Origin of the sequence: Brucella pseudogrignonensis (genome assembly GCF_032190615.1) — a bacterium.
Taxonomy (GTDB): Bacteria; Pseudomonadota; Alphaproteobacteria; order Rhizobiales; family Rhizobiaceae; genus Brucella; species Brucella pseudogrignonensis_B.
Map to the genome: position 1 here is coordinate 2,269,393 of NZ_JAVLAT010000001.1, position 53,712 is coordinate 2,323,104.

The window sequence follows — 53,712 nt, forward strand, 5'->3', positions numbered from 1 at the left end:
TCCGATCTATGACGTATGGCTGAAAGACTGTAAACAGAAATCTGATGTTCCACCGCCGGATCAGCGTAAGTAATCATTAGATTTAAAAAATGGCATTGCCCTGAAGCGCTTCATCAAGAAGCGCTTCATATTTTTTGCGCTTCACTTCGATTGCGCCAAAGCGCTCAAGGTGGGCTGTGGTAAATTGCGTATCCAGCAGCACAAATCCCTGTTTCTTCAGGTGCTCAACGAGATAAGCAAGGCAGACCTTTGATGCGTCGCGCTTGCGAGTGAACATGCTTTCGCCGAAGAAAGCGCGGCCCAGCGTTACGCCATATAGCCCGCCAACCAGCTGACCGTCATGCCATGCTTCAACCGTGTGGCAATGACCAGCCTCAAAAAGCTTACCATAGGCCTCGCGGATGGGAGCGTTGATCCATGTTCGCGCACGTTCGCCGGAGCCACACGCGCAGCCGTCGATAACGCCCTCAAAATCACTGTCGAGCTTAATTTCAAAAACAGCTTGTCGGATAGTTTTTTGCAGGCTTTTCGGAACGTGAAAGCCATCAAGCGGGATGATGCCGCGCTTATCAGGTCGAACCCAGAAAATCTCGGGATCGTCCGCTTCTTCTGCCATAGGGAAAACCCCGGTGGCATAGGCCCGCAGGAGCAATTCCGGGTCGATTGAATAGTCGTCCGGGGAAGCTCCTGCGGTCAATTTACTTATGCACCTGATGTTTCTGACTGCTGAGCCAGATACTTCTCCAGCCAATGGATATCATAATCACCATTAGCAATGTCCTGATTGGAAATCAGGTCCTGGAAAAGGGGCAGGGTCGTCTTGACACCATCGACCACGAACTCATCAAGTGCGCGACGCAGACGCATCATGCATTCAACACGGTTGCGGCCGTGTACGATCAGCTTGCCGATGAGGCTATCGTAATATGGCGGAATGCGGTATCCGGAGTAAACGCCCGAATCCACACGGATGCCAAGGCCACCCGGCGTATGATAATGGGTGATCAAGCCCGGTGAAGGCGTGAAGTTGCGCGGATCTTCAGCATTGATGCGGCATTCAATGGCATGGCCATGGAAGCGAACATCGCTCTGCTTGACGGAAAGGCCGAGACCAGCTGCTACGCGGATCTGCTCGTGAACGAGGTCGATGCCGGTAATAGCTTCAGTGACTGGATGCTCCACCTGAAGACGGGTGTTCATTTCGATGAAATAGAACTCGCCGTTTTCATAGAGAAATTCGATCGTGCCTGCGCCGCGATAGCCCATATCGGCCACAGCATTGGCACAGATCATGCCGATCTTGTCGCGTGCTTCCGCATTCAACGCTGGCGAATTGGCTTCTTCCCAGACCTTCTGGTGACGACGCTGCAACGAGCAGTCGCGTTCGCCAAGATGGATTGCATTGCCGGCACCATCGCCCATGACCTGTACTTCGATGTGACGCGGCTTTTCGAGATATTTCTCGATGTAAACTGCATCATCACCAAAAGCTGCACCCGCTTCGGTACGCGCTGTGGCAAGTGCTACGGCCAGATCATCTTCAGTGCGCGCGACCTTCATACCGCGGCCACCACCACCGGCAGATGCCTTGATGATGACTGGATAGCCGATTTCTTTTGCGATGCGCTTGGCTTCGCCTTCGTCGGTTACGCCACCATCTGAACCGGGAACGACTGGGATGCCGAGGCGCTTAGCGGTGCGCTTGGCTTCAATCTTGTCGCCCATGATACGGATATGCGAAGAAGTTGGTCCGATGAAGGTAATGCCATGTGCTTCAAGAATCTCAGCGAACTTGGCATTCTCGGAAAGGAAACCGTAGCCCGGATGGATTGCGTCCGCGCCGGTGATTTCACAGGCGGCAACGATTTGATGAATATTCAGGTAGCTGTCGCGTGATGGAGGCGGTCCAATGCACACGCTTTCGTCAGCAAGACGAACATGCATCGCATCGGCGTCTGCCGTGGAATGAACTGCGACCGTCTTGATGCCCAGTTCTTTACAAGCCCTGAGCACACGAAGAGCGATTTCGCCACGATTGGCTATGAGTATCTTTTGAAACATTGCGCTTTGCTGCCCGTTCATTGAATAAGCCTGAATTCTAAAGCATGTCTCTCAAAAGTGGAAACCGGTTTTGAGATAAAGACATGCTTAAAAACAAAGAGATAGAGCGAGTGTTGAGGATACCATAGGGTGCGACACGCTCTAATGACCCAATGGGTCGTCTTATTCAATGACGACAAGTGGTTCGCCGAATTCAACAGGCGCTGCATCTTCAACCAGAATTGCCTTAACCGTGCCAGCACGTGGAGCGGCGATCTGGTTCATTGTCTTCATAGCTTCGATGATGAGAAGGGTCTGGCCTTCCTTAACCTGTGTGCCAACTTCGATGAAGTTGCGTGCGCCAGGAGCGGGCGCGAGATAGGCCGTGCCGACCATTGGTGAAGGAACCGCATTCTTGCTAAGTTCCGCTTTGGTCGGCTCTGTGGCTACAGCAGCAGTAGCAACAGGTGCAGCGGCAGCAACCGGTGCTGCCTGCATGACAGTTGCCGCTGCCTGAACCGTTACATTGCGCGAAACGCGAATGCGGAGTTCACCATGTTCGACTTCGATATCGGTGAGGTCGGTTTCATTGAGAATGTTCGCGAGATCGCGGATTGTATCTTTATCGATGACGGAAGTTTTGCTGGACATATCAGGCCCCTTTACGCTTACCCGTTGTTTTCTTCTTCTTTGGCAATTGCCGCGAGTGCGCGCAGGCCGAGCAGGTATCCTTCCGCGCCAAAGCCGCAGATAACGCCCTTGGCGACTGCGGAGACATAGGAATGATGCCGGAACGCTTCACGCGCATGAATATTCGACAGATGCACCTCAACAACCGTTACCTTGGCCGAGCGGATTGCATCGTGAATAGCAACCGAAGTATGACTGTAAGCAGCCGGGTTTATCAGGACATAGGCGTTTTTATTGCCTGCTTCCTGAATCCAGCTGACCAGATCACCTTCGTAATTCGTCTGACGAAAATCGACAGTAAGGCCCAGTTGTTCAGATTCGCGTTTGCAGCTCGCTTCGATATCATCGAGCGTTGCCACACCGTAGATGCCCGGCTCGCGCTTCCCAAGAAGATTGAGATTGGGGCCGTTCAAAACAAAAACCGTTTTTACCATGTTCATCCGTTATGGATTACGGGCCTATTACGAAATTTCGATTACACTTCGCATTCCATATAGAGAGGTTAGACGCAAGCTGAAACCCTCTAAATTAATGCTAATGTTACACCACAGCGTTTTTCCCGCTATTCTTTGTGGAATGAATGCAATTTGTGGCAAAAATAGTCACTTATTTGTTTTGGCGAGTGGATCGCGCCCTGAAGAAAAACTGCAGGGCGCGCTCCTAATCGGCTCAGCTTTTATCAGCTGTACGTGCAGCGGCGATTCTTTCGATCAGACCTTCGGCACCGATTGCACCCGGCACCAGATCGTTTCCGATGATGTAAGATGGCGTTCCGGTGATGTTAAGCTTTTGTGCGAGCTGATAGGTTTCCTGGAAAGCTTTTGTGATCGCAGGGTCTTTCATCTTCTCGCGAAGCTGGACTTCATCAGCACCAAGCTTGACTGCGTCGGCGATAGCTGAGGCTTCGGTTGCGCGTTCCTGTGCGCCTAAAAGAACTTCATGATACTCGACATATTTTTCCGGCATCAAAGCTTTGAAAGCCTGCGCGACAACATGCGCGCGCATCGAGTCTGGTCCGAGGATCGGAAATTCCTTCATCACGAAGCGAACATTCTTATCGTTTTTGAGGATCGCTTCCATGTCGGGCAGGGCGCGTTTGCAATAGCCGCAATTATAATCGAAAAACTCATAAACCGTGACGTCACCGTCTGGATTACCAAACACTGCGTCATGTGCAGGATTGAAAAGCTGATCCTGACTGGAAGCCAGAACCTGCTTCACCTGTTCTTGAGCTGCCTCTGCCTGTTTAGTTTCAAGGGCAGTTTGCACTTCGACCATGATTTCCGGGTTCTGTAGCAAATAATTGCGCACAATGCTTTCGACAGCCTGTTGGGTCATCGCAGGTGCCGCAGCCGCCTCAATCGGGGCAACTGGCGCTGGATGCTTCTCAGTTCCTGCATAATAGCCGAGAGCGAGGGCTCCGGCACCAATGATGCCGCCTGCCAATCCGCCTAAAATTACGTTCTTCATATCGATCACTTTCTTACGTTCTGAAAAACTGCTCAGACATTCTCAATTGGAATGTCTGGGGATTATTTTTTCTTCGTTTTGGCGTTGATGATGTCTTGCGCGCGCAGCCAGTCGGGCGTTCCCCGTTTCATCTGTTTTTGAGCGCGAATAGCAAAAATTTGGGCCTGCTGTAGGTTGCCGGAATAGTAGTTCATGTCTGCCGTTGCAAGATCAGCACGCGCCATATCGCCAGACTGGCCATAAGCCTGTGCGAGATAACCATATCCTCCCGGAAATTCGGGGTCGGCTGCAATCCCTGCTTTTAGCTCCTTGATTGCATTCGGCATATTAGCTTTGGTGCCGGTCAGCATTAAAGCACGACCATAGCTCATCCGCAGCAATGGTGACTTGCGCGTATCCAACGCAACGGCGCGCTGGAATGCTTTTGCAGCACCTTGAGCGTCGTTGGCCTTGATCAGCACTTCGCCCATCATTTCATGGAAATACGGATTTTTTGGCTGTTCTTTAATCAGCGCTTCGAACTTCGGAATTGCGGAACGCGCCGAGCCGTTCAGGTAAGTTGTGATTGCACTGCCGTAACGCGCAGGCAAGCCACCGGGATTGGCTTTAAACATGCGTTGCAATGCGCCCATATTGTTAGAATAGGCAGCAATCTTAGCACGCGCCATATCATGTCTGAGCTGAAGAGCGGCTGAGTCCGTCTTGTTGTAATTTGGACTCTTTTTTGCGAGCTCCTGCAGATTGGCTATGCGTTCACGCGGCAACGGGTGGCTGATGCGATACTGATCGATCTGCGTGCCTGAAAGCGAAAGGGCAGAAGCAAACCGCTGGAATGTATCGAGCATTCCTTTTGTCGATTGGCCAGTTGCATTGAGATAATTCACCGCCAGACGATCCGCAGTGATTTCTTCAGTGCGCTGATAGCTCAACAGGCTGCGCATCGCCATTTCGTTACTACCCATGGCAATGCCACCGCCAGCACCCGCAGCGCCGCTGCTGCCTGATGCTGCACCCGCAACGCCAACGCCAACGCCAAGCAACATGCCGATAACCGCCATCGTGCGGGCACGGCTTAATTGTTCACGCAAACGGTCCTGATGGCCGCCTGCAATATGGCCTGCTTCATGTGCAATTACGCCGATAATTTCATTGGGCGTTTCGGACTGCATGATTGCGCCGGTATTGATGAAAATACGGCGTCCATCAACAAAAGCATTGAAGCTTTGGGAATTGACGAGAATGACGCGGACACCGCGTCCACCCAGATTAGCTGCTTTAAGGATTGGTCCAGCATAATCCGCAACAAGCGCTTCAATCTCAGCATCACGCACAACCGGAACGCCACCACCACGTGACTGAGCCTGTGCAGGCAATACGCCCGTAACGCCGATAGCAAGTGCCGCAAAAGCGGCTACGGAACGGCGGATGACGCGGCGGAAAGAAAACGCTTCCATCGGAAAAGTTGCAGACATGCTCCCCATTATGCCTCTCATCCTGCTTAAAAGAAAATGATGCGAATCTTAAAGGTCAAATCTACTTTAAGGGCTTTATCTCAATCTTCATCGCTGTTTTTACCAAAGCCGCTGTTGCTTTACCAATTCGGCGATTATAGGGCGAGGGAGTAACATTGCATTCCCTGCATTTTGGAGACTAAGTTGAATACTCTTTCACACCGAAGCGCGGTCGAACCGTTTCACGCCATGGATGTTCTGGCGGAGGCCAATCGTCGTCGTGCGGCGGGCCATCCGATAATTTCGATGGCAGTAGGCCAGCCAGCAGACCCTGCGCCGCAAATTGTGCGGCTGGCTGCGGAACGCGCCCTGAAAGATGGTCGCATCGGTTACACCGATGCACTTGGTCTCATCGAACTGCGTGAGGCGATTGCTGCGCATTATGCGCAGTGCTATGGCGTATCTGTTTCGCCTCAGCGTATTGCGATTACCACAGGCTCATCGGCTGCGTTTAATCTGGCATTTCTGGTCTATTTCGATCCGGGCGACCGTGTTGCAATCACGCGTCCGGGTTATCCGGCCTATCGCAACATTCTGACGGCGCTTGGCCTTGAAGTGGTTGAAATCGCCAATGAAGGCGGCGCATCAGGTGCACTGACCGCTCAGGCATTGGCAGCTGCTCATGCGGAAAAGCCGTTGAAGGGCGTGCTTTTTGCAAGCCCGGCCAACCCAACGGGTGCCGTGATAGACAAACCAGAACTCAAGGCAATCATTGAAACAGCGCAGGAACTCGGCATTCGCGTTATTTCGGATGAAATTTATCACCGCCTTTCTTATGAAGCCGAAGATGTAACTGCTTTGCAGATTTCAGATGATGTGACGATCATCAACTCGTTCTCAAAATATTATTGCATGACCGGTTGGCGCATTGGCTGGATGGTGTTGCCGGAAGCTGATGTGCGGGCAATCGAGTGCCTCGGTCAGAGCCTTTATATTTCAGCGCCTGAACTTTCGCAGCGCGCTGCAATCGAAGCATTCAATGCGACCGCTGAGCTTGAGCGCGTGAAAGATCGCTATCGCCAGAACCGCAAAATCCTGCTCGATCATCTTCCAACAATGGGATTGAGCCTTGCTGCACCGATGGATGGCGCATTCTACGCCTATTGTGATGTTTCTCGCTTCACCAATGACAGCATGGAATTTGCACGTCAGATGATCGCTGAAACCAATATTGCCGCCACACCGGGTCGCGATTTTGATCCGATTGATGGTCATCGAACTATGCGATTTTCTTATGCGGGCAGCATTGAGGAAATAGAGGAAGTGGTACGTCGTCTTGAAGCTTGGCTGCCACAGCAAAAGGCCTGACCATAAAACACCAGAGCGCTTCAAACTTTTCGGAGCGCGCTCTAAACCTAAAAGAAAACCGGCGTTTCCGCCGGTTTTCTTATATTCTACATCAGAGTGTGGCTGGGTTTAGAAAAATCCCTTTTTCTGCCACCAGCCGCCGCGCTTTGGCTTCTGTTCCTCTGTTTCACTGGACGTAACCACAGGCTCGGTGACCTTTTCAGGTTCTGCAACCTTCTTTGGTTCCTCAACAGCTGCGACTTCCGCTTCAATTGACACGTCTTCGGCTTCTGTCTTAGCAGCCGCTTTGCGGGTACGGCGCTTCGGCTTTGCAGCCTCAACCTCTTCCGCAGCGACGGCGACTTCTGCGGTTACGTCTTCTTCAGTGACCTTCTTGCGACCACGCGTCTTGCGCGCAGGTTTGGCTTGTTCTTCGACCGGATCCGCCGCAACAACATCGTCATTCGCAGCTTCTTCGCTCTTTGCAGCCTTGCGACCACGCGGCTTGCGTGCCGGCTTTGCAGCGTTTTCGTCTGCTTCAACAACAGCAGTTGGTTCAACTGCTACTGGCGCTTCAACCGTTACGGTTTCGACCGCCACCACTTCGTTGGCAACGACTTCAGCAGCCTTTTTCTCAACCCGTGAAGGAATGACTGGCGTATAGCCAACAAACTCTGGATCAGGAACTTTCTTAGCGTGAAAGTCATCCTCACGACGATTTTTGCGACCTCCGCGGCGACCACGACGACGCTTCTTGCGACGATCTTCTTCGCTCAACGAACCATTGCTCGGCGATAATTTGTCTTCATCATCATCGTCGTCCGAGGCTTCCGAACCGGAATCCGCCTGTGCAGACTGCTCACCACCTTCACGATCGCGACCACCACGACGACGGCGACGCTTACGGCGCTTGCGATCGCCTTCTTCGCTGCTTTCTTCGCGAGCAGGTGCCTCGGCGGCGATTTCTTCTTCGGCCTCATCCTCATCCAGCGGAATATCCGGATCGTTCAGATCATCTTCATAGACGATTGGTGCAGCAGGATGAATTGTGATTGGACGCGTCGATGGCGCACCCTTGTCGATGACAAAATGCTGATGGCCCACGCTATCGTCGGCATCAATGCTGATTGCAGCGCCGAAACGGCCTTCAAGCTCTGCCAGCAATTCGCGCTTATTGTTCAGTACGTAAAGCGCCGAAGCAACCGGAGTGCGCACAGTGATGTCATAGCCCGAATGGCGCAGAAGATAATCTTCAATGCCACGAATGATATGCAGCGCCATGGACGAGTCGGAGCGAACATGTCCGGTTCCACCACAATGCTGGCACACCTGCATCGTGCTTTCGAGCACCGACGCACGAATGCGCTGACGCGACATTTCGAGAAGGCCGAAATGCGAAATGCGGCCAACCTGAATGCGGGCACGATCGTCTTTCAGACAATCCTTCATCTTCTTTTCGACAGCGCGGTTGTTGCGCTTTTCTTCCATGTCGATGAAGTCGACGACAATCAGACCGGCAAGATCGCGCAAGCGAAGCTGACGCGCGACTTCTTCAGCCGCTTCCAGATTGGTCTGAAGTGCAGTGTCCTCAATCGAATGTTCACGGGTCGAACGACCTGAGTTGACGTCGATTGCAACCAGAGCTTCGGTCTGATTGATAATCAGATAACCGCCAGATTTCAGCGTAACCTGCGGCAGAAGCATGCGATCAAGCTGTGCTTCCAGACCATACCGCGTGAAAATCGGAACCTGTTCGCGGTAGGGCTGAACAACCTTGGCATGCGTTGGCATCAGCATACGCATGAACTCTTTTGCTTCACGGTAGCCGGTTTCACCCGCAACGAGAATTTCCGAGATTTCCTTGTTGTAGAGATCACGGATCGAGCGCTTGATCAGACTGCCTTCTTCATAAACGAGCGAAGGAGCCGTTGATTGCAGCGTCAGCGTGCGGACATTTTCCCACATACGCATCAGGTATTCGTAGTCGCGCCTGACTTCCTGCTTTGTGCGATTGGCACCAGCGGTACGCAAGATCACGCCCATGCCCTGCGGCACTTCGAGTTCTTTGACGATATCCTTAAGACGCTTGCGATCCTGAATATTGGTGATTTTGCGCGAAATGCCACCACCGCGCGCAGTGTTTGGCATCAGCACCGAATAACGACCTGCAAGTGACAAATAGGTCGTAAGAGCCGCGCCTTTATTGCCGCGCTCTTCCTTCACCACCTGAACCAGAATGATCTGGCGGCGCTTAATCACTTCCTGAATGTTGTACTGACGGCGATTGGTGCGAACATGCGATGGAAGCTCTTCCATGGCATCTTCGGAACCAACCGATTCAACCATATCTTCTTCGTTTTCGACTTCGTTGTCGTCACTGTCGCTATCGTTGGCTTCGATAGATTCTGAAACAACATCACCAGCCTGCTTCATCAAAGCGATGGCAGGTGTACCCGCGACGTAATTTACGAATGCCGGACCAACTGGCTCTGCAGCAGGCACTCCGTCTTTAGCAAAGTTACCATGCTGGCCATCGCGACGGCCACGACGACGATGACGGCGCGAACGATCACTGTTCTTTGCTTTTGGTTCGTCGTCTTCGTCCTCATCTTCGGCGCGCGCGGCTTTCGCTTCTGCTTCAAGCAGAGCAAGGCGATCAGCAACCGGGATCTGATAATAATCAGGATGAATTTCAGAGAATGCAAGGAAGCCATGGCGATTGCCGCCATATTCCACGAATGCAGCCTGAAGGGATGGTTCGACGCGTGTAACGCGTGCGAGATAGATATTTCCCTTCAGTTGCTTCTTATGTTCCGACTCAAAGTCGAATTCTTCAATTTTGTTCCCGCGCGTCACGATAACGCGCGTCTCCTCCGGGTGGGAGGCATCGATAAGCATTTTGTTGGACATAATTGTCTTTCTTACCGGCGATAAGACGCAAGCCGCGTGCGCCGGACGAAACCCTGAAGGCTGTCGTCCTGGCTGGGGAGCATCTGCCGGATGATAATGGGTTCGTCGGAACAAAAGCTGCTGTGTTTGCGCGCGATGGCCAACTGGCGATCACGGTCTTCAGGCTTGCAATGGTCAGTCTTGCTTGACCCATAGCTGTTCCGTTCGAAACGACCTCATACATGGCCCGAAAAAGCCGGGCCGACCTGTTTGCTCTTTTCAGAGCGCTGGCGACAGCGCGTATCCATGCGCAGTCGGCCGATTAAAAAACGGAGGCGGCGGGGATGCCGTATTCCGCTGAATTCTGTGCGGGCTAGGGGGTAGTGAATACCATACATCACTGTTTTAGCTATCTTTCGTCGCGATCCGTATTGAAAACCGGCAAACGATTCTGACAGCTATTCCGAAGCCTATTTAAGCTTTTATGGCGTCGTTCGCGCTATGACAAGTATGAATATCAGTTGACACCGTGATCGCAATTTTGCCGAAAGGTGATTATAGAACGGGCAATGACCTGTGCTGTTGGTCAAAAGCCGGGATCAAAGCCTTTGTTAACCATAATTCGATACGGTTTGATTGATCAAATGTACGCATCCATATGCTTTGGCCAAAATGGCCAACTTTCGATGAATTCATAATGTTTAGATCGCGAACACCTATGCATTGTCTGAGCCTGCAAAATATTGCCAGAAATAAAATGAACGCGCGAAATATGTTCGTGCTTTTGGCGATGCTATGCGCTGCGTTGTTGCATATCAGTCAGGCGAAGGCCGCCAGCAATGCGCCGCTGTCTGCATTGACCTATCGCATGGCTGGCGATGATTTGCGTATGCGCGTTGTTGTGATGTTTGATCAGGAGCCGAAATTTTCGACACTCCTTTTGGCTAATCCTCATAGGCTGGTTTTTGACCTTCCTGAAACGCGCTTTGGTTTTGATGAAAACAGCCTGGCGGCGAGGGGGATTGTCTCGCGTGTGCGCTATGGTTCTATTGGCAAGAATCGCTCGCGCCTCATTCTGACATTGCGCGGTCCGTTTGATGTTGAAAACGTTCAGGTGATTAAAAACGAAACGACGTCAGGATATCGTCTTGTTGCAGACATCGTGGCGACGTCCGATCAGCAATTTGAAGCGAAGCTTGCGGCACCACACGATGTAACCGGATCGACGAGCCTAAAAGTTGCGTCACCTTCGATCGATAGTGAACCGCGTCCGTTTATCGTGATGATTGATCCGGGGCATGGCGGCATTGATAGCGGTGCAGAAAGCCTGAGCGGTATTAAAGAGAAGGATTTGACGCTCGCATTCGGTGAGGAGTTACGTGATCGTCTCGCTAAAGAAAGCAACATAAAGGTTTTAATGACCCGCGATGATGACACGTTCCTGCGTTTGTCAGAACGGGTGCGTCTTGCGCGACAATATTCAGCTGACCTTTTCATTTCTATCCACGCGGATACGATCAATCAGGGTGATATCCGGGGCGCTACTGTTTATACAATCTCTGACAAGGCATCTGACTCCGTCGCACGCGCGATGGCTGAGCGTGAAAATAAGTCGGATAGCATTGGTGGTGCTGTTCCTGAAGAGCTACCTGAAGTTGCCGATATTCTGCTCGATCTCACACGTCGCGAAACGCATACGTTTTCGCTGAGCTTTGCTGAGAAAGTGATCGGAGCCTTGCAAGGTGAAGTTAACCTGATCAACAATCCGCATCGGTTTGCTGGTTTTCAAGTGCTGCGTGCGCCGGATGTGCCGTCAGTGTTGATCGAGATCGGTTATCTTTCAAATGCGGAAGATGAGAAACTCATCAGTAATCCGCAATGGCGTCGCAAGCTGGCAGATCGCATTGCGACGGCAATAAAGGCGTTTGAATTGCAAAAGCACCCTGGGACTTTGTCGCGAGGTTAAAATAATGTAATGTTTAGTGGGGGTTGATATTTCTCCCCGCTTATAAGATGCATGCATGCAACAGTTTTACGTATTTTTATTGTCGGTACGCGTTTGTATGACTTTAAATCGGTAAAAACTTGGAAATGATCTTGCCTTTGACGCATTTGCTGGTCAGTAACCACCTATTGCCGAAATGGCGCTGATTAACGAGCATGATTGTTAGTTGCTCCCTAATTTTTCGAACGATCTGAAGGCAGGATTCCGCATCTATGGTAAGGCTTATCGGATATTTCTTCGGTATAGGTACAGTTTTCGCGCTCATTGTAGCTGGCGGAGTTGCTGTTTATATCGGGAGTGTAACCAAAGAGTTGCCTGACTACGAAGTGCTCGCAAAATACGAGCCTCCTGTCATGACGCGCGTTCACGCATCTGACGGTAGTCTGATGGCTGAATATGCACGGGAAAGGCGGATGTATCTGCCAATCCAAGCGGTGCCAAATCGTGTAAAAGCTGCCTTTATTTCTGCAGAAGATAAAACCTTCTATGAGCATCATGGTCTTGATTTTGGTGGCCTCGCTCGGGCGGTGGTGACCAATGTGAAGAATATGGGATCCGGTCGCCGACCCGTTGGCGCTTCGACGATCACACAGCAGGTCGCGAAAAATTTCCTTTTGAGTTCAAATCAGACTTACGATCGCAAAATAAAAGAAGCGATTCTTGCGATGCGTATCGAGCAGGCCTACTCGAAAGACCGCATTTTAGAGCTTTACCTCAATGAAATTTTCTTTGGTCTTGGTTCCTATGGTATCGCTAGCGCTGCACTAACCTATTTCGACAAGTCAGTCGGTGAATTGAGCATTGCGGATGCCGCTTATCTGGCTGCGCTGCCAAAAGGCCCCAACAATTATCACCCATTCCGTTACCCGGATCGCGCGATGGAACGGCGCAACTGGGTTATCGATCGTATGGCTGAGAACGGCTATATTACGACGCAGGAAGCTGATGAAGCTAAGAAGCAGCCGCTTGGTGTAAACCCACGGACGGCAACTCATTATCTCTTTGCTTCTGAATATTTTAGTGAAGAAGTACGCCGTCAGATTATCCAGAAATACGGTGTTGATGCGCTGTATGAAGGTGGCCTGTCTGTTCGTACAACACTTAATCCTACGATGCAGACCGAAGCACGTAAGTCGCTGCAAACTGCTCTTCTGCGCTACGATGAAGCGCGTGGCTGGCGCGGCCCTCTGAAACATGCCGAGCTGGGCAGTGACTGGGCGGCGGCATTTGGCGATATGCAGTCATTTGAAGACGTGCCAGAATGGCAGTTGGCTGTTGTTCTAAATGTATCTGGTGCTGGCGCCGACATTGGTTTGCAGCCTGCTATTGACGGTTCTGGTTTCCGCGGAAAAGAGCGCAAGCGGGGGTTCATTGCTGCTGATGACATGAAGTGGGCGATGCGTGTTACCAATATCGACGGTAAGCGCGGTAGCGCCAAGTCTCCGGAAGGTGTCTTGAAAACCGGAGATATCGTCTATGTGTCCAAAGCTGGTGACGGTGAATCACGTTTCCGTCTGCAGCAGCCTCCAAAGCTTCAGGGCGCAATGGTTGCTATGGATCCGCACACTGGCCGCGTTCTTGCGATGGTTGGCGGATTCTCGTATGGGCAATCGGAGTTTAACCGTGCAACGCAGGCTTATCGTCAGCCTGGCTCTTCATTCAAGCCATTCGTTTATGCAGCGGCACTCGACAATGGCTATACGCCTGCGTCTGTTGTGCTTGATGGACCTCTTGAAGTTAATCAGGGCGGCGCGCTTGGGGTGTGGGCTCCGAAAAACTATTCGGGCAAATTTTCTGGTCCATCGACACTTCGCTACGGCATTGAACAATCGCGTAACGTTATGACCGTTCGTCTTGCGCAAGACATGGGCATGAAGACTGTTGCGGAATATGCTGAGCGGTTCGGTATCTATGACAAGATGTTACCAGTTTTGTCTATGTCGTTGGGTGCTGGTGAAACCACTGTGCTGAGAATGGTGACGGCTTATTCGGTCATCGCGAATGGCGGGCAGAGTATTACACCTTCAATGATTGATCGTATTCAGGATCGTTACGGCAAAACAGTCTTCAAACATGACGGGCGTCAGTGTGAAGGTTGTAATGCGCAGCAATGGTCGGGGCAGGAAGAGCCGACATTGATCGATAATCGCGATCAGGTTCTTGATCCGATGACCGCTTACCAGATTACATCAATGATGGAAGGCGTCGTTCAGCGCGGTACAGCACAGTTGCTAAAGAGCCTCGACCGTCCGCTGGCTGGTAAGACAGGTACGACAAACGACGAAAAAGATGCTTGGTTTGTTGGCTTTACTCCTGATCTCGTTGTTGGCGTCTTCATGGGCTATGACACACCAACACCACTGGGTCGCGGTGGTACGGGTGGCGGTTTGGCTGCTCCGGTGTTCAAAGACTTTATGACTCAAGCTCTGGCCGGTACGCCAAAAGTCGATTTCCGCGTACCAGAAGGCATGACGTTGATCGCGATTAACCGTAAAACTGGTATGCGTACCAATCAGGGTGATCCAAACCTCATCATGGAAGCTTTTAAGCCGGGAACAGGTCCATCGGATAGCTATTCAGTTATTGGTATGGATCAGTATCGTGAAGGATCGCCGGTTCAGCCGCAATCGCCACAAGCGACCCGAGCAATCAATTCGGGTTCGGGTGGACTTTACTGACCTTCCCCTCTTTACACTGCGTCGCGTGCTAACTATGGTCCGCGGCGCTTGGATGGCTGTTTGCCAATCCTTTTAAAAGTGCGAGGCTTGCTCTGATAGAGCATATGTTCTCTCCACATATATGCAGAATAATTGAAGGAACGATTTGCCCATGCGCGCGGAAATCGAGACGCTGGTTGACGAAATCCAGCAGGCCATAAGCCTGCTGAGGAGGCATCTTTGACTGGGATCAGGCAATTAAACGTCTGGGCTATCTGAACCAGAGAGCTGAAGATCCTACCCTTTGGAATGATGCACAGGAAGCCCAGAAGCTGATGCGTGAGCGCCAGCAGCTGGAAGATAGCATCAACGGCATCAATACACTTAGACAGACACTCAATGACAGTATCGAACTCATCGCCATGGGCGAAGAGGAAGGCGATAAGTCGATCATTGCTGATGCTGAAAACACCATTCGCGATCTGAAGAAGGAAGTCGATAGTCGACAGATCGACATGCTGCTTTCAGGCGAGGCTGATGCGAATGACACCTATCTTGAAGTCCATGCTGGCGCAGGCGGCACGGAAAGTCAGGATTGGGCGTCAATGCTTTTGCGTATGTATACGCGTTGGGCAGAGCGCAGCGGACGCAAAGTCGAAGTCATGGAAGTGCATTACGGCGAAGAAGCAGGCATCAAGTCGGCGTCGATCCTCATCAAGGGTCATAATTCCTATGGCATGGCAAAGACGGAATCCGGCGTTCATCGTCTCGTCCGTATTTCGCCTTACGATTCGAATGCGCGTCGTCATACATCCTTTGCAAGTATCTGGGTTTATCCGGTCATCGATGACAATATTGATGTGCAGGTAACAGAAGCAGATGTTCGCATCGATACCTATCGCGCCTCCGGTGCAGGCGGTCAGCACGTCAACACAACTGACTCGGCAGTCCGCATTACACACATTGCTTCAGGCATTGTCGTACAGTGTCAGGCAGAACGTTCGCAGCACAAAAACCGTGAAAAAGCCTGGGCTATGCTCCGTGCCCGTCTTTACGAGGAAGAGCTGAAGAAGCGCGAAGAAGCGACTGACGCCGCCAATGCCAGTAAAACTGATATTGGTTGGGGACATCAGATCCGCTCTTACGTCTTGCAACCTTATCAGCTCGTCAAGGATCTGCGTACCGGTGTTGAAAGCACCAACCCGCAGGAAGTGCTTGATGGTGCTGTTACCCCATTCATGGAAGCCGCTCTTGCGCACCGCATTCATGGTGGGGCTGAGCTAATCGAAGACATTGATTGATCTTCGTATTGATAAAGATGCTAAAAACCCGGCTATATGCCGGGTTTTTTATGCAGCTTATTCTCGGAACACTCAGGAGTCTTTTGATGCGGCGCGCTCTACAATCGGGCGGTTCTTGTGTGTGCGTGGGCCAGTGATGATCATGTCGATTTTCTGAATTGTCAGCGCATCTTCCGGCGTCAAACGGTCTGGCTGAACAGAGATACCCGGAAGAGGTTCGGTTGGCATCTCAGGTAATGGCTGCAATACCGCTTGTTTTTTGAATATCGATGCGAGCTTGCTATTTGATTGTTGTGGCTTTTCAGTAAGCTTTTCGAACGTCGTATAAACTCCGCCCCCCACAGCAACAACGAAAGCTACCGCACCAAAAATTGACGTTCGTACCCATTTCGTGGACCAGGGCCAAGCGGCAGGATTATTCAGATGCCCATTGCATCCGTCGTTTCCTGGTTTGTTCCACTTTTTTATCATGCTGGTCGTCTTTGCATCCCAGATATTTGATTCTATTGCATCTTATCATGGTTAACAAAGCTTTTCCGAAGCTTTCGCAATGCCTGCTTAAACGAGAATGAAAAAGGGCAATCACATTACCGGTATTGCCCTTATTGTTTGATCAAAGTGCGCGTGCAGCCTCGAGTACGGCTTGCGCATGGCCATCGACTTTTACTTTTTCCCAGACCTTAGCAACACGACCTTCTGCATCGATCAGAAACGTAGTTCTTTCGACGCCCATATATTTGCGGCCATACATGCTCTTTTCGAGCCAGACACCGTAAGCTTCAAGCACTGTCTTGTCTTCATCTGCGGCCAGATCGACGGTCAACTCGTGCTTTTTGCGAAATTTCGCATGTTTATCCGCGCTATCCGGCGATAGACCAATGACACGTACATTCAGCTTGTCGAACTCAGGCTTGAGCTGAGAAAATGCTATGGCTTCTTTTGTGCAGCCAGAAGTATCATCCTTTGGGTAGAAATAAAGAACGACTGGGTTTCCTTTGAGAGACGACAGATTAATGCTGTCATTATCAGAGGGCAAAGTGAAGTCCGGTGCGAGATCTCCAACTTGGGGACGAGCCATATCTAAGCCTTTCTTTTGTGGATATACGGAGAAACTGCCTGTTACACTTAAAGCTATCGCATTCGTATCAGTCTTGTGCAACGTAGCGTAACTCAGGCAGCGAAGTGTGTATCTTTAGGGAGATGCTAAAGAAGTGCAACGTCGGTTTGCTGATCGAACTTAGGCTAACAAAAACAGTATATTATCGAGTTCTCATGATTCCTTTCATGAGATGGTTTAAATAGAGAAATCAGGTGGTCGGCTGGAATATTGACTGAGAAAGAGCACAAAATACGCTTTTCCAAGCGCGAGATGAAGAGAATCGTGCGCCTGGCGGCTGACGGAGATGATGGAGGCGTGTTCGTAATCGGGCGTCGTAAACGCTCATTTTTTTCGTTGTGCTCTCACGCTGTTCTGTCGCTATGTATCGCACTTGTTCTGATCGGCGGAGTTGGTTTTGTTATTTTGCGTGGTGGCGTGACCAGCAATATGCTCCGCGAAGAAGCTCAGAAAAATTTGACTCGTTTACTCGGTGATCGGGCATCTGCTTCAATTGGGAGTGCTGGATTTTCGCTAGATCAGAATAGCCTGGTGGCCTTAGAGGCCCGTGATGTGTCAATTTCTGATCCCGGGCAGCGCATCGAAATCCAGAATATTAAGTCGGTACGCTTGGGGCTTGCGCCGCTTCCGCTTTTGACCGGCAATGTGCGGGTTGCGGAATTGGAAATTGATGGCGCGGCGTTTGATTTGCCTGAACAGGAAGGAGCAGGGTTTTGGAAGTCTCTGCCTTATGACAAGCGCGGTTTTGTAGATTTTGATGTGCTTTCGGATGATCTTTTTTCTGCGATGCGCCGAAATCTTGAACTGTTACATGACCAGAATACAAAGGCTCTGAGCCTGATGAATACAACGGTGCGGTTTAAGGCTGGGGATGAGCAGCAGAGCATAGAAATCAGAAAGCTGCGACTGATTGAAGATGCAGGCCGCATCAAGCTGGATGGAACTGTTGTATGGAACGGCAAGATAATTGCTGTTGACGGGAACATCGATCGCAAGGGTGAAGATAACGAACTTGATTCATTCAAGGTCAATATCAGTAATATTCCTCTCGATCTGGGTTCGTCTGCAGCGGTCGCACCAATAATTGATGGCAATCGGGTTAATCCCGCCCATTTTGAACTCAAAGGTAATGCAAGTCTCACGCTCTCGGGAAAAACGGCTCATGCTGAAGAACCGGATACAATTGGCGCAGAGTTAGCCGTTGATGGCATCGACATGCAGCTTGGACGTGTTGAGGATGTGCGTGGATCGGCTGTGCTGAGGCTGGAGCATTCCGTTGGTAGTCAGAAGATTGAAGTGTTGCCGTCGCGTGTCCAGCTGGGTGGGTTGCAGGCTCAGTTCAATGGCGCTTTTGGACCAGATTTTCAGGCTCAGGATGCAGTTTCTGATCCTAGTTACCGCTTTGAAATACTGACAACTTCTGCGATCAGCATGCCAGCCGAATCGAGTGATCCACCACTTTCGTTTGGTGTGCGAATTGCTGGAAGTTTCCTATCAAAACAGCAGCGAATCCAGTTCTCAAATCTCGATGTTCAAACCGCAAGCGGCGAACTCTATGGCCAGGGCAGTATTGGTTTCGGGAGCGGTTCGCCGGAAATGATTTTCATGCTGCGCATTCCGGAAATGCCTGTCGCCGATGCAAAGCATCTTTGGCCTATTGACGTTGCTGACGGCGCACGTGCCTGGGTATTGAAGAATCTTTTTGGTGGTCGCCTGACAGATAGCCGCATCGAAATTTCTTTGGCAGGTGGTCGCTTTAATGGGCCCGGGCTTCCTCCACCGCTGACGGACGAAGAAATAAAAGCTGATTTTAATGTCGAACAGACGCGTTTTGATGTTATTGGTGAATTGCCACCTGTTCGCGATGTCAACGGAACAGTGAGCGTTCGTGGTGCACGTACGACCATCAAGCTTGATAAGGGCGTTGCTTACACGCCTGATAACCGACAGGCAGATGTTTCTGAAGGTACGTTGTTTATTCCCTGGGGACCGCAGCGTCCGGTTATTGCAAATCTTGATCTACTGGTGTCGGGACAAGCAGCCGCTATTGCAGAAATCGCTGGGAAAAAGCCGATTGATGTTCTTAAAAACGTGCCTTTCCTGCCGCAGGATGTCACTGGCGACGTTAAATCGCGCGTTAAAGTCAGTTTTGCAGTGTCGAAAGATCCGCCACCCGGAACTCTCAAGTGGGAAGCTGATATCGGCTTTAAAAACCTCTCTATAGGCAAACCTGTTGGTGGATCAAAGGTTACTGATGCTGATGGAAATATAAAGGTTGATCAGACAGCTGCGATAATTACTGCTGATGCAAAGCTTGATGGTATTCCTGCCAAAATCACAATGACCGAGCCTGTTGATCGTTCAGGGCCAGCAAAGCGCGACCAGCAAGTTCGACTCGAAATCGACGACAAGTCGCGTGATAAAGTGCTGCCGGGCTTAAAGGACGTCTTCTCAGGGCCAATTTCGATTGATCTTGGAATGGAAGAAAATGGCAAACGACATGTGGTGGCGAACCTTGACAAAACTCAGGTTGACTTACCTTGGCTCGGTTGGCGTAAGGGCAGCGGTATAGCGTCCAAAGCAGAGTTCGATCTCGTTAAAAGCACTGGCAGTGATGGCAAGATCGACATTCGCAACCTCGTGCTGACTGGTGATGCATTTGGCGCAAAGGGTAGCTTCTCTATTGCCGGTGGCGACCTACAGTCGGCAGATTTAACTGATGTGCGGCTTAATCGTTCTGATAGGCTCTCCATAAAGGCCACTAAGGGAACGGGTGGATACCGCGTGAATGTCAGCGGTTCTAAGTTTGATGCACGATCGCTGATCAAGCAATTTTCTGATGTAGGTAAGAAAACTGGTGGCTCCAAAGGCAACACTACACGCGTTGTTGTAAGCGCGCAGATTGATCAGGTTACAGGGTTTAATGATGAGACCCTGCGCAATGTTGCCGTTTCTTATGAAAGTGCTGGAAGCAAAATCTCTGGTGTGTCCGTAAACGCCCAGACGTCTTCTGGGGAGTCATTTGTCGCCACTAATAATGATCAGGGCGATGCGCGTTCTGTGTCTTTGCAGTCCAATGATGCTGGCGCGATCCTTCGTTTCTTTGATTTCTACGATAAGATGCGGGGCGGAAAAATTACAGTTGGCTTGGCGGGCCAGGGCAATGGTCCGTTGAGCGGTCAGATTGATGCCAGAAACTTTTCGATCATCAACGAGCCTCGCCTTGCAAAAATTGTTTCTTCTTCGCCATCAACAGGTGGCACAAGCCTCAATCAGGCCGTTAAACGTGATATCGACGTATCCCGAGTTGATGTGGAGCGCGGCTTCTCTTTGATAGAAAAAGGCACAGGATATTTGAAGCTTTCGAAGGGCGTTCTTCGATCGCCAACCGTTGGGGCAACGTTTCAGGGCACTCTTTATGATCCGCAGGGAAATATGTCGATGACCGGCACATTCATGCCTGCTTATGGCGTGAACCGGATCTTCGGTGAAGTACCGATCTTTGGCGCGCTTTTGGGCAACGGACGTGATCGCGGTCTTTTGGGTATAACGTTCAAGCTTGAAGGTACCGCTAAAGCGCCACAAGTAATTGTCAACCCGATTTCAATTATTGCTCCCGGTATTTTTCGTTCGATCTTTGAGTTTTGATGGATAACAAAAAAGCCCGGCTCAGCCGGGCTTTTTTTACGTGAATTTTATCCAATTAAGCAGGACGGATCAGCACGTGACGCTTCTTGCCAAGCGAAACTTTGATAACGCCTTGATCGTTAAGTGCTGATGCATTGATCGACAAACGAGGGTCGGTCACAACTTCATCATTAATGCGAACTGCGCCGCCTTCAATGTGACGACGTGCTTCGCCATTGGTGGCGCAAAGTTCAGCAAGCACCATCAATGCAAGCACACCGATGCCATCATTGAGTGTCGCTTTGTGCACGCCAACGGTCGGAAGATTTTCAGAAAGTTCACCGTCCTCAAACGTTTTGCGAGCGGTATCAGCGGCTTCTTCGGCTGTATCGCGACCATGTAGAATTGCGGTAATCTCGGTGGCGAGGATTTTCTTCGCCTCGTTGATTTCAGAGCCACCGAGAGCTGCCAGCTTAGCGATCTCATCCAGTGGCAGCGTTGTGTAGAGCTTCAGGAAGCGTTCGACGTCTGCATCTTCTGTATTGCGCCAATACTGCCAGAAGTCATAGGCACTGAGCATATCTGCGTTTAGCCAGATCGCACCGCCCAGCGACTTGCCCATCTTCTGGCCAGAAGCTGTGGTCAGCAATGGCGAGGTGAGGGCGTAGAGCTGTGGCGTACCCATACGGTGACCGAGATCGATACCGTTGATGATATTGCCCCACTGATCGGAGCCGCCCATCTGAAGGCGTACGCCATAACGTTTGTTAAGCTCAACGAAGTCATAGGCCTGAAGAATCATGTAGTTAAATTCGAGGAACGAAAGCGACTGTTCACGATCCAGGCGTGTTTTGACAGAATCAAACGACAACATGCGGTTAACCGAGAAATGACGGCCAACATCGCGCAGGAATTCGAGATAATTGATATCGCGCAGCCAGTCAGCATTGTTGACCATCAGCGCGTCTTTCGGACCGTTGCCGAAAGTCAGGTAGTTTGCGAAGACGCGTTTGATACCGGCGATATTATCGGCAATGGTATCTTCGGTCATAAGCTTGCGTGCTTCATCCTTGAAGGATGGATCGCCAACCATGCCTGTGCCGCCACCCATAAGGGCTACAGCGCGATGGCCTGTATGTTGCAGCCAATGCAGCATCATGATCTGAATCAGGCCGCCTGCATGCAGGCTTGGCGCTGTCGGATCAAAGCCGATATAGGCTGTCACGGTTTCCTTAACCAACAATTCGTCGAGGCCGCTTTCATCAGACATCTGATGAATAAAGCCGCGCTCGGAAAGCGTGCGAAGAAAATCGGATTTAAAACCGGACATGCCCTTTTCCTGACTGATTAGGCGAGAATGAAATTAACAGTAATCAAGTGCTTACTGCCTTATGATATTTTGCCTTTAGCATTATTCATGCAAAAATAACAAGGAAAGTCCGATATGGCCGATTTGAAACGCGCAATTGGGTTGATGAGCGGCACGTCGATGGATGGTATCGATATCGCGCTTGTCACCACCGATGGCGAGAGTTTGGTCGAACGCGGACCATCTAGTGCAGTTTCTTATTCTGATGGATTTCGCGCACGGTTGAAGGCAGCTCTTATTGATGCGCTTAGTATCAGTGATCGCAGTGAGCGTCCTGGCGTTCTCAGACAACTTGAACATGATCAAACCCTTCTTCATGCGATTGCCGTTCAGGATTTTCTCTATGAGAATTCATTGGACCCGAAAGATATTGATGTGATCGGGTTCCATGGTCAGACCGTACTGCATCGCCCGCGCGAGGCGCTCACCGTTCAGATCGGCGATGGAGCATTGCTTGCCGCAGAAACCGGCATTCCTGTTGTTTATGACATGCGCGCAGAGGATATGCGGAATAGTGGTGAGGGTGCCCCGTTGATCCCGGCCTATCATGCGGCTCTCGCTGCCAACTTGCCTTCAGGTCTTGAAGGGCCGGTCGTCTTCGTCAATATCGGCGGCATATCCAACCTCACTTATGTCGACGAAGCAGGCAGGCTGATGGCCTATGATAGCGGGCCGGGCAACATGCTGATTGATCAATGGATGGAACTGCATGAGCGGGGCAGCTATGACCCGGGCGGTATCACAGCAATGAGCGGTGTCGTTGATGATGCTCTGGCCGCTCGTTATCTCGATCACGCGTTTTTCAAAGGGAATCATCGCCGATCGCTGGATCGTGGCGATTTTATCGTTCCGGCAAAAGATACTGTGGATTTAGCTACAGGTGCACGCACACTCGCATATGTGAGTGCAGCCTCCATTCTGCGTTCTGCATCGCATTTGCCGTCACAGCCCCGTACTTATGTGGTGAGCGGCGGCGGACGTAAGAATGCGGCCATTATGTCTGAGCTGAGTGCGTTGACTGAACACGAAGGCGCTCGTGTCGTTGACGCCGACAATGTTGGTATCGATGGCGATGCAATGGAAGCGGAAGCATGGGCCTATCTGGCTGTGCGATCCATGCGTGGGCTTCCACTGACATATCCAACCACAACGGGTTGCGATAAGCCTGTGTCGGGCGGGGTTCTGGTTCTTCCGCCACAATAAAAGCCCGGCGATCAAACACACCGGGCTTTCATCAAGTCAAACTATAAAGCGTTTAACGCAGACGCTTCTGGCGGACTTCAACCAGTTCGCCAGCAAGGCGACGATCCAGATATTCCGAGCACTCATCGATCAGAAGATCACCCTGTCCGGTGAAGAAGTGGTTCGCACCCGGCATTGTGTTCTGGGTGATCGTGATCCCCTTCTGTGTCTTAAGCTTGTCGACAAGCACCTGCACGTCCTTTGGAGGTGCAACCTTGTCCTGATCACCGTGAATGATCAGACCCGATGAAGGGCAAGGTGCGAGGAACGCGAAGTCATAGGTGTTTGGCTGCGGAGCGACTGAGATGAAGCCCTCGATTTCCGGGCGGCGCATCAGAAGCTGCATACCGATCCATGAACCAAACGAATAACCGGCAACCCAGCAATTCTTGGAATCTGGATGCAAAGCCTGAACCCAGTCAAGGGCGCTTGCCGCATCTGACAGTTCGCCAGCGCCGTGGTCGAACTCGCCCTGACTGCGGCCAATGCCACGGAAATTGAAGCGAAGCGTCGTAAAACCGCGCTGTTGAAACATGTAGAACAGATCATAAACGATCTTGTTGTTCATGGTTCCACCGAACTGCGGGTGCGGATGCAGGATAAGCGCTATTGGTGCGTTCTTTTCGCGTGAAGGCTGATAACGGCCTTCAAGGCGTCCGGCTGGGCCGTTGAAAATGACTTCTGGCATGTGTACTCCGCTAGTGATCGGAAGATCGGCTCTCAAGTGGCGAACTTGACGTGGCAGTGCGCCGCTTCTAGAACCAATTTGAAATTTCGTTAGACTGGACCATAGTTCAGTACCTGATGTGGCTTAATAGGCTTTTCCTGACTGAAAATTCAAGAAAATTGCGCTTATCGCCACGTAAAGGCTTCGCTTAGGAGATAGTATCGGTGATCGGAACCGGCAAGAGGCTCTATCTGGACTATAATGCCAGTGCGCCATTGCTTGATGAAGCACGCAATGCGGTCATCGATGCATTAGGCATTACCGGCAACCCGTCATCAGTGCATCGTGAAGGACGAGCCGCACGTGCATTGGTCGAATCGGCGCGGCGCAGTGTGGCAGCGCTTGTAAATGCTAAGTCGGACCATGTATTTTTCACATCGGGCGCGACTGAAGCCGGATCCACACTCCTGACACCAGTTTATATGATGGGCCGCTCCCCCGTGCGTCTGTCACATCTTTATATCAGCGCTACCGAGCATCCTTGCATGCTGGCCGGTGGGCAGTTCTTGCCAGAAAACATCTCCGTTATTCCCGTTGATGAAAACGGTATCCTGCGTCTTGAAGCTTTAGAACAGGCCTTAAAAGCTCACGACAAAAGCGCAGGCTTGCCGCTCGTTGCCGTTCAGGCAGCAAACAATGAAACTGGCGTGATCCAGCCAATCCGCGATATTGCAGCAATTGTCAAAGCGTCAGGCGGTATATTCGTCGTTGACGCTGTGCAGGCAGCAGGACGTATTAAATTAGATATTACAGATAATTGCGGTGATTACTTAATAATCTCATCACACAAGATTGGTGGGCCGAAGGGTGTGGGTGCGGTTATCGCAATTTCTGATCTGATGATGCCAAAAGCACTGGTGCGCGGTGGCGGTCAGGAAAAGGGTCATCGGGCTGGCACCGAGGCGCTGCCACTTATTGCGGGCTTTGGGAGAGCAGCTGACGTTGCGGCGGAACGACTGAACGGCGATGGCTGGTCTTCGCAATTGCGTGACAGACTGGAAGCCGGGCTTATGGAAATAACACCCGATGCCACAATCCATGGCAAAGAAGTTGATCGTCTGCCAAACACGACGTTTTTCTCGCTCGACGGGCAAAAGGCTGAGACCGTCCAGATCGCATTTGATCTTGGCGGCATAGCTTTGTCGGCGGGCTCAGCGTGTTCGTCGGGCAAGGTGGGGCCGAGCCACGTGCTGGCCGCTATGGGGCATGAAGATGGTCCCGGCGCGATCCGCGTGTCACTTGAGCCAGAAGCCTCGGCAGAATCTGTTGATCAGTTCCTGGACGTTTTGCGCAAAATCGTCGCCCGTCACGAGCGTTCCAGACCCAGTTAAAAGCAGAATCAGGCGTAAGCTGTAAATTATTCTTGAATTTTACTGGCAAATTTAAAGCTGGGCTTGAAATTGAGTTTAGAAAGGTTTTAAAGAAGCGTCACGCACACTATATTGTGGCGACGATAACGGCTATCATCGCCCTGACGTTTGCAACTGTCGAACCTTGAATTCGACGAGGATGGAGAACGCCAATGCCTGCAGTGCAGGAGACCATTGATCAGGTTCGCGGCTTGGACGTGGACCAGTATAAGTACGGATTTGAGACAACTATCGAATCCGAGAAGGCCCCGAAGGGTCTGAACGAAGACATCATTCGCTTCATTTCTGCTAAAAAAGACGAGCCGGAATGGATGCTGGAGTGGCGTTTGAAAGCCTATGAACGCTGGCTTACCATGGAAGAGCCAACGTGGGCGCGCGTCGAATATCCAAAGATCGACTTTCAGGATCTTTATTATTATGCAGCCCCGAAGAATCAGACCGGTCCGAAGTCGCTGGATGAAGTCGATCCGGAGCTACTTCGCACCTATGAAAAGCTCGGTATTCCGCTGCGCGAACAGGAAATCCTTGCTGGCGTGCGCAAGCAGGGCGATCCAAGCGAAATCGACGGCAATCCATCGGACAATGTCTATGCATCTGGCCGCGTGGCTGTTGATGCCGTTTTCGACAGTGTTTCGGTTGTCACGACCTTCAAGGCAGAGCTCGCCAAAGCTGGCGTGATCTTCTGCTCGATCTCGGAAGCCATTCGCGAGCATCCTGAACTGGTTCAGAAGTATCTCGCTTCGGTTGTTCCTGTTTCGGACAATTATTACGCGACACTGAATTCTGCTGTCTTCACCGATGGTTCGTTTGTCTATGTGCCAAAGGGCGTTCGCTGCCCGATGGAGCTTTCGACCTATTTCCGTATCAACGAAAAGAATACGGGTCAGTTTGAACGCACGCTGATCATCGCGGAAGAGGGCGCTTACGTCTCCTATCTCGAAGGCTGCACTGCACCACAGCGTGATGAAAATCAGCTCCATGCAGCTGTTGTTGAACTGGTTGCGCTTGAAAATGCTGAGATCAAGTACTCGACTGTTCAGAACTGGTATCCGGGTGACAGCAACGGCAAGGGCGGCATCTACAATTTCGTGACCAAGCGTGGCGATTGCCGTGGCGATAATTCCAAGATTTCATGGACGCAGGTTGAAACCGGCTCTGCGGTAACATGGAAATATCCGTCCTGCATTCTGCGTGGCGACAATTCGCGTGGTGAGTTCTACTCGATTGCCGTTTCCAACGGTTATCAGCAGATCGACAGTGGCACCAAGATGATTCACCTTGGCAAGAACACGTCGAGCCGCATCATCTCCAAGGGTATTTCGGCAGGCAACTCCAACAATACCTATCGCGGACAGGTTTCTGCGCATCGCAAGGCCGAGAATGCCCGTAACTTCACCCAGTGCGACTCGCTGCTGATCGGCAATGATTGCGGCGCGCATACTGTACCCTACATCGAGGCGAAAAACGCCACGGCACAGTTTGAGCACGAGGCAACCACCTCCAAGATTTCCGAAGATCAGCTGTTCTACGTTATGCAGCGCGGTATCCCGGAAGAGGAGGCTATCGCCCTCATCGTCAATGGTTTTGTGAAGGAAGTCATTCAGGAACTGCCAATGGAATTTGCTGTCGAAGCACAGAAGCTTATTGGCATTTCGCTTGAAGGCAGCGTCGGTTAATCCGACGCGCTTTACTGCCTTACCGCATCCGATTTTCTGGCCAGCCCTTTAACTGGCATAAGCAGTCCCTCGCTGAGGCTGCGCTGAGAGACAAGGTTTATACCCATGCTTGAGATCATCAACCTTCATGCAAAGATCGCTGACACGGATACAGAAATCATCCGTGGTCTGAACCTCACTGTAAACAAGGGCGAAGTTGCCGCTATTATGGGCCCGAATGGCTCTGGCAAATCGACATTGTCCTATATCCTTGCAGGCCGCGACGATTACGACGTGACTGAAGGCGACATTCTTTACAACGGCGAGTCGATTCTCGAACTCGATCCTGCTGAACGCGCTGCCAAGGGCATCTTCCTTGCGTTCCAGTATCCGATGGAAATCCCAGGCGTTGCCACGATGGAGTTCCTGAAAGTTGCGATGAACAGCCAGCGCAAAGCGCGCGGCGAAGCAGAACTGAAGATTCCTGAATTCATCAAGCGCGTGAAGGATGCTGCTGGCGGCCTGAACATCGATATGAACATGCTCAAGCGTCCGCTGAATGTGGGCTTCTCGGGCGGCGAAAAGAAGCGTGCTGAAATTCTTCAGATGCAACTGCTGGAGCCAAGCCTTTGCGTTCTCGACGAAACCGATTCCGGCCTCGACATCGATGCGCTGAAGATCGTTTCGGATGGCGTGAATGCGCTGCGTTCGCCAGACCGCGCCGTAATCGTGATTACTCACTATCAGCGTTTGCTTGATTATATCGTTCCAGACAGCGTGCATGTTCTTTACAAGGGACAGGTCATCAAGTCGGGCGATAAGACACTCGCAAATCACCTTGAAGAAAACGGCTATGCTGACATTATCGGCGAAGTAGCCTGAGGAGCGGATTATGAACATCCAGACCTCAAAACCAAGGACACCCGCTGAAAGCGCGCTTATCGACAGCTTCGCAACCCGTATGGGCGAGTTGCCGGGCAATGGCGATGTCGTCATTGCGCGTGACAATGCGCTGGAAGAACTGAAAATCAATGGTCTTCCGTCGCGTCGCATTGAAAGCTGGCACTACACGGATTTCCGCACGCTGCTGAAAAGCGTGCCGGATTTCAATCCGACGGCTGGAACGAACGCGCTTCCAACATTGCTTGCAGGCTCGACTCTTCTTGCTGCAAGCAATGGTGCCGCACTGAGCGCCAAGGCTCCCGAAGGCGTGACACTGACGGCTGTGCGTGATGCGCTTTCTGATGGATCGCTCGTTCCGCAGCTTAGCGTTCGTGGCACTGACGACACGATTGGCCAGATCAATGCTGCCTATGTCAGCGATGGTTGGGCTGTTTCGATTGCTGATGATGTTGAGCTTGAAGCCCCGCTTGAAATTCAGAACATCCAGAAGTCCGGGCAGGGGCATACACGCTTTCCGGTCGAAATTGGCTCGAATGCCAAGGCAACGATCATCGAGCGCCAGACAGGCGGCGAGGACGATGCTTTCTCGACATCGGTAAGCAATGTGATTGTCGGCGATGGTGCTGATGTTATCTGGGTGATCCTGCGCGATTTCGGTCATTCGACGCAGCTTGCGCAGTTTAATGCAACGATTGGCGCAGGTTCGAAGCTCACGCTTTACATCGTCAATGCCGGTGGCAAGCTGATCCGTCAGGAAGTGCATCTGACTGTTGCAGGTGAGGATTCGGATTTTGAACTCCGTGGCCTCAATCTGTTGGCTGACGATTCCCACACCGACATCACCATGACGGTTGCGCATCTGGTTGAGAATACACGTTCGACCCAGATCATCCGCAATGTGGTCAAGGACCGCGCACGCGGCGTTTTCCAGGGCATGATCCGTGTCGCACAGATCGCTCAGAAAACCGATGCGCGCATGGCCTGCAATACGCTGCTGCTGTCTGATGATGGCGAGTTTGATGCAAAGCCTGAGCTTGAAATCTTTGCCGATGACGTTGCTTGCGGTCACGGTGCAACGGTGACTGAGCTTTCCAAAGACTATCTCTTCTATCTGATGGCACGCGGCGTTCCTGAAAACGAAGCCCGCGGTTTGCTGATCAAGGCATTCATTGCCGAGATCATTGAAGAGCTGGAGAATGAAGCTCTGGTAGAGGCACTGGAAGAAGTGCTCTCAAACTGGCTTTCAGCCCACGCTTGATTGAACAAGGCGGAGTAAAAATCTACTCCGCCTTTTCTGCCTCAATGGTAGAAGGAACGATCATGAATCAAAAGAATCCGCTTATAGCGCGCTATGACGTCGAGGCGATCCGCAGAGATTTCCCCATCCTGTCGCGGCAGGTTCATGGCAAGCCGCTCGTTTATCTTGATAATGGTGCGTCCGCGCAAAAGCCGCAAAGCGTCATTGATGCGATCACCAATGCTTATTCAAATGAATATGCGAATGTGCATCGCGGTCTGCATTTTCTCTCCAATGCTGCGACCGACGCTTACGAAAAATCGCGCGAAACAGTCCGCCGCTTTCTGAATGCTAGTTCGATAGACGAAGTCGTCTTCACCAAAAATGCGACCGAAGCAATCAATACGGTTGCCTACGGCTATGGCATGCCACAGATTGGCGAGGGTGATGAAATCCTGCTGTCGATTATGGAACATCATTCCAATATCGTGCCATGGCATTTTATTCGAGAACGTCAGGGCGCAAAGCTCGTCTTCACACCCGTTGATGACGAAGGCGTGTTCCATATCGAGGAATTTGAAAAGCGCCTGACCGAGCGTACTAAGCTTGTCGCCATTACTCATATGTCCAATGCGCTTGGCACAGTAACACCGATCAAAAAGATCGTCGAACTCGCCCATGCGCGTGGTATTCCGGTGCTGGTTGATGGCAGTCAGGGTGCGGTGCATATGCCTGTCGATGTGCAAGATCTTGGTTGTGACTGGTATGTCTTTACCGGACACAAGGTCTATGGTCCGTCCGGCATTGGTGTTCTTTATGGTCGCGCAGAAATGCTCGAAAAGATGCGCCCGTTTCAGGGCGGTGGCGAAATGATTGAGGAAGTGACGGAAGAAAACGTCACTTACAATCACCCGCCGCATCGTTTTGAGGCAGGCACGCCGCCAATTGTTCAGGCAATTGGCCTTTGTGCAGCGCTTGAATATATGGAAAAAGTCGGCCGTCACGCGATTGCAGCGCATGAAGAAGACTTGCGCGACTATGCGAATGAGCAGTTGGGTAAGATCAATAGCTTACGCATTTATGGCAATGCGCCGGACAAGGGCGCTATTATTTCGTTTGCGCTGGAAGGTATTCACGCGCATGACGTTTCGATGGTGATTGACCGGGCAGGGGTTGCGGTGCGTGCAGGCACACATTGCGCACAGCCGCTCTTGAAACGTTTTGGCGTCACCTCTACATGCCGTGCTTCATTCGCACTATATAATACACGCGCTGAAGTCGATGCATTGGCAGAAGCCTTGGAAAAGGCAAGGAAGTTTTTCGGATGACCGAGATTGAACAAAAAGTTCATGAGCAGACTGAAACCGCGATGGACGATGCAGGTGCATCGGCAGGGGATAAGTATGTTTTCTCCGCCTCTGCTATTCCACAGGAAGAATTGCTTCGCCTGACTGATGACATCATCAGCGCACTGAAGACAGTTTATGATCCTGAAATTCCAGCGGATATTTACGAGCTTGGTCTGATCTATAAGATCGACATTGAAGATGACCGCACTGTCAAAATCGAAATGACACTGACCGCACCGGGTTGTCCGGTTGCTGGCGAAATGCCGGGCTGGGTTGAGAATGCTGTCGGTGCAGTTGAAGGCGTTTCGATGGTCGAAGTGACGATGACTTTTGATCCGCCATGGTCAGCTGATCGTATGTCGGAAGAGGCACAGGTTGCCGTCGGCTGGTATTAAAATAAAAGCCCCGCATTGCGGGGCTTTTATTTAATGGCCGGTGGTATTGGCATAATGCATGGAATTTTTGCCAAAGCACCCTTGTAAAAGACCAACCAAACCGCCGAGTGCTGTTGCGGAGGAAACAAGACCCTGACCGCCACGGAATGGAATGGAAAGACTTGCACCGATAAATTTAACCGCACGTCCTGCAATCTTTACAGGCAGCTTTTTCAGTGTTTTGTTCGGGTTCTCCCGATAACGGGCACCAAATTCCGTGATGTTATGATCACGATTGCGGCGATAATGATAACTCAGCGTCAGGCGAGATGATGGCACTGTTTCATAGACGATAGCATCGCACGCCCAGCCTGTTTTGGCATGGAGTGATTTCGCTTTTGCCCACAGATTCCAGTCTTCGCCGCCTGTTAGTCCAAATTGGGAATCAAAGCGTAAACCAGTGGTTCGGAAGAAATCGAGCTTCCCCATCCAGCTACCGGTGGCAACTTTAATAGAGTCGCTACGCCCCGCCTCGCATTTTAATCGACACTTTCGCTCTGACTTATAGCCACTACGCTCAATCCCCGACCAAACAAGCTTTTGTAGAAGCGTCAGGTTTTCGTCAAAAGGCTTTGGTCTGACCGGGGAGCCAATAATATCAAGATCAAGACGATCCCGTTCAGCCAACAGATTAATCAACCAATCCTGCTCAACGAACTCATCGTCATCGACATAAACCAGAAAATCAAAGCCGTGCTCAATTGAATGGTTCAGCGCTCGATTACGTGCTGATGATATTCCCAATACCTCTTCGACAACATATTCAATATTATCGTTTGGCATATTTGTACGGAATTGATTGATCGTCGCTTCAAGTGTTGGCGAAGCGTTATTTTCGACAACTAAAAATGAAATATCAGCATTATTTGGCTTTTTAATCGCCGCAAGCGACGAGAACAACATGCAGAGCATGTTTGGCCTGTTGCGTGTAGCAACTGAAATGCAGATTCGCCGTTGTGACATGATAGATTTCGCCCCGAAATATATCTGAAATATTATGCAAGCTTATTATTTAATAATTATGAATGCAATAGTTGAAATATTTCAATGCTAATAAGTTGGTATCATTGTGAATGATAACATCTCATTTAAGTATGTAAAAGTCTGGGGTTTTTGTGCTGCGCACCAGATACAAATAGTGGTGCCCCCAGAGAGACTCGAACTCCCGACCCCCTGATTACAAATCAGGACCGAGGCCTTATTTTCTGGGCTTCTTAGCTCCCATGTTGCATTCTTGTCGCGTCAGATACCGCCTGAATAGATTGAGTCCGCTGCCGCAGCAAGCTCTTTTCCGTCATCATCACGCGGGAAAAGATGCCCGTATGTGTCCATTGTCATCGCAATTGTTGAATGCCCCATACGCTCCTGAACGAGCTTTGGAGGCAATTCCAAACCGCCGTCAGCCTTCCGATTTATGCACCAAGATGCGTACCAATGTCGCAGGCAGTGCATGCCGGTGTATTTAGCTTCAAAGACTGACTCGCCATTCTCGTCTTTATCGCCACTATCGATGGAGACGCCAGCAGCTATCCAAGCTGGATGAAGGCCACGCCGGAGAATGTTCCGAAGTCCTTCAACATTGCCTGCCCCATTCGGAAACACCAATTCAAGAACCGTTACGGGATTTCCGTCAGCATCCTTTTTGCCGGTATCGCGGCGAGGGCAGGCGAGCTTCCATTCCTTCAGTGTATTAATGACCAGAGGCGGAACAGGTATAGTCCGCTCACCTGAAATTGATTTAGGCTTGCCAATGTCATCGTAGCGATCCGCACGTTGATGAACGCGCAAAGTCTTTTTCTCAAAGTCTACATCTTCCCAGCGCAAACCACGAAGCTCGGAGGCGCGAAGCCCGGTAAAGATTGCCGTCATGATCAATGGTCGCCAGCGTCCCGAAATCGAACCAAGAAGCGCGGTTATCTCTTCACGTGCAGGAATATCAATACCGACCTTTAAACGGCCTTTCTGACGCTTCTCTGAGCGGCTTGCGCCTTTGCCTCGTTTGGCCTGCATCTCTCTTGCTGCATTGCGCACCACAAGACCACGCTCCTGTGCATCTGCCAGCATCGTTCCAAGAGTCGTGAGTGTCCGCTTGATCATAAAAGCCGACCTGTCCGCGTTGCGCAACTCGTCCTCGTAGGCCCGTAAGCGAACCGTGTTGAGTGCTGTCAGCTTCGCAGAGCCAAGGAAGGGCGCGATGTGCAGGCGCAGTGTCCGCTCGTAATCCTCGACCGATGATCGTTCAAGATCAGAGCGTTTCACCGCAGCTATCCAGAGCTTGCCAGCCTCATAGACAGTTACTGTTGCACTGTCAGCGACATGCGTACCTTCGCGCACTTCGACCTTTGCCGTGGCTTCAAAATCAACGGCCTCTTTTTTGCGGTCAAACGTCTTGAGGCGGCGCTTGCCATGCAGATCGACATAATCAACCACCCATGCCGATTTCTGTTCGCCCTTCGGCGTTGTCCATTCTCGTTTGCGTATAGACATCAGAATGGGAAGTCCGGGTCAGTATCTTTATTCAAGTTCCTGCGGTTCTCTTCCATCTGAATTCGATCCCACAGCGACATGTTGGCATACTGAATTTGTTTCTCGAGTTTGTCTTTTGGAATGCTATCCAGAATTGCTTTTGCGCCTTCTACATCGTTCTCGCTCAACCGTTTTGTGAATTCAGCGAAGTCGTACTTGGGTAAGACCTCGGATAGATAAACGGCATCATGAAGTGGGTTAGCCTTTTCAGGTGGCGGCACAGCGTATTTTTCTGGACGCCCCACGACTTCCATAGCCCGAAGCTCTTCATCGCTATATTCTGGCTCGTACAAGTCTGCTTCAATTTCGGCTTGGCGCTCTCGATAATTCGACCACAGTTCGCCAACTGCATCTCTGGTTTCTGGATCAACATCAGTCACACGTCCGGTAATGATGCCGTGAACAGTCTCTTCAAAGTCAGTGATAAATTGTTGAACGCGTGGATCCGTTTTCCCGGCAGACAGCAGAGACAGTGCGTCACCAAGCTCTTGCAGGCGTTTTCCTAAAGGCCACTGTTCAGGCCATTCGCGCTCAAGTACGCGAACGATTTCATAATTCATACTCGTGCCTTCCCGATCAGCATGAGCTTTGATCCGGTCACGCAGGCCATCTGGTAGCCTAAGCACGTATTTGTCTTGGGGTTGCACAGGTTTTTTTATCATGGTGGCTACAAGCCATAAAAAACGGGTTGACACAATACTGGCTATCAGCCATGGTTAACAAATGGCTACCAGCCATTACAATAACTACACCTGATAGGATGGCGCGAAAATGGCAGAGTCAGAAACTAAAATCGATTTGATCTGGGGCATTAATGCGATTGCGAAGCTGATCGGACGAACCGACAGGCAGGCTTTCCACATGGCAAGCACAGGACAAATCCCAGCAAAGAAAGTCGGGGGGCGTTGGTGCGCTGAACGCGGCGAACTGGTGGCTTTCTTCAAAGGGAAAGCCGCATGACCCAGAAAGCAAAAAGCCCGGCAGTGCGCCAACACTTGCCGAGCCGAGTTCAAACCCAGACTAAAGGATTGAAGAACATGGACAGCAATAGCACACAGAACGCCGGGGGCGCAACTGAGTTGCCGGTTGAACGGGTAAACCGCTTATCGCGGGAATTATCCGAAGCGCTCAACGGATGGATGGACGGCGAATTTATGGCCGTGATCCTGCCATCCACACGCGGCAACGGCTACCCGATTATGTTCGGGAACATCGACAATCAGAAAGAAGCTCTTGAGGTCATGGCGGGGAGGGCAATTTGATGGCTGGCGCAAGAATTATTCGTACTCAACACGATGAGATTGCCGACTTAGAAACTCCGATTTGTGATGCCGAAAATTCAATCTCAATTTTACAGCGCCTGCTCGACATGAATTTCAGCAAGCCTCACACAGAATTAACAGGAAGCCCCGAACGGTTTCACCTTAGCGAAAGCCAAGTCTCGGACATGCTTTTCGCCGCGAACTTGGTCATGACCTCTGTAGCCCACATAAAAGCGCAGTGGGACGTAGCTTTGGAGGCAAGACGATGAGTGGCCTTCAACACCTTATCACTATGCACAAGGCAACCATGGCCGTTTATAACGGCGTCCCTGACGATGATTGGCCAGATATTGCGGATCAAGTCTCAGCGACGATTGAAACCTCACGCGCCGAGATTGTGAAGTATCGGCCTCACTCACTGCATGAAATGCACCGCAAAGCCGAGTTTATGCTGTCGTGTAAGTCGTTCACCGAATGGGGCGACATTGACATCAAGGACGTAATTCACGGTTTCACGCGTGGGGTGCAGTCATGAGCCTTTTCCGCCTTCGCATTAACGCAGCTCGCCTTGTCATGATCGTCGGCGGCTGGCTCGCTGTAACCATTTGCCCTGAGCTTAGAGAACCGGAAGATCGGGGAAGTGGCCGATGAGCGCGGTTCGTAAGCAGATCAACCAAGATAACGATTTGAGATTTTTCCCAAAACCATCAGGCGAATTGAACCGTGATCTGTCTGGAAAGCGGTGGGAGGCAGAACAGCAAAAGGGCTTGCCTCTCCGATGGCCCACCAATCGCGTTGAACAGGGTAAGCTTTTCGATGCATGGCACGATGTTGCTGCGCAGATCGTAAATGATAAGGGCAGATCGCGCTTCCGCCTGCTGTCCGCAGCAACAAAGCTGATTTATTGGAAAACCGGGATCATTCCAGCGACCAATGAACAGTGGGCTTTAAGTTGTGGTCGCTGCGCTTTGAAGACGGTCACTCGTGATATCGAATTATACGGGTGTCTGGGTATCTTCATTGTCCGATACGGCTGGAAGAAGCGGCAATATGACGGCAAGATTGTGCGAACTCGCAGTATAATTCCATCTCTCCCAGAAACTTTGAAATCGTCAATCACGCTAAATTCGGACGAATTTCATATGGACACCTGTGGTCCCGACGAATGGGGTGTTTTCTCTGACATTCATATAGACACCTGTGGTCCCGAACATCGAGACCTGTGTGGTCCCGGTACCTTAGATACCTATGAAGAGGGCGAAGGGGAGTAATCATGCAGCTTGATCTTTTCACTCATCGCAAGCCAGCAACCATTCATGCATTCCCGCTCTCGCGTAGACGCTTACTTGTCAACGAAGCAGCGGAAGCCCTGACGGTCAAAAGCTATTCGCAGGGCAAGGCGCATTGGACCCGCCTTGTAAATCGGCTTTGGAAGGAAATGACTGCATCTGGCCTCAGTGCCAAGATGATCGATGCCCAGATTAGCGCATTGGCTGATGCTGTAAGCCAAGAAATGAATATTCGAAATTACTACCGTTCATCCAATGGAGGCGGCGCAGCATGATTATTCTCAACGCAGTAAGCGAGCCGCGCAGCGGATCGATGGGGTTTGGGGGATCATCCCCCGGTCAGGAGTTTGAGGATGAAATCCTCATATTGCGAAGCAAACAGAGCGCAGGTTTATCATGAATAAAGCGAACACAGGTTATGTAGACATAGCAGTTGGTCAATGGGTCGTGGCATTTGGCGGGGAATATTTCCACCCAGATAATTCGCTGATCAAGAGCATTGAAGCTCTCCAGTACAAAGGCGCTGGTTGGGACTGGTGTACCGATAAGGTGCTGGTGGTTCACTGCATAAGCAAGGTTATGCCTAAGACCTATCTGGGCTATCGCAATGACGATGGTGCGGAGTTCCGTGAAAGCCGCAATGCAATTGTGGCAACCTTTTCGACCGAGAAGGAGGCCGAGATTTGCAGAAGACAGTTACTGGCTATCGGTGCGCTTGCTGATGAACGGATCGCGGCGGAAACTGCGCGTTTGATAGACCCCTTTGAGAAAGCAGAACGGGCTTATGCTCTTCAGCAGGTGAGAGGATTGCTGCCGCATATTTTCGGAGCGTAGTCGTGTCCATACCAGATCAAGCCATACAGGTAGTGAGCCGCTGAGCGGTAGGCACTTATTGCAGTGTAACATTCCTGCAGGGGTGCATGTGAAAGAGATTAGAAGGACTAATGATTGATGACTTACGAATGGCCTGAGAGCCTTTACACACTGCGCGACTGGTTGAAACAGAATGGTCTTTCGTCTGCCAGCCTCAAGACCGAGCGTCAGGCAGCGTTCATGGCGCAGCAACTGCTTGGCACTCGTCACAAGTTCCCGGAGAAGGGCGCGTCATGCTTTCCTCTTTTAAAGGCCATACAAGACACCTTGCCGGAAGATGGGAAAAGTATCATCCCGAAGGCAAAAACGAGTCAGGCGGTCAAATCTAGTGGAAAGGGCAGCAAGCGAGCTGACGGTGCCGACATCAATTTGCCAGCCGCTGGCCTTATTGTGTTCTCCGATGGCGGCTGTGATCCAAACCCCGGCGCTGGTGGCTGGGGAATGGCCGTCTATCGTGATGGCGTGGAGGTGCATTCTGACTGTGGCGGGATGCTAGAAAGCACCAATAACGTCATGGAACTAACCGGTATGCTGAATGCGATCCGATGGGCAGCATCTCAGAGTGAACCGGTGCATATCCTGTGTGATAGCCAATACGTAGTTAACGGCTGCAATGACTGGCGGCATGGCTGGAAGAAACACGGCTGGAAGCGCGGTAAGAAAGAACTCGCAAATGCCGACCTGTGGCAGGAGATCGACGCCGCATTGAATGGTGCAGATCAGATCACCATTGCATGGGTTAAAGGCCATGCCGGGGTTGAAGGTAATGAGCGAGCCGACGAGCTGGCAACCATGGGCCGAGAGATTGCGCGTGGGAAGACTGAGCCGTCAATGATCGAGCAACAATTGCAATATGTGGTCTGACTTCTATGGACGATGTGCGTTTAGCCGAACTCGCGAATACATACCCGCAGGCATGGCAGTGCTTTGCGAACCACGGTATCCGTGTTGTGGTGCCGAACGCAGTGCCTGGAATTGGTGAGACACGTGCAATCGGTACGCTCGACCGGCTAATCAGAAAGTACGGCGAACAGCATGCTGATTTTGTGGTTATGACTTTGGCGGAAAGCCACAATAACCGGAACTTCATTGATGAAACTACGCTCTGGGCTGTCAGTGACATGGTGCGCACGGCAAAGCGCAATTATCCCGGCGTAATGGAGAATGATTTAGAGGCTTGGTTCACTTTTTGGGATGGTACTCCGCTGGGTGTTCTAGCCGACTGGTGCCACGGCTTGGATGGACTGGTTTCTAAGCGACCCGCGCTCGTAGGTATGCTATTTGAAAGAATGCTCCGGCATTTTGGCGAAATGAGCCAACAGCCTGATTTGCTTGACGATAGAGGGATTACAGTATGAACGAACAGGAAGTGCGAGCCCTTTTTATTCATGCCGCTTTTGTCGATAACCGGTTGCCCGAGACAGGACGGCCAGCACGTTTGAAGGCTCAGGCTTTGCCGTATTTCCATACTCAACAGGAAAAGGCGGGCTGGATACCGGCAGACTATGTGAATGGTGAGCCTATCCCGGGCAAGACTGCTCAGGAACGCAGGCGGCTCAAACGTCTGGCTAATGATAAGCTGGAGTTTAACGACCGTGGAAGGCTTGGAGAAGAAGCTGATCGGTTCTGGTCTGGTCGATCGACGCGCCTGCAAGCGGAAGATCTTTCAATCTGGGAAAAGGCAAATGACCTTATCAGGCTCGTCACTCGTGAGCGGAACCGGCGCTGTCTTTGGGCTTACGCAATGTCTCAGGCCAAAGCTTTGAAAGTATCCTCGGTCAATGCTTCTGGCGAGTTGCGTTGGCTGCGAATGTCGTTCTCCAAGTGGTGCGCAACGGTGGAAGGTGTGCATCGGAACTACGGAAAAGTTTGTGCAGACACGGCAATTGTTGAAATTTCAGGCAAACTTGCCAGCAATGGCGCGCAGCCTAACGAAAAGGCACGAAACTGCACCTTGCGACTTACCCCGGAAATCGGTGATATTCGGGATAAGATGGAGGCCAGCGCGTCAAGAGATTACAACACGTTCACAACTGATGGATGGGCTGTAAAAGACCGCAAGGTGGCGCTTCAAAGGTTTGATGAAAAGCTGATCTACGTTGATATGTCGGACTTGAGAAACCGGCGCAGACGAAAGCAGTATTTGGATAAGGCGAAGGCAGCATAGTGGGTTTTCAGCTTTTTCTGGCAGCATTTACCATCATTCTTAGCGCTCCCTTCGTTTATGTCGGCGCAAAAATAAGAATGCCGACCTTATACAAGTTCGCCTATTTCGCCATTATTGTGCTTATTGCAGGTGTGACGATTATCAAAGGTCGGCATGTTGGATGAAGGCAATGCCGGAAGATTGCCCCGTATCTTCAAATGACAGGAATGTCTAAGGGATTAACTCAACCTATCCCGCAGCCTCTGGGTCGTTTGGCTTACTTTCATTTGCAGTTTTGGACGGTGTTTTGATGTCGTCTTTCCCATGAGAAAATAGCGCAAGCGTTATCAATGCGAATACCATGATGATGATTGCTACGTCGAAGGCGTTAAGTGCGCAGGCTATTCCGATGGCACCAGTGGCCCAAAGGCTCGCAGCCGTAGCCGTTCCTTTAACGGACGAACTCAGGCGTAGAATAGCGCCACCACCAATAAAGCCCATGCCAGTGATGACGCCTTCGATAATACGGGCCAGCGCTTCTGGGTTATCTGCCGTCAACCCCTCTGTGGCTTTAACGAAACCGCAGCTAGCAACAGCAACTAGAGGAAAAGTTCTTAGGCCTGCGCTTCGTTCTTCGACCTCGCGGTGCCAACCGATAGGCAGAGCTAATATATAGGCTGCTGCCATGGTAATGATGTGCGGCCAAACATTGAAATTGTCAGCACTTAAAGCTTGATGAAGTGCTGATTGAAACTGCTCCATTGTACCGCTCCCACTATTGACGCAGCGATAACGTAGTCAGTTCATTTCAGTTCCAAGCAGAACGGACTGCGCAATGTCTGACGACCGGCGGGTTTGCAAGTCTATCTGTCAAACCCGCTGCTTAAGCGGATGGGAAAAAATACGAGCGGCTTTCGGGCTAACTCCCATTTGTCATTAATGTGGAAGTATCGCATTAATTTGGGTAACCATATCATTTAGCTGGATGCGTAGTTCAGCATCTTCTTCTGCTCGTTCATGGTCGGATAGTCCAGAACGGGCATGGAGCTTAGCCTTAATCTCTTCGATCTTGGCTTTGATGTGTTCAATTTCATCTTTGACGATATGCGACATTGTGTTTGCCTACATTAGAGTGGAGATGCTTAGACGCTAGTAGCTTTCGCTTCGCCTTTTGTTTAATATTTTTTAATCATAATAAAGCGCTACTCGGCTAAAATTCCCTATTAGATTGGGTGTGGCTTATTTACTACAGACTTTTGAGCAAGATGCCATATCTTAATCTCTAGAGTTTTTCTAAAGGGCTTGGAGAGATTAAAATGAAAATTAAAGCGATCTTGTTTGCTTCGGCAGCTATTTTTGCAGGCATCTCGGTAGCTAATGCAGCTGACGCCATTGTATACGAAGAACCAGCACCGGTTGTTTCTGCACCTGTGTTTTCTTGGACTGGCGGTTATCTCGGCGGTCAAGTGGGTTGGGGTTGGGCGAAGTCCACCTTTGATCTAAACGGTTACAATATTGGCCACATGAAACCAGACGGTTTCCTCGGCGGTCTTTACGCAGGTTATAACTTCGACCTCGGCAACAATGTGGTTCTGGGTCTCGATGGTGACGTAACCTTCAATAATCAGAAAGACAATATTTCTGAGACCTTTACTGATGGCGTAGATAGCCTGACCCTCGGCGCTGAAAGCAAGCTGCGTACTTCTGGTGCGGTTCGCGCACGCGTAGGTTATGCATTTGACCGTTGGCTCCCATACGTTGCCGCAGGTGTTGCGATTGGCAGCGTTAAGAATACCGTCTCAGCTTCTGGTAACATTGACGGTCAAGCTTTTGATGTTTCTGAGTCCAAAAGCAAAACACACGTTGGTTGGACTGCTGGCGCTGGCGTAGATTACGCTGCAACAGATAACGTCATTCTGCGTCTCGAATACCGTTACAGCGACTACGGTAAGAAGAACTACTCGGTAGTAGACGACGTGCTCACAGCTCGTAACAAGTTCAAGACCAACGAAGTTCGTCTCGGCGTTGCCTACAAGTTCTAATAACTGGTGACCTCCAGTTTAATTAAACCGCTCGGAGAAATCTGGGCGGTTTTTTATTGGAAATCGAACCTGATGCATAGCGGATGGGCAAGAATTCGAGGCAACGCCTCAACGGAATGCGAGGCGGCGGATTGCAGCCGATCCCGGCGAATAGCTGCAAGTGAGCGCTGGGATAGTTGGATAACTGGCAGGAGAAACCCCGTGTATACTGCTGCCCAGATGGGCCGACTACGGTGCGCCTCGCATATAAACTAGTCAGACTTGAAACATGCCATTGGCGTCATATCTACGCTGCCAGAAACAAATGAGGTGGTGAGATGAAGCTGAAGCATTTAAGCATTATAACAGCATTGGCTGGTCTGGCGATTTTGACCGCTTGTAAAACCACACGGCACGATTTGGCGTTGGCTCCAGTGCATAATTTCGATGCAGATCGATATTTGGGTAAGTGGTATGAACTCGGTCGCATTGAAAACCGCTTTGAAAAAGGTATGAACCAGACAACCGCCCAGTACTCCCTAAACGAGGATGGGACTATAAAGGTTGTTAATGCGGGTTTCGATCCGGCCAAAGGCAAATTCAGAAGTTCTACCGGCAAGGCTAAGTTTGCTGAGGGAGCAGATGTTGGTGCTTTGAAAGTTTCTTTCTTTGGCCCGTTTTACGGCGCTTATAATATCGTGGCGCTTGACCGTAATTATCAATGGTCGATTGTTGCTGGAGATAATCCGAATAAATATTTTTGGGTGCTCTCGCGTCAGCCCAAGCTAACAAATGCGCTGAAATCTGAGGCTTTAAAGGTTGCTAATACCCTCGGTGTTGATCCATCTACAATCATTTGGGTGAAGCAGTAATTTTCGATTTAACGAAGAGAAACAAGACCCGCCACGCTTCGGCGCACCCCGGCGGGTTACTATTTATGGTTTGTGAAAGAGCTTGCAGCGCGTATGGCAGTTAATTCAACCTGACCGCCACTTTGTTCAAAAGCTCTGATTACAAATCTGGCAAGCTTGTCTTTACCATCATGTGTGGTTGGACACTGCCCCAGAAGATCACAGCACCGGCTATATGCATTTTGCAGTGCTTTAAGATCATGTGGTGTGAATACGCCCCTATAAGCTGAACTTTTGAAAGGCATCCCCGTTTCCTCCCTTCCGAATAAGAAACATCGGAAGGTGGTCAAATTCAACTGAAATCTTATTGTTATTCAGCCCCGCCTAGTGCGGGGTTTTCTGTTTGGGGAGAGTAATGGCAACTTGTGACCTGAAAATCTCCCTGAATGGAGATAGCCTGTCTGTGATGCTATCGACGCTTACCGAGGCCGCGAATAGATTTCCTGAATTTGGCGACAACCTTCTCCGCTTCCTTAATTCCGGCGAAGAGCTGTTCACTGTCGATGACGACATCAGACCCACACCCGGCGCAGGTGAGCTTGTCGTGAGTTTTAAGCCAAGCGATGGTCTTCTCGGTCTTGTGTCCGCATTTAGGGCAAGTAACCCCGATTTTCTGATCTTCAAACATGATGAGCCTCCCGCTGGCAATTCAGCACAGGCGCATTGAACTGTCTAGCCATTCTGGGAGCGGCACTCCTTTCACTCATCCCACCGGGCGATGAGGCAATAGCTACACTCGCGCAGAAGAAGCAACACTGGCTGCTCCGGGGCAATGCCTTGCATATCAACAGTGTGAAGTGGGCAAGCCCGGTAGTCACTTTTGCCAAACAAAAACTGTCGTGTTGAAGTTTGCTTTGCATTCTGGACAAGTGAGGTTGGAATAGCCGCCACCTCGATATTGTGTGAGACGGTAGAACCGACCGAAGTTTTGTTCACACCTTGGGCAAAAAGGTTCACCCTTAGGACTGCCATCGTCAAATGGTTCGTACTTGAAACCGTTGTACTCAACTAGCTTACCGCGGAACTCGAACGCTGACTTGAGGCGCTTAGCCTCACTTTTCTCAGCTTCGATGACTTCGCTTGCTTCTATTAGGCCAATCTTAGCGTCCGCTAGCTGTGACATCACATCGGCCAGTTTCGCCTTGAGCTCTGCTTTGTCAAATTGCGCGTCAATTGAGCGAAGCTCATTCACGATTTTGAGTGCGCCTGTAACTGAGGCAATAGCTTCAACTATTGTCATGTGTTTCTCCGTCCAATACCCGACAGGAATAAACCGTGGCTTGCAAATCAAAGCAAGAGGGATAGATGCCTAAGATCAAAACCCTCAAGCCTCTCGTGTCCACGATGAAGCCAAGGCTGGGACATGAAGGATAGGCGAAGAGCGCACAGGCCAGACCGAGATACAGCACAGCCCTATAGGCAATGGTACAAGACAGCGAGATGGCAGAAGCTACGTTGGTCCATCCTCGTCCGCGACCTATTCACCTGCCAGATGTGCGGCGTGATCCTGAGAGAAGGAAGATCAGAAAAGGGCGCAAGCGGGTTAAGACCGGCAGTATGCGACCACCTGATACCACATAAGGGTGATGAAGCCCTGTTCTTCAGTGAGAGCAACCTATGGGCAGTATGTGACAGCTGCCATGATGGTCCATGCCAATCGATAGAACGAATGCACTATCGAAGCCCAGACACTATCAGGATCAAAAAGATCGAGCATCGCAATGTTGGGCAGGATGGATACCCAACAGCGCCTAAAGATCGATGGATAGATCGAAGCTTTCATATAGGCGCATAGACGAGCGTTTTGATTGAAGTGTTGCAATGCATCAAAAAAAGATCAAACGCCTCTCAGTGGCCCGATATGGGGCGGTCAGATAGGCCGGGGCGGGGTAAAAGTCTACAGCTGACCGTCAGCCAGACCCGCGTCCCAAGCATTTACACGCATCCGCAATTCATAAAAAGGGTTTAGGCCCGTGAAAGGGCTGAAATGCCACGTCCGCAAACGCCACTTGCTAAGGCGGCGCTAACTGGCGCTGACAAGAAAGACCCGCAACGTTATCGCGACAGAAGTAACCCGAAAGCTTCGGGGCGCGGTATCGAAAAGCCCCAGATTATCTGAGTAAGAATGCAAAAAAGGCATGGGCAATCTTTGTCGATGAAATCCCGTGGCTGGTCTACGAGGACCGAGCGGCACTAGAGATTGTCAGCATCATGAGGGGGCAGATTATCGAAGGCGCAAGCGATCTGCCTGCTTCATTCTTTGGCAATTACCGCATGGCCGTTTCATCACTAGGCGCAACGCCGGTTGATCGGTCCAAGGTTCACCAGCCACATGAAGAAGCTGATGATGATCCCTTTGCAGAATTTGACGGTAGGCAACATTGAGCTACGCAGATAAGGCGCATCAATACGCCCGTGACGTTGTTTCAGGCGCTATTCCGGCCTGCAAGTATGTCTATCAGGCTTGCCAGCGACAGCTTGACGATCTGGCTAATCCGCCGAAGGGCTATCACTTCGATACCGGAAGGGCAGAGCGCATCTGCCGATTTGTCGAGCTATGCCCACATATCAAAGGCCCGTCAGCTTCACGCGGCGATCTGATGATTTTGGAGCCGTGGCAGCTATTCATCTTGAGCACGTCATTCGGCTGGGTGGATAGTAACGGAAATAGGCGGTTTCGTCGCGTTTATGTGGAAGTCCCCCGCGGTAACGGGAAGTCATCTTTCTCGTCGCCGGTTGGTCTTTACATGCTTGCGCTTGACGGTGAAGCCGGTGCTGAAATCTACTCGGCAGCGACGACACGCGATCAGGCTCGCATTGTTTTCCGCGATGCACAGGCGATGGCAAGAAAGATGCCTGCCTATCGCAATCGGTTTAAGGTCGATGTCAGTGCACAGTCTCTTGTGCAGATGAAAACATCGAGCGCGTTCAAGGCTCTATCCGCTGACGGGCATACGCTTGACGGTTTGAATATTCATCTGGCTATCGTAGACGAGCTTCACGCGCACAAAAGCCGTGATGTTTATGATGTTCTGGAAACAGGGCTTGGCAAACGGCCTCAATCGATGCTGTGGATGATCACCACGGCAGGCAGCAACAAGCACGGTATCTGCTACGAGGTCAGGAAGTTCGTTCTTGATGTTCTGGCTGGCACTGTAGCGGGGGAGGCTGCTGACGCTGTATTCGGAATTATTTACACCATTGACGAGGGCGACGATCCGTTTGCAGAAGAAACTTTGCGGAAGGCAAACCCGAATTGGGGTGTGTCTGTCGATCCTAAGATTGTCTTACAGACGGCAGGCAAGGCCAGACAGGTTGCAACAGCAAGGGCGAATTATCTCACCAAGCATCTGAATGTTTGGGTTGACGCTAATTCGGCGCTGTTTGACACAGACTGGTGGCGCAAATGCGAGGACCGCGATCTTGTTGAGGAAGACTTTGCCAACGACGAATGTGTCATTGGCCTTGATCTGGCAAGTAAGATCGACATTGCAGCGCGTGTAAACCTCTATCGCAGGTTGATAGATGGGAAGGCTCATTATTATGTTTTCCCACGTTTTTACCTACCGAGAGTTGCAATAGAAGAAGATAAGCACCCGATGTATCGCGGGTGGGAGATGCAGGGCGACATAACTGCCACTGCCGGTGAGACAATCGACTTCGGTTCAATCGAGGATGACATCAAGGCGGAAGGTCCGGGATTAAATCTGCAAGCTGTAGCAACTGACCCATGGCAAGCGCAGCAGATGATCCAGAACCTCAAGCGCGATGGAATGCCTGCCGAGGAATATCGGCAAACAGTGGCAACGATGAGCGAGGCGACGAAAACGCTTGATGCTCTCATGCGGGAACAGCGCATTCATCACACCGGAAATGCGGTGATGAACTGGATGATCGGCAATGTTGTCGGGCATTACGATGCAAAAGAGAACGTCTACCCGCGCAAGGAGATGCCTCAAAACAAGATCGACGGTGCGGTGGCGCTAATCATGGCTCTTGGCTGGTTTATTCAGCAGGAAACGGAACATGATGGCATGGATGATTACTTCAAGAGCTTGGCAGGTGCAGCGTGAACCTATTGCGAAAGATGCTGAATGGTTTCGTTGGCGATACGCCTGTTAAGCGGAACCTGACCGTTCGTGAGCCTGACGCTTGGTATCCGGGTGACAGCATCGGCGGGGCCGGGGAGATCATCACTGAAAAGAATGTTCTTGCACTGTCTGCGGTGTGGGCATGTGTGAACCTGATTTCAGGTACAATCTCGTCGTTGCCGCTTATGGTTTATCGCAAGAGTGCTGACGGATCACGCGAGGTCGCAAGCGATCACCCACTCTATGTTGTGCTGCACGACAGCCCGAATTACGACCAGACAGCGGTTGACTTCTGGGACTTCATGGCGGCATCGGTTGAGCTTTGGGGCAATGGTTACGCTCGTGTCAATCGATCAAATGGTAATGTTCGGGTCTTAACTCCTATTCTTCCGGCGCTGATGAGCGTTCAGAAGAAGTCCAACGGCGATCTGATTTACAAGTGGACTGAGGACGGCAAGGCGAACGAAGCCACAGATCGCGAAATCCTGCATATCCGTGGTTTCGGCGGCAACCCACTTGGCGGAGCGTCGACGCTTTACTTCGGTCGCCGTGTGTTTGGCTTATCGCAGGCAGCGGATAGATCAGCCGGATCGATGTTTGAGAACGGTTTGCGACCTTCTGGTGTTCTCAAGTTCGAGAAGTGGCTGAACGATGAGCAGCGCGAGCTTGCCGAACAGAAACTTGCAGCGAAAATCGGAAGCGGCAATGCTGGCAAGCCTATCATCCTAGAGGGCGGCACCGAATGGCAGCAACTGACGATTACGCCAGAAGATGCCCAGATGCTGGAAACCCGCTCATTCTCTATTGAGGAAATCTGTCGGTTCTTCGGTGTGCCTCCGCATATGGTTGGTCACACATCGAAATCGACAAGTTGGGGATCGGGTATTGAAGCGCAAACACTCGGCTTTCAGAAGTTCACACTTCGCCGTCGTTTGAAGCGCATTGAACAGGCACTGATGAAACAGCTCCTGACGCCAGCGGATAAGGCGGCAGGGGTTATCATAGAATTTAACCAAGAAGGCCTTCTGCGGGGCGATACGGCGGGAAGAGCGCGGTTCTACCAGCAGATGACGGCAATCGGCGCGATGACGATCAACGAAGTCCGAGAGCTTGAGAACTTGCCACCTGTCGAGGGCGGAGATGTTCCACGCATGCAGATGCAGAATGTGCCCATTACCGAAGCCGGTGCAGACCGAGAACTGACCCCGCGTCAGAGCGACAACGAGGAATAATCTCGATGAAAACCAAAGACTTTGCCTTGCAGGTTAAAGACCTGTCGGAAGACGGCACCTTTACGGGTTACGGCTCGGTCAACGGCAATGTTGACAGCTATGGCGAGCGGGTAATGCCCGGTGCTTTCGCTGGCAGTCTCGCTAAGCATAAGCGCGAAGGCACAAGCGTTCTGATGCTTTGGCAGCATAACCCGAATGAACCGATCGGTATCTGGGATGATCTTGCTGAGGATGCAAAAGGCCTTTGGGGTAAGGGCCGCTTGATCATGGAAGTGCAGAAGGCTCGTGAAGTCCATGCGCTCATGAAGGCGAATGCTATCGGTGGTCTTTCCATCGGGTACCGAGAAATCAAAGCCACTCCTGACGGCAATGTGCGCAATCTGGATGAATTGGACCTGCGGGAAATCTCCCCGGTTTCTTTCCCAGCCAATCGCCGCGCCCGTATCGAGGCAGTGAAATCTGAACGCATGGATGAGTTTGCCAGACGCCTCCGCGATGGCGACCCCATGCCGATCAAAGAATTTGAGGACATCTTGCGAGAGGCAGGGGTTCCAAAAAGCATGGCATGCGCGATTGCCTCGCATGGTTATGCAAAGGCCGTTCTGGGTGATCCAGAGGGCGAAAAGGCAAGCGACGCAACCGCATTCTTAAAAGCATTGCGCGGTTAAATCTCACCCTCTTTGTCCAGAAAGGACATTATCAATGAGCGACAATAAAACAGCAGAGCAGCTTGCTCTGGAGGTTAAGGCTGACTTCGAGAAGAAGTTTGACAGCGTCAAGGAAATCGCTGAACAGGCCGTGGCTGAAGCCAAGAAGAATGGCGACATCAGCGAGAGCCTCAAGGCAAAGGCTGACGAAAGCCTTACCGCCATGAATGAACTCAAGGCACGTCTTGACGATTTCGAGCAGAAGGCAGCACGCGGCGGTGGCGAAGGCGACCGGGAAAAGTCGATTGGTGAGCAGTTCGTTGAAAACGACAAGGTCAAGGAATTTCTCGGTCAGGCGAACCCTCGCGGTCGCATCGACATTCAGACCAAGGCCACGCTGACCACGGCAACCACGAACGCCGCCGGTTCCGTTGGCGCTGCAATTCAGACCACCCGACTTCCCGGCATTCTTGAGCTGCCCCAGCGCCGTCTGACTATCCGTGATCTGCTCTCGCAGGGTCAGATGGACGGCGGTTCACTGGAATACGTCAAGGAAAAGGGTTTCAACAACCGCGCCGCTGGCGTGGCTGAAGGTGCGGCAAAGCCAAACTCGGATATTCAGTTCGAGCTGGTAACGACCTCTGCCAAGGTCATTGCACACTGGATGAAGGCTTCCCGTCAGGTGCTGTCTGACGTGTCACAGCTTCGCTCGATCATTGATCAGCGCTTGCTGTACGGTCTGGCATACGTTGAAGAAAACCAGCTTCTCAACGGTGACGGCACAGGCCAGAACCTGCTCGGCATCATCCCGCAGTCGACAGCGTTCGCTATCCCTGCCGGGACAACCATGCCAGCAACTGTTACCGGCATTGATCGTCTTCGTGTGGCGATGCTTCAGGCGGCGCTTGCTGAATATCCAGCAACCGGCCATGTCCTCAATCCGATTGATTGGACGTCGATTGAACTGCTCAAGGACACTCAGGGCCGTTACATCATCGGCAATCCGCAGGGTACGCTTTCGCCTACTCTTTGGGGCCTTCCTGTTGTCACCACTCAGGCGGTTGCGGCTGGTAAGTTCCTCACCGGTGCGTTCAAGCTTGGTGCGCAGATTTTCGACCGCTGGCAGGCACGTGTTGAAGTCGCAACTGAGAATGAAGACGACTTCATCAAGAACCTTGTCACCATCCTTGCTGAAGAACGTCTCGCTCTGGCTGTCTATCGTCCAGAAGCGTTCATCTACGGCGATGTGAACGCGGCTCCGGGTGGCGGCGAATAAGTTCTGATCAAATCGACGGGCAGTTAACGCTGCCCGTTTCTTGATCTGAAGGAGATTGCCATGAAAACCTATGAAGTTTTACGCCGTCATCAGGGTGATAAATTCTATGAACCCGGCGATGAACGACAGGCATCCGAAACTGATGTGTCGCATTTGGTGAAGAATGGCGTTTTGAAGGAAAAGTCCGAGGAAAAGCCGAAGAATAAGGCTGAAGGTCGGGCAGAAAAGAACAAAGGCGGTTGATAAATGCTGCTTCCTGTCCGCACACAAGCGCCAGCAGACCTACCGGTATCGCTTGAAGAAGCTCGTCAACATCTGATTGTGTCGGGTTTCACCGATGATGATAACCAGATCACGCGCTTTATTCAGGCCGCGACCGATCATCTTGAGCGTACGCTTAACATCGCGCTTGTCACTCAGACGTGGAAGCAATCGTTTTGCTCGTTTAATAGCTTCCTGCGGCTGCGTATGGGGCCAGTGGCTAGCGTTGAGGCCGTGAAGTACTTCGACACCGATAATGTGGAGAAAACCGTTTCAGAGGCCTCCTACAAGACGCTGGACTATGCCTGCGGAACAGTTCTTTCGCTCGCTTACGGTAACTCGTGGCCCGCTACTGTAGCCCGCGCCGATGCGGTCACTATCGAATACAAGGCAGGGACAGCCCCGGCAGACGTGCCAGCCTCTCTCAAGGCGGCAATCCTGATGCATGTTGGGCTGATGTACTCATACCGAGGCGACCCAGAAGGCCCACGGATTGAGAGCAATCAAGCCTATGAAGCTCTTATCTGGCCGTTTCGCCGTCCGAAGGTGTAATCATGGCTAGATTAGGATCAGGGCAACTTCGTTCATCTATCACCTTCAGCACCATCACCGAAGTGCCGGACGGGCATGGTGGTTTCGAGCCGACCCCGACCGATTTCACAGTCCGCGGCAATATCCGGTATCTGCGGGGAGGGGAAACGGTTCAGGCGGCAAGGTTGACGGGTAAGCAGCCGGTTGTTGTCACGGTGCGCAGAAGTAGCCAGACGGCAGCTTTGACCACTGATGACGGTATGCGTGATGCGCGCACCGGAACCGAGTACCAGATCAGGGCAATTGTCCCGACCGAGGATCGGCAGTTTATGGAAATTACAGCGGAAAGCGGGGTGGCGACATGAGTGTTTCCGTCTCATTCCAAGACCTGATTATTTCCACGCTCAAGGCCAACGCGAAGGTTTCGGCACTTGTCGGTGATCGTGTGTATGACGGCCCACCTGAAAAGCCGACATTTCCATATATCTCGATGGGCGCGAGTGATTTTCGCACCGATGATGCTGATTGCATCAATAGCCGTGAAGAAACAATCCAGATTGATTGCTGGGTGCGCAAGAATGGCCGGAAATGGCCGTGCAAAGAGATTGTTGACGCCATTGTAGGCGCTTTGAGAAACACCACTGGTGAGCTGTTAAGCGGCGCTCTTGTGGGTCTTAATATCGAATTGTCGCGTGTTTTGGATGATCCAGACGGTATAACCGCTCATGGCATTGTGCAAGTCACCGGACTGATTGACGAGGAATGGGAAGATGGTTGAGGGCTTAGACCGGCTCAAGCGAAAGCTTACTAAGACCATTCCGCAGGCTGTATTCGATGCGACGATCAAAGCAATGGAGCAAGGTGCTGGCGAAGTCGTCAGTATGATGCGTCGATTGGCACCGAAAGATACGGGTGCACTTGCACAGACGATCAACTGGACGTGGGGCGATGCGCCGAAAGGCTCAATGGTCCTCGGCAAGTCAGCACCGACACGCGACGGTTTGGTGATCACGATCTACGCTGGCGATACGTCAACGATGGTTGGTGAACGTGAGCAATTCCAGCTTGCCAGACTTCAAGAGTTCGGCACCCAGCACATGAAGGCCAGCCCGTATTTCTTCCCATCATGGCGCACGTTGCGAAAGCGTGTCCGGGGCAGGGTTACGCGCCAGATGCGCAAAGCAGTCAGAGACGGAGCGAAATAATGGCTTGGGCAATCTTTAAAGTGGAATGCAACTGGTCGCGTCCTCGCAGCCGGTATTCGTTCAACGCCAAGGCTTCGCCGGAACCGCAAGAACGTCCGCAAGACTTCATTGATTACTGCGTATCGAAAGGCTGGGCCGAAGCGGTCGCAAGCCCGACACGCGATCAGAAACGCGCCCTGAAAGGCCGTAAACGGGCTTAGCCCAATCACCTGAAACCGGGCCTCAAGCCCTATCAAGGCTGGCGTATTGCTGGCCCGTTTTCGCATGGAGAAATAACATGGCCGTTAAGCCAATTACCGCAGAATTTCAGCATCTTGTTGTTGAGATTGAAACAGATGTCGAGGGTACTTTCTCGAAGATTTGCGGCATCACACAGCGCGGTATCAACCGCCAGCACAACATGCAGACAACGGAAGTACCCGCCGATTGTGAAGATGAAAGCCTGCCAGCTGTTGTTGAACGTGCTGTTCAGTCCTCGGAAGTTACAATCTCAGGTACTGGCGTATGGGCCAGCCAGAGCCATCAAATGATGCTTGATTGGTGGTATTCGGGCGGTAAGAAGACAATTCGTGTTCAGCACGTCAATTCTGCTGTTGGTGACACAGAATATGAAACAGGATCAGCGATCCTCGTGTACCTCAACAATGCCGTTGAAAAAGGCCAAAAGGTATCGGCTGAAATCGAAATTCAGTTCGACGGATTGCCAACCCGTACCGCTAAGGCTGCGTAATGGCGAAGGCTCTCACATGGGCTGGCGGAGAGCATGATTTTGAACTCCGCCTTGTACACCTTCGCGCCCTGCAAGACAAATGCGATGCAGGGCCGCAATGGATATTGATGCGGCTCACTTCCAAGCAATGGTTCATTGATGATGTGATCCAGCCTATCCGCCTCGGTCTTGAAGGCGGCGGCATGGAAAAAGAAGCCGCTCGTAAGCTTGTCCAGAAATTCGTTGAAGATCGACCGCTCACATTGTCAGTGCTGACTGCGCAGGCTGTGTTGATGGTTGCACTCTTTGGCGATGAGGATGATCAGCCGGGGGAGCGGAAAGCGGGGGCGAAGAAGACCCGAACCCGCTCCCGCGCGGAAAGTGGAAATTCAACCGCTTCTACCAATGGGCCGGAATAATCCATCGCGACATCGGCAAGATGACGCTTTGGGAATTTCGCTGTGCGGTTGAAGGCTTCAAAGCCGCCAATGCGACCGAAGAAAAAGCCGCTCCCGGTATGAGCGACGATCAACTTGCAGAACTTGGAATTGAGGGCTTCTGATGGCGACTGACGTTGAACGCCTTGTCGTGGCTATGGAGGCCCGCACGGCCTCTTTTGAAAAGGCGCTCAACCGGGCAAATGGCGTTGCTAATCAACGCGCTCGCCAGATCGAGAAGCGCTTTTCCACGATGAACGACAACATCAGTCGTTCATTTCAGAATATGCTTCGTGCTGGTGCTGCGATCGGTGGCCTTGGCATTGGTGTAAGTGAAATCCAGCGTATGGCTGACACTTGGACTGATTTGTCCTCTCGTGTAGGCCTTGCTGTCGGGGATATGGATAAAGCTCCTCAGGTAATGGAGCGTATCTATGACATGGCGCAGCGCACCTATTCCGGTATGCAAAACACGGCTGAAAGCTTTCTCACAAATGCGGGCGCTCTCAAAGAGCTTGGTTACAATACCAATCAGCAGCTTGATTACACCGAAGCATTGAATAACGCGCTCGTGGTGTCAGGCGCTAAGTCTGATCGCGCAGCTCGTGTGATTGACGCTCTCGGCAAGTCGATGGCGGCGGGTAAGCTTCAAGGCGACAACCTGAATACGGTGATTGAAGTTGGTGGACGTGTTGCCGAAGTGCTTGCCGCCCAGCTCGGCATTGGTGTCAATCAGCTTCGCGAAGCAGGCAAGGAAGGCAAGATCACCGGTGACGTGATCTACAAGGCTTTGACCACGCGCTTGCAGGAACTGACAGCCGAAGCCGAGAGCATGCCTGCAACTATATCTGACGGGTTTCAGAAGGTCGCCAACGGCTTATTGAAGTTCGTCGGGACAATGGATCAGGCGTCTGGCGTTTCTGCTACTATCGCGCAAGGACTGGTTTTTGTCGGTGATAACTTCGAGCATGTTGCATTAGCAGCAGCGGCAGCGGCGACAGTTCTTCTGGGGCAGTATGTTCCGGCGATGGCACGAGTGGCGCTGGCAGGCGCGACGATGGTTGCAACTAACCCGTTCTTGCTTCTGATTACCGCGATTAGCTCGGCTACGTTCGCTCTCTCGGCGTTCGGTGACCAGATCCAGCCGATTGCACAATGGATGTTGCGTCACTTGTTCGCGATGATCTTCTAGGGGCGCTAAACCTGATATCCGATGCATTAGGCGGCAATGAGGTTAGCTGGGAAGATGTTTGGGAAACAACCAAGGGTGCAGCAAATAACATTATCGGTGCTGTTGGCCTTCTCTACGATACCACCGTAACGACATTTACTAAGCTGCCCGGTGCTGTTGCCGAAGCCGTCATTAATGCCATGAACTCGATGATTGCAGGCATAGAAAGCGGGCTTCAAACAGT

At 51.4% G+C, this 53,712-nt stretch carries 61 protein-coding genes (1 of these 61 only partly in view); 44 read left to right on the forward strand and 17 right to left on the reverse strand.

Features of this window, described 5'->3' with window-relative positions:
- A protein-coding gene (locus RI570_RS11025) for a DUF2155 domain-containing protein (RefSeq protein ID WP_313828633.1) crosses the window boundary here: on the forward strand, window positions 1-73 show its end. It extends 398 nt beyond the left edge of the window; 73 of the gene's 471 nt are visible here — the last part of the coding sequence; its start codon lies off the left edge, out of view; the stop codon is at window positions 71-73.
- A 9-nt stretch (window positions 74-82) separates the two neighbouring features.
- On the opposite strand, the gene aat is transcribed toward RI570_RS11025, so the two are convergent.
- The 6 genes from aat to RI570_RS11055 form a co-directional block, all read right to left on the reverse strand.
- A complete protein-coding gene (gene aat / locus RI570_RS11030; protein ID WP_313828634.1) occupies window positions 83-652 on the reverse strand; it encodes a leucyl/phenylalanyl-tRNA--protein transferase in 570 nt (189 codons plus the stop codon).
- Window positions 653-702: 50 nt separating this feature from the next.
- Window positions 703-2,061 (reverse strand): acetyl-CoA carboxylase biotin carboxylase subunit, encoded by a 1,359-nt coding sequence (accC, locus tag RI570_RS11035; protein ID WP_313828447.1) that lies wholly within the window; start codon window positions 2,059-2,061, stop codon window positions 703-705.
- Between the two features lie 162 nt (window positions 2,062-2,223).
- Window positions 2,224-2,691: an acetyl-CoA carboxylase biotin carboxyl carrier protein gene (gene accB / locus RI570_RS11040; protein WP_313828448.1), complete on the reverse strand. Its 468-nt coding sequence runs from the start codon at window positions 2,689-2,691 to the stop codon at window positions 2,224-2,226.
- A 17-nt stretch (window positions 2,692-2,708) separates the two neighbouring features.
- Window positions 2,709-3,164, reverse strand: coding sequence for a type II 3-dehydroquinate dehydratase (gene aroQ, locus RI570_RS11045; protein ID WP_313828449.1), 456 nt, complete (start codon window positions 3,162-3,164; stop codon window positions 2,709-2,711).
- A 235-nt stretch (window positions 3,165-3,399) separates the two neighbouring features.
- Window positions 3,400-4,200 carry a DsbA family protein gene (locus tag RI570_RS11050; RefSeq protein ID WP_313828450.1) on the reverse strand — a complete coding sequence of 267 codons (801 nt, stop codon included), beginning with the start codon at window positions 4,198-4,200 and terminating at the stop codon, window positions 3,400-3,402.
- Between the two features lie 62 nt (window positions 4,201-4,262).
- A complete protein-coding gene (locus RI570_RS11055) occupies window positions 4,263-5,681 on the reverse strand; it encodes a M48 family metalloprotease (protein ID WP_313828451.1) in 1,419 nt (472 codons plus the stop codon).
- A gap of 174 nt (window positions 5,682-5,855) precedes the next feature.
- On the opposite strand from RI570_RS11055, the gene RI570_RS11060 reads away from it, so the two are divergent.
- Window positions 5,856-7,019, forward strand: a complete 1,164-nt coding sequence (locus RI570_RS11060; protein WP_313828452.1) for an aminotransferase class I/II-fold pyridoxal phosphate-dependent enzyme — start codon at window positions 5,856-5,858, stop codon at window positions 7,017-7,019.
- Between the two features lie 108 nt (window positions 7,020-7,127).
- On the opposite strand, the gene RI570_RS11065 is transcribed toward RI570_RS11060, so the two are convergent.
- Complete coding sequence (locus RI570_RS11065) at window positions 7,128-9,908, reverse strand: Rne/Rng family ribonuclease (protein WP_313828453.1); 2,781 nt, start codon at window positions 9,906-9,908, stop codon at window positions 7,128-7,130.
- Window positions 9,909-9,910: 2 nt separating this feature from the next.
- Here RI570_RS11065 and RI570_RS11070 point away from each other — a divergent pair, with 2 nt between their 5' ends.
- From RI570_RS11070 to prfB, 4 genes are all read left to right on the forward strand, one after another.
- Complete coding sequence (locus RI570_RS11070; protein ID WP_313828454.1) at window positions 9,911-10,096, forward strand: hypothetical protein; 186 nt, start codon at window positions 9,911-9,913, stop codon at window positions 10,094-10,096.
- Between the two features lie 509 nt (window positions 10,097-10,605).
- A complete protein-coding gene (locus RI570_RS11075; RefSeq protein ID WP_409558658.1) occupies window positions 10,606-11,853 on the forward strand; it encodes an N-acetylmuramoyl-L-alanine amidase in 1,248 nt (415 codons plus the stop codon).
- A 251-nt stretch (window positions 11,854-12,104) separates the two neighbouring features.
- Window positions 12,105-14,570 carry a penicillin-binding protein 1A gene (locus RI570_RS11080; RefSeq protein ID WP_313828456.1) on the forward strand — a complete coding sequence of 822 codons (2,466 nt, stop codon included), beginning with the start codon at window positions 12,105-12,107 and terminating at the stop codon, window positions 14,568-14,570.
- Window positions 14,571-14,721: 151 nt separating this feature from the next.
- Window positions 14,722-15,850, forward strand: a protein-coding gene (prfB, locus tag RI570_RS11085) for a peptide chain release factor 2 (RefSeq protein ID WP_313828457.1) whose coding sequence is annotated in 2 segments (ribosomal slippage) — window positions 14,722-14,790 and window positions 14,792-15,850 — 1,128 coding nt in all. Because the reading frame shifts where the segments join, the coding sequence is not laid out codon by codon here.
- A 72-nt stretch (window positions 15,851-15,922) separates the two neighbouring features.
- Here the strand turns inward: prfB and RI570_RS11090 are convergent.
- Window positions 15,923-16,078 (reverse strand): hypothetical protein, encoded by a 156-nt coding sequence (locus RI570_RS11090; protein ID WP_313828458.1) that lies wholly within the window; start codon window positions 16,076-16,078, stop codon window positions 15,923-15,925.
- 385 nt (window positions 16,079-16,463) lie between these two features.
- Entirely contained in the window at window positions 16,464-16,928 is a 465-nt protein-coding gene (bcp, locus tag RI570_RS11095; protein ID WP_313828459.1) for a thioredoxin-dependent thiol peroxidase, read from the reverse strand.
- 291 nt (window positions 16,929-17,219) lie between these two features.
- Here bcp and RI570_RS11100 point away from each other — a divergent pair, with 291 nt between their 5' ends.
- The gene (locus RI570_RS11100; protein ID WP_313828460.1) at window positions 17,220-20,615 is read left to right on the forward strand and encodes a DUF3971 domain-containing protein; all 3,396 of its coding nucleotides are present in this window, start codon (window positions 17,220-17,222) and stop codon (window positions 20,613-20,615) included.
- 55 nt (window positions 20,616-20,670) lie between these two features.
- On the opposite strand, the gene tyrS is transcribed toward RI570_RS11100, so the two are convergent.
- A complete protein-coding gene (tyrS, locus tag RI570_RS11105) occupies window positions 20,671-21,924 on the reverse strand; it encodes a tyrosine--tRNA ligase (protein WP_313828461.1) in 1,254 nt (417 codons plus the stop codon).
- Between the two features lie 114 nt (window positions 21,925-22,038).
- Between tyrS and RI570_RS11110 the strand changes: the two genes are divergently transcribed.
- Window positions 22,039-23,166 (forward strand): anhydro-N-acetylmuramic acid kinase, encoded by a 1,128-nt coding sequence (locus tag RI570_RS11110; RefSeq protein WP_313828462.1) that lies wholly within the window; start codon window positions 22,039-22,041, stop codon window positions 23,164-23,166.
- A 52-nt stretch (window positions 23,167-23,218) separates the two neighbouring features.
- On the opposite strand, the gene RI570_RS11115 is transcribed toward RI570_RS11110, so the two are convergent.
- Window positions 23,219-23,893 (reverse strand): alpha/beta hydrolase, encoded by a 675-nt coding sequence (locus RI570_RS11115; RefSeq protein ID WP_250039775.1) that lies wholly within the window; start codon window positions 23,891-23,893, stop codon window positions 23,219-23,221.
- Window positions 23,894-24,096: 203 nt separating this feature from the next.
- Here RI570_RS11115 and RI570_RS11120 point away from each other — a divergent pair, with 203 nt between their 5' ends.
- The 6 genes from RI570_RS11120 (at window position 24,097) to RI570_RS11145 (ending at window position 30,841) form a co-directional block, all read left to right on the forward strand.
- Entirely contained in the window at window positions 24,097-25,263 is a 1,167-nt protein-coding gene (locus tag RI570_RS11120) for a cysteine desulfurase family protein (RefSeq protein WP_313828463.1), read from the forward strand.
- Window positions 25,264-25,454: 191 nt separating this feature from the next.
- The gene (gene sufB / locus RI570_RS11125) at window positions 25,455-26,978 is read left to right on the forward strand and encodes a Fe-S cluster assembly protein SufB (RefSeq protein WP_313828464.1); all 1,524 of its coding nucleotides are present in this window, start codon (window positions 25,455-25,457) and stop codon (window positions 26,976-26,978) included.
- Between the two features lie 105 nt (window positions 26,979-27,083).
- Window positions 27,084-27,839: a Fe-S cluster assembly ATPase SufC gene (gene sufC, locus RI570_RS11130; RefSeq protein ID WP_313828465.1), complete on the forward strand. Its 756-nt coding sequence runs from the start codon at window positions 27,084-27,086 to the stop codon at window positions 27,837-27,839.
- Between the two features lie 10 nt (window positions 27,840-27,849).
- Window positions 27,850-29,118 (forward strand): Fe-S cluster assembly protein SufD, encoded by a 1,269-nt coding sequence (sufD, locus tag RI570_RS11135; RefSeq protein ID WP_313828466.1) that lies wholly within the window; start codon window positions 27,850-27,852, stop codon window positions 29,116-29,118.
- A gap of 62 nt (window positions 29,119-29,180) precedes the next feature.
- The gene (locus RI570_RS11140) at window positions 29,181-30,425 is read left to right on the forward strand and encodes a cysteine desulfurase (RefSeq protein WP_313828467.1); all 1,245 of its coding nucleotides are present in this window, start codon (window positions 29,181-29,183) and stop codon (window positions 30,423-30,425) included.
- Window positions 30,422-30,841, forward strand: coding sequence for an SUF system Fe-S cluster assembly protein (locus RI570_RS11145; protein ID WP_313828468.1), 420 nt, complete (start codon window positions 30,422-30,424; stop codon window positions 30,839-30,841). Before RI570_RS11140 ends, RI570_RS11145 begins: the two co-directional genes overlap by 4 nt.
- Window positions 30,842-30,871: 30 nt before the next feature.
- On the opposite strand, the gene RI570_RS11150 is transcribed toward RI570_RS11145, so the two are convergent.
- The 3 genes from RI570_RS11150 to RI570_RS11160 form a co-directional block, all read right to left on the reverse strand.
- Window positions 30,872-31,843 carry a glycosyltransferase family A protein gene (locus RI570_RS11150; protein WP_313828469.1) on the reverse strand — a complete coding sequence of 324 codons (972 nt, stop codon included), beginning with the start codon at window positions 31,841-31,843 and terminating at the stop codon, window positions 30,872-30,874.
- A gap of 279 nt (window positions 31,844-32,122) precedes the next feature.
- Window positions 32,123-33,367 (reverse strand): tyrosine-type recombinase/integrase, encoded by a 1,245-nt coding sequence (locus RI570_RS11155; RefSeq protein WP_313828470.1) that lies wholly within the window; start codon window positions 33,365-33,367, stop codon window positions 32,123-32,125.
- Entirely contained in the window at window positions 33,367-34,068 is a 702-nt protein-coding gene (locus RI570_RS11160; RefSeq protein ID WP_313828471.1) for an Arc family DNA-binding protein, read from the reverse strand. Before RI570_RS11160 ends, RI570_RS11155 begins: the two co-directional genes overlap by 1 nt.
- 109 nt (window positions 34,069-34,177) lie before the next feature.
- On the opposite strand from RI570_RS11160, the gene RI570_RS11165 reads away from it, so the two are divergent.
- From RI570_RS11165 to RI570_RS11210, 10 genes are all read left to right on the forward strand, one after another.
- Window positions 34,178-34,366: a DNA-binding protein gene (locus tag RI570_RS11165; protein WP_313828472.1), complete on the forward strand. Its 189-nt coding sequence runs from the start codon at window positions 34,178-34,180 to the stop codon at window positions 34,364-34,366.
- Entirely contained in the window at window positions 34,363-34,668 is a 306-nt protein-coding gene (locus RI570_RS11170) for a hypothetical protein (protein WP_313828473.1), read from the forward strand. The genes RI570_RS11165 and RI570_RS11170 overlap by 4 nt, the downstream gene beginning before the upstream one ends.
- Window positions 34,668-34,937, forward strand: a complete 270-nt coding sequence (locus RI570_RS11175; RefSeq protein ID WP_313828474.1) for a hypothetical protein — start codon at window positions 34,668-34,670, stop codon at window positions 34,935-34,937. The genes RI570_RS11170 and RI570_RS11175 overlap by 1 nt, the downstream gene beginning before the upstream one ends.
- On the forward strand, window positions 34,934-35,203 hold the full coding sequence (locus tag RI570_RS11180; RefSeq protein WP_313828475.1) for a hypothetical protein: 270 nt from the start codon (window positions 34,934-34,936) through the stop codon (window positions 35,201-35,203). The genes RI570_RS11175 and RI570_RS11180 overlap by 4 nt, the downstream gene beginning before the upstream one ends.
- 112 nt (window positions 35,204-35,315) lie before the next feature.
- The gene (locus RI570_RS11185; protein WP_313828476.1) at window positions 35,316-35,939 is read left to right on the forward strand and encodes a hypothetical protein; all 624 of its coding nucleotides are present in this window, start codon (window positions 35,316-35,318) and stop codon (window positions 35,937-35,939) included.
- Between the two features lie 2 nt (window positions 35,940-35,941).
- A complete protein-coding gene (locus RI570_RS11190; protein ID WP_313828477.1) occupies window positions 35,942-36,232 on the forward strand; it encodes a DUF6074 family protein in 291 nt (96 codons plus the stop codon).
- A gap of 121 nt (window positions 36,233-36,353) precedes the next feature.
- Window positions 36,354-36,791 carry a hypothetical protein gene (locus tag RI570_RS11195; RefSeq protein ID WP_313828478.1) on the forward strand — a complete coding sequence of 146 codons (438 nt, stop codon included), beginning with the start codon at window positions 36,354-36,356 and terminating at the stop codon, window positions 36,789-36,791.
- Window positions 36,792-36,908: 117 nt separating this feature from the next.
- Window positions 36,909-37,694 (forward strand): ribonuclease H, encoded by a 786-nt coding sequence (locus RI570_RS11200; RefSeq protein ID WP_313828479.1) that lies wholly within the window; start codon window positions 36,909-36,911, stop codon window positions 37,692-37,694.
- A 5-nt stretch (window positions 37,695-37,699) separates the two neighbouring features.
- The gene (locus RI570_RS11205; RefSeq protein WP_313828480.1) at window positions 37,700-38,188 is read left to right on the forward strand and encodes a hypothetical protein; all 489 of its coding nucleotides are present in this window, start codon (window positions 37,700-37,702) and stop codon (window positions 38,186-38,188) included.
- A complete protein-coding gene (locus RI570_RS11210; protein ID WP_313828481.1) occupies window positions 38,185-38,997 on the forward strand; it encodes a hypothetical protein in 813 nt (270 codons plus the stop codon). Before RI570_RS11205 ends, RI570_RS11210 begins: the two co-directional genes overlap by 4 nt.
- Before the next feature lie 228 nt (window positions 38,998-39,225).
- On the opposite strand, the gene RI570_RS11215 is transcribed toward RI570_RS11210, so the two are convergent.
- Both RI570_RS11215 and RI570_RS11220 read right to left on the reverse strand, forming a co-directional pair.
- On the reverse strand, window positions 39,226-39,738 hold the full coding sequence (locus RI570_RS11215; protein ID WP_313828482.1) for an MgtC/SapB family protein: 513 nt from the start codon (window positions 39,736-39,738) through the stop codon (window positions 39,226-39,228).
- 174 nt (window positions 39,739-39,912) lie between these two features.
- Window positions 39,913-40,089, reverse strand: coding sequence for a hypothetical protein (locus RI570_RS11220; RefSeq protein WP_313828483.1), 177 nt, complete (start codon window positions 40,087-40,089; stop codon window positions 39,913-39,915).
- A 203-nt stretch (window positions 40,090-40,292) separates the two neighbouring features.
- On the opposite strand from RI570_RS11220, the gene RI570_RS11225 reads away from it, so the two are divergent.
- The 3 genes from RI570_RS11225 to RI570_RS11235 all read left to right on the forward strand — a co-directional run bounded on the left by RI570_RS11225 (window position 40,293) and on the right by RI570_RS11235 (window position 42,575).
- Entirely contained in the window at window positions 40,293-41,018 is a 726-nt protein-coding gene (locus RI570_RS11225; RefSeq protein ID WP_313828484.1) for a porin family protein, read from the forward strand.
- A gap of 317 nt (window positions 41,019-41,335) precedes the next feature.
- Entirely contained in the window at window positions 41,336-41,869 is a 534-nt protein-coding gene (locus tag RI570_RS11230; protein ID WP_313828485.1) for a lipocalin family protein, read from the forward strand.
- 394 nt (window positions 41,870-42,263) lie between these two features.
- On the forward strand, window positions 42,264-42,575 hold the full coding sequence (locus tag RI570_RS11235; RefSeq protein ID WP_313828487.1) for a hypothetical protein: 312 nt from the start codon (window positions 42,264-42,266) through the stop codon (window positions 42,573-42,575).
- A 147-nt stretch (window positions 42,576-42,722) separates the two neighbouring features.
- Here the strand turns inward: RI570_RS11235 and RI570_RS11240 are convergent, their stop codons facing one another.
- Window positions 42,723-43,148 carry a hypothetical protein gene (locus RI570_RS11240; protein ID WP_313828488.1) on the reverse strand — a complete coding sequence of 142 codons (426 nt, stop codon included), beginning with the start codon at window positions 43,146-43,148 and terminating at the stop codon, window positions 42,723-42,725.
- Between the two features lie 747 nt (window positions 43,149-43,895).
- Between RI570_RS11240 and RI570_RS11245 the strand changes: the two genes are divergently transcribed.
- The 17 genes from RI570_RS11245 to RI570_RS11325 form a co-directional block, all read left to right on the forward strand.
- Entirely contained in the window at window positions 43,896-44,027 is a 132-nt protein-coding gene (locus RI570_RS11245; RefSeq protein WP_313828489.1) for a hypothetical protein, read from the forward strand.
- 92 nt (window positions 44,028-44,119) lie between these two features.
- Window positions 44,120-44,293 carry a hypothetical protein gene (locus RI570_RS11250; protein ID WP_313828490.1) on the forward strand — a complete coding sequence of 58 codons (174 nt, stop codon included), beginning with the start codon at window positions 44,120-44,122 and terminating at the stop codon, window positions 44,291-44,293.
- Window positions 44,290-45,981 (forward strand): terminase large subunit, encoded by a 1,692-nt coding sequence (locus RI570_RS11255; RefSeq protein ID WP_313828491.1) that lies wholly within the window; start codon window positions 44,290-44,292, stop codon window positions 45,979-45,981. Before RI570_RS11250 ends, RI570_RS11255 begins: the two co-directional genes overlap by 4 nt.
- Window positions 45,978-47,231, forward strand: coding sequence for a phage portal protein (locus RI570_RS11260; RefSeq protein ID WP_313828492.1), 1,254 nt, complete (start codon window positions 45,978-45,980; stop codon window positions 47,229-47,231). The genes RI570_RS11255 and RI570_RS11260 overlap by 4 nt, the downstream gene beginning before the upstream one ends.
- Window positions 47,232-47,236: 5 nt before the next feature.
- On the forward strand, window positions 47,237-47,899 hold the full coding sequence (locus RI570_RS11265; RefSeq protein WP_313826404.1) for an HK97 family phage prohead protease: 663 nt from the start codon (window positions 47,237-47,239) through the stop codon (window positions 47,897-47,899).
- A 34-nt stretch (window positions 47,900-47,933) separates the two neighbouring features.
- Window positions 47,934-49,154, forward strand: a complete 1,221-nt coding sequence (locus tag RI570_RS11270; RefSeq protein WP_313826405.1) for a phage major capsid protein — start codon at window positions 47,934-47,936, stop codon at window positions 49,152-49,154.
- Between the two features lie 60 nt (window positions 49,155-49,214).
- Entirely contained in the window at window positions 49,215-49,397 is a 183-nt protein-coding gene (locus RI570_RS11275) for a hypothetical protein (RefSeq protein ID WP_253177031.1), read from the forward strand.
- Window positions 49,398-49,400: 3 nt separating this feature from the next.
- Window positions 49,401-49,967 (forward strand): phage head-tail connector protein, encoded by a 567-nt coding sequence (locus RI570_RS11280; RefSeq protein WP_313826406.1) that lies wholly within the window; start codon window positions 49,401-49,403, stop codon window positions 49,965-49,967.
- 2 nt (window positions 49,968-49,969) lie between these two features.
- The gene (locus RI570_RS11285) at window positions 49,970-50,311 is read left to right on the forward strand and encodes a head-tail adaptor protein (protein ID WP_313826407.1); all 342 of its coding nucleotides are present in this window, start codon (window positions 49,970-49,972) and stop codon (window positions 50,309-50,311) included.
- A complete protein-coding gene (locus tag RI570_RS11290; RefSeq protein ID WP_313826408.1) occupies window positions 50,308-50,724 on the forward strand; it encodes a DUF3168 domain-containing protein in 417 nt (138 codons plus the stop codon). Before RI570_RS11285 ends, RI570_RS11290 begins: the two co-directional genes overlap by 4 nt.
- Complete coding sequence (locus RI570_RS11295; protein WP_313826409.1) at window positions 50,717-51,151, forward strand: HK97-gp10 family putative phage morphogenesis protein; 435 nt, start codon at window positions 50,717-50,719, stop codon at window positions 51,149-51,151. The genes RI570_RS11290 and RI570_RS11295 overlap by 8 nt, the downstream gene beginning before the upstream one ends.
- Window positions 51,151-51,351: a hypothetical protein gene (locus RI570_RS11300; protein WP_313826410.1), complete on the forward strand. Its 201-nt coding sequence runs from the start codon at window positions 51,151-51,153 to the stop codon at window positions 51,349-51,351. The genes RI570_RS11295 and RI570_RS11300 overlap by 1 nt, the downstream gene beginning before the upstream one ends.
- Window positions 51,352-51,428: 77 nt before the next feature.
- Complete coding sequence (locus RI570_RS11305; protein ID WP_313826411.1) at window positions 51,429-51,881, forward strand: phage tail tube protein; 453 nt, start codon at window positions 51,429-51,431, stop codon at window positions 51,879-51,881.
- The gene (locus tag RI570_RS11310) at window positions 51,881-52,279 is read left to right on the forward strand and encodes a gene transfer agent family protein (protein ID WP_313826412.1); all 399 of its coding nucleotides are present in this window, start codon (window positions 51,881-51,883) and stop codon (window positions 52,277-52,279) included. The genes RI570_RS11305 and RI570_RS11310 overlap by 1 nt, the downstream gene beginning before the upstream one ends.
- A gap of 20 nt (window positions 52,280-52,299) precedes the next feature.
- Window positions 52,300-52,422, forward strand: a complete 123-nt coding sequence (locus RI570_RS11315) for a hypothetical protein (RefSeq protein ID WP_313826413.1) — start codon at window positions 52,300-52,302, stop codon at window positions 52,420-52,422.
- Entirely contained in the window at window positions 52,422-53,489 is a 1,068-nt protein-coding gene (locus tag RI570_RS11320; RefSeq protein ID WP_313828493.1) for a tape measure protein, read from the forward strand. Before RI570_RS11315 ends, RI570_RS11320 begins: the two co-directional genes overlap by 1 nt.
- A partial coding sequence (locus RI570_RS11325) for a hypothetical protein (RefSeq protein WP_313828494.1) occupies window positions 53,453-53,712 on the forward strand: 260 nt, incomplete at its 3' end. The genes RI570_RS11320 and RI570_RS11325, both read left to right, overlap by 37 nt.

Bases quoted from the DNA above. Each gene is read 5' to 3' on its own strand.
- accC (WP_313828447.1), bottom strand. From the start codon at position 2,061: ATGTTTCAAAAGATACTCATAGCCAATCGTGGCGAAATCGCTCTTCGT.
- accB (WP_313828448.1), bottom strand. From the start codon at position 2,691: ATGTCCAGCAAAACTTCCGTCATCGATAAAGATACAATCCGCGATCTC.
- aroQ (WP_313828449.1), bottom strand. From the start codon at position 3,164: ATGGTAAAAACGGTTTTTGTTTTGAACGGCCCCAATCTCAATCTTCTT.
- RI570_RS11050 (WP_313828450.1), bottom strand. From the start codon at position 4,200: ATGAAGAACGTAATTTTAGGCGGATTGGCAGGCGGCATCATTGGTGCC.
- RI570_RS11055 (WP_313828451.1), bottom strand. From the start codon at position 5,681: ATGGGGAGCATGTCTGCAACTTTTCCGATGGAAGCGTTTTCTTTCCGC.
- RI570_RS11065 (WP_313828453.1), bottom strand. From the start codon at position 9,908: ATGTCCAACAAAATGCTTATCGATGCCTCCCACCCGGAGGAGACGCGC.
- RI570_RS11075 (WP_409558658.1), top strand. From the start codon at position 10,606: ATGCATTGTCTGAGCCTGCAAAATATTGCCAGAAATAAAATGAACGCG.
- RI570_RS11080 (WP_313828456.1), top strand. From the start codon at position 12,105: ATGGTAAGGCTTATCGGATATTTCTTCGGTATAGGTACAGTTTTCGCG.
- RI570_RS11090 (WP_313828458.1), bottom strand. From the start codon at position 16,078: ATGCCAACCGAACCTCTTCCGGGTATCTCTGTTCAGCCAGACCGTTTG.
- bcp (WP_313828459.1), bottom strand. From the start codon at position 16,928: ATGGCTCGTCCCCAAGTTGGAGATCTCGCACCGGACTTCACTTTGCCC.
- RI570_RS11100 (WP_313828460.1), top strand. From the start codon at position 17,220: ATGAAGAGAATCGTGCGCCTGGCGGCTGACGGAGATGATGGAGGCGTG.
- tyrS (WP_313828461.1), bottom strand. From the start codon at position 21,924: ATGTCCGGTTTTAAATCCGATTTTCTTCGCACGCTTTCCGAGCGCGGC.
- RI570_RS11110 (WP_313828462.1), top strand. From the start codon at position 22,039: ATGGCCGATTTGAAACGCGCAATTGGGTTGATGAGCGGCACGTCGATG.
- RI570_RS11115 (WP_250039775.1), bottom strand. From the start codon at position 23,893: ATGCCAGAAGTCATTTTCAACGGCCCAGCCGGACGCCTTGAAGGCCGT.
- sufB (WP_313828464.1), top strand. From the start codon at position 25,455: ATGCCTGCAGTGCAGGAGACCATTGATCAGGTTCGCGGCTTGGACGTG.
- sufC (WP_313828465.1), top strand. From the start codon at position 27,084: ATGCTTGAGATCATCAACCTTCATGCAAAGATCGCTGACACGGATACA.
- sufD (WP_313828466.1), top strand. From the start codon at position 27,850: ATGAACATCCAGACCTCAAAACCAAGGACACCCGCTGAAAGCGCGCTT.
- RI570_RS11140 (WP_313828467.1), top strand. From the start codon at position 29,181: ATGAATCAAAAGAATCCGCTTATAGCGCGCTATGACGTCGAGGCGATC.
- RI570_RS11145 (WP_313828468.1), top strand. From the start codon at position 30,422: ATGACCGAGATTGAACAAAAAGTTCATGAGCAGACTGAAACCGCGATG.
- RI570_RS11150 (WP_313828469.1), bottom strand. From the start codon at position 31,843: ATGTCACAACGGCGAATCTGCATTTCAGTTGCTACACGCAACAGGCCA.
- RI570_RS11155 (WP_313828470.1), bottom strand. From the start codon at position 33,367: ATGTCTATACGCAAACGAGAATGGACAACGCCGAAGGGCGAACAGAAA.
- RI570_RS11160 (WP_313828471.1), bottom strand. From the start codon at position 34,068: ATGATAAAAAAACCTGTGCAACCCCAAGACAAATACGTGCTTAGGCTA.
- RI570_RS11165 (WP_313828472.1), top strand. From the start codon at position 34,178: ATGGCAGAGTCAGAAACTAAAATCGATTTGATCTGGGGCATTAATGCG.
- RI570_RS11170 (WP_313828473.1), top strand. From the start codon at position 34,363: ATGACCCAGAAAGCAAAAAGCCCGGCAGTGCGCCAACACTTGCCGAGC.
- RI570_RS11175 (WP_313828474.1), top strand. From the start codon at position 34,668: ATGGCTGGCGCAAGAATTATTCGTACTCAACACGATGAGATTGCCGAC.
- RI570_RS11180 (WP_313828475.1), top strand. From the start codon at position 34,934: ATGAGTGGCCTTCAACACCTTATCACTATGCACAAGGCAACCATGGCC.
- RI570_RS11185 (WP_313828476.1), top strand. From the start codon at position 35,316: ATGAGCGCGGTTCGTAAGCAGATCAACCAAGATAACGATTTGAGATTT.
- RI570_RS11190 (WP_313828477.1), top strand. From the start codon at position 35,942: ATGCAGCTTGATCTTTTCACTCATCGCAAGCCAGCAACCATTCATGCA.
- RI570_RS11195 (WP_313828478.1), top strand. From the start codon at position 36,354: ATGAATAAAGCGAACACAGGTTATGTAGACATAGCAGTTGGTCAATGG.
- RI570_RS11200 (WP_313828479.1), top strand. From the start codon at position 36,909: ATGACTTACGAATGGCCTGAGAGCCTTTACACACTGCGCGACTGGTTG.
- RI570_RS11205 (WP_313828480.1), top strand. From the start codon at position 37,700: ATGGACGATGTGCGTTTAGCCGAACTCGCGAATACATACCCGCAGGCA.
- RI570_RS11210 (WP_313828481.1), top strand. From the start codon at position 38,185: ATGAACGAACAGGAAGTGCGAGCCCTTTTTATTCATGCCGCTTTTGTC.
- RI570_RS11215 (WP_313828482.1), bottom strand. From the start codon at position 39,738: ATGGAGCAGTTTCAATCAGCACTTCATCAAGCTTTAAGTGCTGACAAT.
- RI570_RS11220 (WP_313828483.1), bottom strand. From the start codon at position 40,089: ATGTCGCATATCGTCAAAGATGAAATTGAACACATCAAAGCCAAGATC.
- RI570_RS11225 (WP_313828484.1), top strand. From the start codon at position 40,293: ATGAAAATTAAAGCGATCTTGTTTGCTTCGGCAGCTATTTTTGCAGGC.
- RI570_RS11230 (WP_313828485.1), top strand. From the start codon at position 41,336: ATGAAGCTGAAGCATTTAAGCATTATAACAGCATTGGCTGGTCTGGCG.
- RI570_RS11235 (WP_313828487.1), top strand. From the start codon at position 42,264: ATGGCAACTTGTGACCTGAAAATCTCCCTGAATGGAGATAGCCTGTCT.
- RI570_RS11240 (WP_313828488.1), bottom strand. From the start codon at position 43,148: ATGACAATAGTTGAAGCTATTGCCTCAGTTACAGGCGCACTCAAAATC.
- RI570_RS11245 (WP_313828489.1), top strand. From the start codon at position 43,896: ATGCCACGTCCGCAAACGCCACTTGCTAAGGCGGCGCTAACTGGCGCT.
- RI570_RS11250 (WP_313828490.1), top strand. From the start codon at position 44,120: ATGAGGGGGCAGATTATCGAAGGCGCAAGCGATCTGCCTGCTTCATTC.
- RI570_RS11265 (WP_313826404.1), top strand. From the start codon at position 47,237: ATGAAAACCAAAGACTTTGCCTTGCAGGTTAAAGACCTGTCGGAAGAC.
- RI570_RS11270 (WP_313826405.1), top strand. From the start codon at position 47,934: ATGAGCGACAATAAAACAGCAGAGCAGCTTGCTCTGGAGGTTAAGGCT.
- RI570_RS11275 (WP_253177031.1), top strand. From the start codon at position 49,215: ATGAAAACCTATGAAGTTTTACGCCGTCATCAGGGTGATAAATTCTAT.
- RI570_RS11280 (WP_313826406.1), top strand. From the start codon at position 49,401: ATGCTGCTTCCTGTCCGCACACAAGCGCCAGCAGACCTACCGGTATCG.
- RI570_RS11285 (WP_313826407.1), top strand. From the start codon at position 49,970: ATGGCTAGATTAGGATCAGGGCAACTTCGTTCATCTATCACCTTCAGC.
- RI570_RS11290 (WP_313826408.1), top strand. From the start codon at position 50,308: ATGAGTGTTTCCGTCTCATTCCAAGACCTGATTATTTCCACGCTCAAG.
- RI570_RS11295 (WP_313826409.1), top strand. From the start codon at position 50,717: ATGGTTGAGGGCTTAGACCGGCTCAAGCGAAAGCTTACTAAGACCATT.
- RI570_RS11300 (WP_313826410.1), top strand. From the start codon at position 51,151: ATGGCTTGGGCAATCTTTAAAGTGGAATGCAACTGGTCGCGTCCTCGC.
- RI570_RS11305 (WP_313826411.1), top strand. From the start codon at position 51,429: ATGGCCGTTAAGCCAATTACCGCAGAATTTCAGCATCTTGTTGTTGAG.
- RI570_RS11310 (WP_313826412.1), top strand. From the start codon at position 51,881: ATGGCGAAGGCTCTCACATGGGCTGGCGGAGAGCATGATTTTGAACTC.
- RI570_RS11315 (WP_313826413.1), top strand. From the start codon at position 52,300: ATGACGCTTTGGGAATTTCGCTGTGCGGTTGAAGGCTTCAAAGCCGCC.
- RI570_RS11320 (WP_313828493.1), top strand. From the start codon at position 52,422: ATGGCGACTGACGTTGAACGCCTTGTCGTGGCTATGGAGGCCCGCACG.